Here is a 52,457-nt window from a genome sequence, read left to right as displayed (position 1 = left end):
TAACTTATAAAGAAAAATTGACATGCCGCAGATGAAAAGGGCGATCGCCGCGATCTGATCCGCGTTCTAATCCGACGATTTGGCCCAAGAGGTTTTTGCCTTCGCAAGGGACTATGCTATAATCTCAATTAATTGCGATTCGGAGGAGAAAGGAGGTAGCCTTATCAGCAGTTCACGACCCGATGAGAAAGACAACATTGTCTTGTTTCCCAAAACGTTGGACTATTACCAGATCGAACTGACCCGTATGCTGGAGACCGAAAGATATGGGGAGGCCGTAGAGCTCCTGCAATTTCTGCTTCAATGCCAGGGAGAGGATCCAAGGCATTACGAGGAATGGCAGGCTTTACTGGAGTGGCTGACCAGCGCATTTCCCGCGCTGAAAGACGGCATATCGGATTCGGAACCACAGGGCTTCGAGGGAGATGAGGAAACAGAGGAAATGCTCGCTCGTCGGCTCGCGGAGGCCAAGCTAGCCGAAGATGCGGGTTATACGGACAAGCTGTTAGCTGCCGTGAGGGACAAGCCGCTCTCGGAGCAGACGTTCCTTGCCCTGGAACAGCTTGCATACCTGGATCGTCCCGAGATCGATGACGCGCTGATCGGCTGGATCAGCCGGGAGGAGATGCATCCGCTTCTTCAATATCGGGTACTGCAAACGCTGCGCCGCCGCGGAACGACGGGGACGCTGGTGATCATGCGCGGAGGGGAGCGGGTGGAAGTGGAGATTGAGGCAGTCCCGCTCAAGCCTGAGGATTTCCCGCCAGCCGTGCAAATGGTGCTTGATCGCGTAGGCGACCAGACGCAGGTGCATGATCCGACCCTTTACTATTTCGCTCAGGAATTATGGTCACAGTTTGTCATGGTACTATATGGTACGGCGGATTACCGCTCGCTCCTGGTCGAAGAAGATGCGATCATCGATATTTGGGCGGCGGCGCTGCATCAGATGGTGGCAGATAGCTTGTCCGGAAGCCAAACGGATGAGGAGATTCGCGCCATGTACGGAATTACCGATGGACTGCGGCTGCGATATGAGCAAGTCTGCCGAACGATTGGCAAATTCGTTGCGTCGGGACGAATCCACGGCATGTAACCATTGGGTGAGAGTGCAGCAGAAGATCACTCTATCAACCTTGCAAATAGGATTTGCCCAATACCTGACTGTGGTCCGGCTCTTGTAAAAAGATGTATTGTTGTTTATAATATAATGGTTATTCTGATCGTGTTCATAGAGACAGCTATACTGGAACCCAAGAGCAAGACACCTTGAAAATAGCTGTTTTAGTCGCGATTCGGTTTCAGTATTTAAAGTATATGTGAAATTTGGAGGGGAAAGCATAAAATGAAAGCAACTTGGGAAAAAATAGAGAAGAACCTCGGTGTACTCGAGGTTGAGGTGGAGGCGGAACGCGTAGCCGCCGCACTGGATAAAGCTTTCCAAAAGGTTGTTAAGAAAGTAAACGTACCTGGTTTCCGCAAAGGTAAAGTGCCTCGGCCGATTTTCGAAGCACGTTTTGGCGTGGAAAGCTTGTATCAAGATGCAATCGATATCCTGTTGCCTGAAGTGTACACTGAAGCGGTTGATCAAACGGACATTTTCCCGGTAGATCGTCCTGAAGTGGACATCGAGCAATTTGCTAAAGGACAACCTTTCAAGTTCAAAGCAAGAATCACGGTTAAACCAGAAGTGAAGCTTGGCGACTACAAAGGCGTAGAAGTTCCTGCCATTAACGTTGAAGTCAGCGACGAAGAGCTGAACAATGAATTGGAGCGTCTGCAACAACGCCATGCTGAGCTTGTTGTCATCGACGATGAGCCGGCTAAGAACGGCGACACCGTTGTTATCGACTTTGACGGTTCCGTAGACGGCGTGCCTTTCGAAGGCGGCAAAGCTGAACGTTATTCCCTGGAGCTTGGAAGCAACACGTTTATCCCTGGCTTCGAGGATCAAGTTGTAGGCTTGGCTACCGGCGACTTCAAGGACGTTACGGTAACTTTCCCGGAAACGTACCATGCAGAAGAGCTGGCTGGCAAAGAAGCTGTGTTCAAAGTCAAAGTTCACGAAATCAAACGCAAACAACTGCCTGAACTGGACGACGAGTTCGCGAAAGACGTTAGCGAATTTGACACGTTGGACGAGTTCAAAGAAGATTTGAAGAAACAGCTTGCGGCTCGCAAAGAGCAAGAAGCAAAAGCAGCCCGCGAAGGGGCAATTGTTGATAAAGTCGGCGAGAACGCTGAAGTCGAAATTCCGGAAGCGATGATCAAAGGCGAAGTTGAGAACATGATTCGCGACTTCGACAACCGTCTTCGCGCACAAGGCATGAACCTGGATATGTTCCTGGGCTTCTCCGGTCAAACGGTGGACGACCTCAGAGGACAAATGCAAGGGGACGCTGAGAAACGCGTTCGCAACAACCTGGTGCTTGAAGCCATCGCTAAAGCCGAGAAGATCGAAGTCACTCAAGACGAAATCAACAAAGAGCTGAACGATATGGCGGAAGCTTACAAACGTACGCCGGAAGAAATCCGCAACATTTTGGCAGCTAACGGTTCTTTGGGCAGCTTGAATGAGGAAATCCTGATCCGCAAGACGATCCAGTTCTTGCTGGAGAACAGCAAGGAAGTTCCGGCTGAGCAAGCGGAGGCAAAGTCCAAAGAAGCTAAACCGGCTGCTAAGAAATCGACGAAGAAGTCGACCAAAGCCGAAGCGAAAGCAGACGCTGACAAAACTGAAGCCGAAGAAGCCCAAGGCGAGGAATAATTCACTCCAGCCAGATCCCGCTTCTTTGTATACATCACGATAAAAGTTAGGGCACGTATGATAAAATGCGTGCCTTAATTTTTCATCTCCAGATGATACATTTATTTCCATCGCGCACGGGACAAGCCTAAGGTTATATAATGTGTAAAAACGAACATAAACTGTACTGGGCGAAAAATGACACGGGGCTTCGAACATGATAGAATGTTTTACGTAAGCGCAAGGGAAATTGAAAAGGAAAAGAGGTTGGTCGCATGAGTCTGGTACCTATGGTCGTAGAACAAACGAATCGAGGAGAACGGTCGTACGACATCTATTCGAGACTCCTTAAAGATCGCATTATTTTTCTCAGCAACGCAATTGATGATGAAGTTGCCAATCTCGTGATTGCCCAACTGTTGTTCTTGGCAGCTGAAGATCCTGAGAAAGATATTCACCTGTACATCAATTCTCCGGGGGGTTCCGTTACCGCGGGGATGGGTATATATGATACGATGCAATATATCAAGCCCGATGTGTCCACCATCTGTGTCGGGATGGCGGCCAGCATGGGATCATTGCTGCTGACAGCAGGGGCCCCTGGCAAACGTTATGCGCTTCCGAACAGCGAAGTGATGATTCACCAACCGCTTGGCGGCGTTCGCGGTCAGGCAACGGATATTAAAATTCATGCCGATTGGATCATCAAGACAAGACAAAAGCTGAATCAGATCTATGTAGAGCGGACGGGTCAACCCCTTGAAAAAATCGAGCGCGATACAGACCGCGACTTCTTCATGAGCGCGGAAGAGGCTAAGGCCTACGGGATTATCGATCAGGTGATCTCCAAGCCCACTAATCTATAAAGGGGTGTTTACATGTTTAAGTTTAACGATGAAAAAGGCCAACTAAAATGCTCGTTCTGCGGCAAATCGCAAGAGCAAGTACGCAAGCTTGTTGCCGGACCCGGCGTTTATATATGCGACGAATGCATTGAGCTGTGCACGGAAATCGTGGAGGAGGAACTTGGCCACGAGGAAGAGCTGGATCTGAAGGAAATTCCGAAGCCAAAGGAAATCCGCGATATTTTGGACCAGTACGTCATTGGTCAGGAGCAAGCGAAGAAATCGCTGTCCGTTGCCGTTTACAACCACTACAAGCGGATTAATACGCAGAACAAGATCGAGGATGTTGAGCTGCAGAAGAGTAACATCCTGCTGCTAGGCCCTACAGGTTCGGGGAAAACACTCCTTGCCCAAACGATGGCCAAAATCCTGAACGTTCCATTCGCGATCGCCGATGCCACTTCCTTGACGGAAGCCGGCTATGTCGGTGAAGACGTGGAAAACATTCTGCTGAAACTGATTCAGGCTGCCGATTATGACGTGGAAAAAGCGGAACGCGGCATCATTTACATCGACGAGATCGATAAAGTGGCGCGTAAATCGGAGAATCCTTCGATTACCCGCGACGTTTCCGGCGAAGGTGTGCAGCAAGCGCTGTTGAAAATTTTGGAAGGTACGGTGGCTTCCGTTCCTCCGCAAGGCGGACGCAAACATCCGCATCAAGAATTTATCCAAATCGATACGACGAACATTTTGTTCATCTGTGGCGGGGCGTTTGACGGCCTGGAGCAAATGATCAAGCGTCGGATCGGTAAGAAGGTTATTGGCTTTAACGCGGCGAATGACGGGCAAAAAGAACTCAAACCGGGCGAATACCTGTCGATGGTATTGCCGGAGGACTTGCTGAAATTCGGATTGATTCCGGAATTCGTTGGCCGTCTGCCGGTCATCTCGACCCTCGAGCCGCTGGATGAGAAGACGCTGGTGCGCATTTTGTCCGAGCCGAAGAACGCTTTGGTGAAGCAATATCAGAAGCTGCTTGAGCTGGACAACGTGAACCTGCAGTTCGAACCGAAGGCGCTAGAAGCGATCGCTCGGGAAGCGATCAAGCGGAATACCGGAGCCCGCGGACTTCGCGCCATCATTGAGGGCATTATGCTTGACGTGATGTACGAAGTGCCTTCCCGCGACGATATTACGGATTGCGTGATCACCGAGAAGGTCGTTCTGGAGAAAACGGTGCCGGAATTGGCTTCCAAGCCAAACAAGAAACAAGAAGAAAGCGCGTAAGCGGGGAACCGCCGGGTGCGCTAAAATAAAGGTCAAGGTTCTCCACCTTTGCGGTTGTCGTGCCCTATATCTGGGCGCGCCCGCGGGGGTGGAGCTTTGATCGTTATGGGAGAGACCAGACATGACATTCTTGAGACAAGATACGCGGCCGGTTAAAGTCGGAAATCTGACGATCGGCGGCAGCAACGAAGTCATCATCCAAAGCATGTGTACGACGAAAACGGCAGATGTCGAGGCAACGGTAGCCGAGATTCTCCGGTTGGAGGAAGCAGGTTGCCAACTGGTACGCGTGACGGTGAATAACGAGGAAGCGGCTGCGGCGATCAAGGAGATCAAGAAACGGATTCATATCCCGCTGGTCGCTGACATTCACTTTAACTACAAGCTGGCGCTGCTGGCGATCGAAAACGGCATCGATAAGGTCCGGATTAATCCGGGGAATATCGGCCGCCGCGAAAAGGTTGAAGCGGTGGTCAAAGCGTGCAAGGAACGCGGCATTCCGATTCGGATCGGCGTGAACGCCGGTTCGCTGGAGAACCACTTATTGGAGAAATACGGCTACCCAACTCCCGAAGCGATGGTCGAAAGCGCCTTGTACCATATCGGGATTTTGGAGGATCTGGACTTCCATGACATTATCGTGTCGCTGAAGGCCTCGGACGTGCCGATGGCCATTGCGGCCTATACCAAAGCGGCAGAGGTCATTCCATACCCGCTGCATTTGGGCATTACGGAAGCTGGAACCTTGTTCTCCGGCACGGTGAAGAGTGCAGCTGGTATCGGCGCCCTCTTGTCGATGGGGATCGGCTCGACGGTCCGGATTTCGCTGAGTGCGGATCCGGTAGAGGAAGTGAAGGTGGCGCGCGAGCTGTTGAAGACGTTTGGGTTGATTACCAATGCAGCGACGCTTGTCTCCTGCCCGACCTGCGGCCGGCTGGATATTGACCTGTTCTCCATCGCCAACGAGGTGGAGGCGTATATCGCCAACCTGAAGGTGCCGATTAAGGTATCCGTGCTCGGTTGTGCCGTCAACGGCCCGGGCGAAGCGCGCGAAGCCGACATCGGGATCGCCGGAGCTCGCGGGGAAGGGTTGCTGTTCCGTTACGGGGAAATGATCCGGAAGGTTCCGGAAGCCGAGCTGCTAAGCGAATTAAAGAAAGAAATTGACCATATCGTGGAGGTGTACGAAGCGACCGGAGAAATTCCGGGACGCAAGGAGCACCGGGCCCGCGTGAAGTCTTGATTGAATATAAATCCGTACCGCAGTCTGCTTGAATGCAGGCTGCGTTTTTTTGTTGCCCGCTTCAACACGAACTATCCCTTAGAATATCCCAACTTGAAAAATCCTTGTTTTACCTTGGAGCGAAAAGGCTATACTACCAAGTATCAGTATAAGAGTGGGAGGCGTAACGCGTATGGATCTAAATGTTATCCTGATGGCGGTCCAAATGTTTTTTGCCGTCGTGATTGGGCTTTATTTCTGGAATCAGCTGCGCAGTCAAAAAGGCAACCGGCTGGCGGTAGACCGGGAATCGCGCAAGGAAATGGAGAAATTGCGCAAGCTAAGGGCCGTCTCGCTCACCAAGCCGCTTGCGGAGCGTACCCGTCCGGCCTCGATGAACGACATCGTTGGGCAAAAGGACGGTTTGCGTGCGCTGAAAGCGGCGCTTTGCAGCGCCAACCCGCAGCATGTGATCATTTACGGTCCGCCGGGCGTAGGAAAAACGGCGGCAGCACGCGTTGTGATGGAGGAAGCGAAGAAAAATCCGATATCTCCCTTTAAATCCGATGCCAAATTTGTTGAAATTGATGCAACGATCGCCCGCTTCGACGAGCGCGGCATCGCTGACCCGCTGATCGGTTCGGTGCATGATCCGATCTACCAAGGGGCGGGGGCGATGGGGGTTGCCGGCATTCCGCAGCCGAAGCCCGGTGCCGTGACGAAGGCGCATGGCGGGATTTTGTTTATCGATGAGATCGGCGAATTGCATTCGATTCAAATGAATAAACTTTTGAAGGTTTTAGAGGATCGCAAGGTGTTTCTGGAGAGTGCGTATTATAACTCCGAAGACTCCAATACGCCGGCGTATATCCACGATATTTTCCAAAATGGCTTGCCTGCGGATTTCCGCTTGGTTGGCGCGACAACCCGCTCGCCGCAGGAGATCCCGGCCGCTTTACGCTCGCGGTGCATGGAGATTTATTTCCGGCCGCTGCTGCCGGAGGAAATCGCCCAAATTGCAGAGGATGCGGTGAAGCGAATTGGCTTCCAGCCTTGTCCGGAAGCGATTGAAGTGATTAAGAAATATGCGACGAACGGCCGCGAAGCCGTTAATATGGTGCAACTCGCTGCCGGTCTGGCCCTCACCGAGAAGCGCGACCAACTGCTGGCATCGGACTTGGAATGGGTGGCCACGAGCAGTCAACTGGCGCCGCGACCGGATCGCAAAGTACCGGATCAGCCTGCAGTTGGTGTCGTCAATGGCCTGGCCGTGTACGGGGCAAACATGGGCACATTGCTGGAAATTGAAGCTACGGCGGTTCCTGCTGAAAAGGGTAAAGGCACCTACAACATCACCGGTGTCGTAGACGAAGAGGAAATCGGCGGAGGCAGCCGCACGCTGCGCCGCAAGAGCATGGCCAGAGGCTCGGTGGAAAATGTCCTGACTGTCCTGCAGCGGATCGGGCTGAATCCGCCGAGCTATCACCTTCATATCAACTTCCCGGGGGGAACCCCGATCGACGGTCCTTCTGCCGGGTTAGCCATCGCGACTGCGATCGCCTCGGCGATCAAGCAGGTGCCAGTGAACAATCAGATCGCCATGACCGGCGAACTGGGGATTCACGGCAAGGTGAAGCCGGTTGGCGGCGTCGTGGCGAAGGTGGAGGCGGCATTCCAGGCTGGCGCCACGACGGTGCTGATTCCGAAGGACAACTGGCAATCGTTGTTTGAAGGCTTGGAAGGCCTGCGGGTAATCCCTGTCGAGACGTTAGGTGAAGTGTTCCGCCACGTCTTTGGTCCCGAGGCCGAGAAGAATCTGGAGTTGCCGATCGGCGGCGACCTGTTTGCTCCGGCAACAGCTCCCGCGCCTTTTCTGCACGCAGAGTCACCTTCGCAAGGCGGAGCGATGTAAGCCGGGCCAGCAGAGGTTACCTATGCGTCATGCTCATACACATTCCGGGGAGCGGCTGCTTGAGGCGGTCGCTCCTCGTTGGTGTTTTTATGTAACATTTGCTAAAATAGCAATGAAATCTACAGAGAACGTTTGGAGGTGCATAAGCGATGGGACCCCATAAATCCAAAGGCCGGCGATTTCCGCTGCTGCCGCTGCGCGGTCTGCTCGTCTATCCAAGCATGGTACTGCACTTGGACGTGGGACGAGAGAAGTCGGTGAAAGCGCTGGAAAAAGCTATGGTCGAAGATAATCTGATTCTCCTCTGTTCTCAATCGGAAGTGAACATAGAAGAACCAACCCAAGAAGATATCTTTCGCATCGGCACCGTCGCAAAGGTGCGCCAGATGTTGAAGCTTCCCAACGGCACCATTCGTGTGCTGGTGGAAGGCATGGAACGCGCTGAAATTATCGAATATTTGGATAATGACGAATATTATGAGGTTATCGCCGAAGAGCGTCCGGAGGAAGAAACGGTGGATCCGGAAGTGGACGCACTAATGCGTACGGTGTTAACCCAATTCGAACATTATATCAACTTATCTAAGAAGGTCACGCCGGAGACGCTGGCAGCCGTATCAGACATTGAAGAAGCTGGTCGTTTGGCGGACGTAATCACCAGCCATTTGTCCTTGAAAATCAAGGATAAACAAGAAATCCTCGAAACAATCGATGTCCGCAAGCGGCTGGAGAAGCTGCTCGACATCTTAAATAACGAGCGCGAAGTGCTGGAGCTGGAGCGCAAAATCAACCAACGCGTCAAGAAGCAGATGGAGAAAACGCAGAAGGAATACTATTTGCGCGAGCAGATGAAGGCGATCCAGAAGGAGCTCGGCGAGAAGGAAGGGCGGGCCGGCGAAGCCGAAGAGCTGCGGGCCCAGCTCGAAGAGAAAGGGCTGCCGGAGAACGTCCGGGAGAAGGTCGAGAAGGAAATCGACCGCCTGGAGAAAATGCCGGCCAGCTCGGCGGAAGGCGGCGTCATCCGCAACTACGTGGATTGGCTGCTTAGCCTGCCGTGGAACAACAAGACCGAAGACGACCTCGACTTGGCCAAAGCGGAGCAAGTGCTGAACGAAGACCATTACGGCCTCGATAAGCCGAAGGAACGGGTTCTGGAATACTTGGCTGTGCAGAAGCTGGTCAAGAAGCTGAAAGGCCCGATCCTGTGCCTGGTCGGCCCGCCAGGGGTCGGGAAAACGTCGCTGGCCCGCTCCATCGCCCGTTCGCTAGGGCGTCAGTTCGTCCGCATTTCGCTGGGCGGCGTGCGGGACGAAGCAGAGATTCGGGGACACCGCCGCACCTATGTCGGCGCAATGCCGGGACGAATTATCCAAGGCATGAAAACGGCAGGAACGCTGAATCCGGTATTCTTGCTGGACGAGATCGACAAGATGGCTTCGGACTTCCGCGGCGATCCTTCCGCGGCGCTGCTTGAGGTGTTGGATCCGGAGCAAAACAACACTTTTTCCGATCATTTTATCGAGGTTCCGTTTGATCTATCCAACGTGATGTTCATTACGACTGCCAATGCGGTACATAACATTCCGCGGCCGTTGCTTGACCGGATGGAGACGTTGTTTATTCCGGGCTACACGGAGCTGGAGAAGCTGCAGATTGCCAACCGTTACTTGCTGCCTAAGCAAAAACGCGAGCATGGACTGGAGCCGGAGCAGCTAGAGGTTGGCGAAGATGTGCTGCTGCAAGTGGTCCGCGAATATACCCGCGAATCCGGCGTGCGGAATCTGGAGCAGCAAGTGGCTGCCTTATGCCGTAAAGCGGCGAAGCAGATCGTGTCCGAGAATAAGGAGAAAATTATCATCACAACGGACAATGTCAAGGATTTCCTTGGCCCAGCGAAATTCCGCTATGGGGTGGCCGAGCTGGAAGATCAAATCGGCACGGTAACGGGACTAGCCTGGACGGAGGTCGGCGGGGAGACGTTGGTCATCGAGGTGACCGTCGTACCGGGATCCGGGAAGCTGACGCTAACCGGTAAGCTGGGCGACGTGATGAAGGAATCGGCGCAAGCTGCCTTCAGCTACACCCGCTCCAAGGCGGCGGAGCTGGGGATTCCGCTCGATTTTCACGAGAAGAACGATATTCATATCCATATTCCCGAAGGGGCGATTCCGAAGGACGGTCCGTCGGCGGGCATTACGATCGCTACTGCGCTGATCTCGGCGTTGACGAACCGACACGTCTCCAAGGACGTCGCCATGACTGGCGAAATTACGCTGCGCGGACGCGTGCTGCCGATCGGCGGCTTGAAGGAGAAATCGCTTGCCGCGCATCGGGCGGGCTACCGTAAAGTCCTGATGCCGAAGGACAATGAGCGCGATCTGCGCGACATTCCGGACAGCGTTAAGGAGGACCTGGAGTTCGTACCGGTGTCACATATGGACCAGGTGCTCGAGCATGCGCTCGTAGAGCGTCCAGGGATGCACTAGCATGTAAGCGTGGCGCAAAGGTGCGTCATCGCTCAAGAGAGGAAATGAACGATGAAGGTAACCAAGGCTGAATTTATCATCAGCGCTGTTGGCCCCAATCAATATCCTGAGGACGCCTTGCCGGAGATCGCTCTGGCAGGGCGTTCCAATGTGGGCAAATCGTCGCTGATCAATCGGATGATTAACCGCAAAAACTTAGCGCGCACCAGCTCAACCCCCGGAAAAACGCAGCATCTGAACTATTACCGGGTGAATGACCGGCTCTACTTTGTGGACGTGCCAGGCTATGGGTATGCCAAAGTATCCAAGTCGCAGCGCGAGGTCTGGGGCAAAATGATCGAGAAGTACCTGCAGGAGCGGGAGACGCTGAAGCTGGTGCTGCAGATCATCGATCTGCGCCATCCGCCGACCAAGGACGACGAGCTGATGTACGACTGGCTGAAGGCGTACGAGCTTCCGGTGTGCGTCGTTGCCACCAAAGCCGACAAGGTGCCGAAATCGCGCTGGCAGAAGCACCTGAAAATTATCAAGGAAGCGCTGGTACTGCGGGCCGGGGATCCGTTGATCCTGTTCTCGGCGGAAGAGGGGATTGGCAAAGATGAGCTGTGGGCGCAAATCAAGCGGTATGCGGGGCTGGCGGAAGAAACCGAGGCTAAAAGCCCGGAAGCCTCCGATACAGAAAATGGGAAGAGCTAAGAATTCGGTAAATACGAAAGGGATTTGGAGCAGTTTCCGCAGGAAAGTGAGCATGCAGCGAAATTGTTCAGGTTAAAAACGGCTTAATGCCGTTTTTTCTGGAAAATGGCAAGAATTCACGTTTTGGCCGCTGAGCGTACGGTTGGAATCGTAGTGTATAATTATAATAAAGCGATTAAGAATTGAGGAGATTTGTATGGCTCAGCGGTTAGCCACAGAGTATGTCAATGCCAGTATGCGTTTAACGGAAGTTCAGATGTCGCAGTTTATTCACAAAGTCTACGATCCCCATGTGCGCCAGCGGGTCAAAGTGTTGGACAACGGCGGGCAAGAGGTCGTACTGGAGGATGACGGCGGTGAGGAAGTGCATCTTCCATTTGAACGTGTTGACGGTTATTATGTCTGCGAAATGTCTTTCCGCTTGGAAAAACCCCATTTAACGAACGTGATGAGACTGTTGTTCGCCGCCTTTAAAGGCTCCGGCATGGTCACCCGAATTTATAACGGATTCATGATGATGTATTATTATCAGGAAGGCCGGGTTCGCAAAATCGTCGAGTATTCTCGGGAATCCTACAAGCTTGTGTTCGAATACAAGGATGCGGCGGCGGAGCTGCAGCAAATTTACCGGAATAACGATATTGAGCTGGAAATCGCCCGGATCCGCAAAAACATTAATTCGCTGCTTGACCAGCGGTTTGTCGCGGATGAAGCGGATGTGGAACGCATCGACAATGAGCTGCGTCAATGCTCGCGAAGACTGTTTGTCCTAGAGGCATAAACTAAAATAGTTCAGTCCCCTAAACGGGTGTCACCAGAGAGAGGGCGACAACATAATGTACTAATGATAACTACCCTATTACAGGGTAGTTTTTTATTCATGAACCGCGAACGGATGCAGGGATTTTGCCGAAAAAATAGGTTGCATTTGTCCGCAAGAGATGTTATTTTTAATCTCGTTGAAAAGAATATAGGAACCAGGATTCACTCAGGACATGGAGATGTTGCGAGAGATGTTTCCCTCGAGAAGTGAATGACGTAGGTCCTAGCGGATGAAATTTTTTCAAACATTTTATTCCTAGGAAGGGGGAGCCGGAAGATGGAATATTCAACTTTCGGAAGACACGTTGCGGTTGATGCTTGGGGAATCGACTATGAGGTGCTGAACAACGCCGGGTTGTTGGAAGCCCACTTGGTGGAAGCGGCGGAAGCTTGCGGAGCGACCATTTTGTCGATTCAATCCAGACAGTTTGAACCGCAAGGAGCCACCGTGCTTGTGATGTTGTCGGAAAGCCACCTCTCGATTCACACGTATCCTGAGAGAGGGTTTGCTGCTATTGATTGCTACACCTGCGGGGAATTTGTAGATCCGCAGCTGGCGATCGATTACCTGGTGTCCGTCTTGAATCCGGAGAAAACGTATGCGAAGAAGCTGATTCGGGGCTTAGGCGAGCTGGAAGTAGCCGAAGCGGATTCGAATCGCGCTGAATTTGTTTAAGCGAGGATAGATTTTCTAAAAAATTGGAAAAAAGCTTAACCATGGGTCATCCATGGTTATTTGTTTTGAATGAATGAAATTCATAAATAATTCATAAAAAACTCATAGAAATCCCAGGGGAGCCGAAGGCTACTGTGATATAATTAACATAGTTTGTTTGCGATACATGCTATTGACACTTCTTCAAGGCAGGTGAACTTGCAATGCACATCGTCGTAGTTGGGTTAAACTATCGCACGGCGCCTGTGGAAGTCAGGGAACGCTTTTCTTTAACAGATACGGACATGCCGCAAGCGCTGCAGGAGCTCTTACGTACCAAGAGTGTATTGGAAGGCGTAATTATTGCCACCTGCAATCGTACAGAAATCTATGCCGTAGTTGATCAACTGCACATGTGCGGGTCCTTCGTTCGCAGCTTTATGGAACGCTGGTTTGGGGTTCCTCGCGAAGAATTTACCCGCCATTTATATATATATGAAGACGAACAAGCGATTCGTCATCTGTTCCGCGTTGCGTGCGGTCTGGATTCGATGGTGCTGGGGGAAACCCAAATTCTCGGCCAGGTCAAAAATGCGTTCTTGCTCTCGCAAAGCGAGAAATGCACCGGAACATGGTTTAATATGTTGTTTAAACAAGCGGTCACGCTGGGCAAACGAGCCCATTCCGAAACCGCCATCGGGGAGAGCGCTGTTTCGATCAGCTATGCTGCCGTGGAGCTGGGCAAGCGGATTTTTGGCAGCTTTGAAGGCAAACGCGTGCTGATCCTTGGTGCCGGCAAGATGAGCGAGTTGACGGCCAAGCACTTGAGCGGTGCCGGTGCGGAAGAAGTGCTGGTAGCCAACCGGACATTTGCCCGGGCCCAGGAGCTTGCCGCGAAATTTCACGGTGTGCCATGCACCATGCAGGAAGCGATGGAACGGCTGGAAGAGGTGGATATTCTGATCAGCTCGACCGGTGCGGAAGGGTATGTAATCACTTCGGCACAGGTCGCCCGCAGCATGAAGGGGCGGATGGATCGCCCGTTGTTTATGATCGATATCGCGGTGCCGCGGGACATCGAGCCGGCCATCGGCGAGCTGGATCAGGTATTCCTGTATGACATCGATGATCTCGAAGGCATCGTAGAGAGCAACATGGAGATGCGCCGCGCAGAAGCGGTTAAGATCGAAGCCATGATCGAGGACGAAATCGCCGCCTTCGGAACATGGCTGCAGACGCTGGGCGTGAAGCCGGTCATTCGCGCGCTGCAGGAGAAGGCTTCCGATATTCACGAGAATACGTTGGACAGTCTCTTTAATAAGCTGCCGGAGCTGGATGAACGGCAACGCAAAGTGATTCGTCGCCTCACCAAGAGCATTTTAAATCAAGTGCTGCATGATCCGATTAACCGGATCAAGGAGATGGCTGGCGAAAGTCAAGGCACGAAAGCGCTGGAGATGTTTACGCAGATTTTTGCGCTGGAGGATCGTCTGGAAGCACAAAGCGATGCACCTTCCGCATCCGGCAAGGAGATCTCCGCCTCACGGGAAGCGCAAGAAATGTTAGCGTCCCGGGCGTCCGAAGGGTTGCCGGAGCTCGAAGATGGGCTCCCAAACCAGGTCTCCTTCGAGCCTGAGCCTTCGTTGCCGCTGGCGAAGGTGTCTGTATAATCTGGATAACTGGATATTCTACACCGCGAGAACGCCCTGAGCCCTCTGCCGGATGCACCCGAATCGATGGCTGATTCGACGCTGAAGCGGAGGGGGAAGGGCTTTTTTTGAAGGGATGAACATGGAAAATTGCGGCAGGGTAGGGTATGCTATTAATCAGTTGAAGTAGGAGGGATGCGCCATACCTTATTATGTGCCCGTCCTATTGAATTTGGCAGGCCGTCGCTGCGTCATTATTGGCGGCGGACCGGTTGCCGAACGGAAGGCGACGATGCTGGCAGAGGCTGGAGCGGTAACGGTGGTGATTAGTCCCAACGTAACGGAAGGTCTGCAGCGGCTCCATCAGGAGCGGGAGCAAGTCGTATGGATCCAACGGGAGTATCAACAAGGGGATTTGGCCGGGGCGTTCCTCGCTTTTGCCGCGACCGATCGGCCGGAGGTCAACGCCGCTGTGGCCGCCGAAGCGGAGGCGGAGGGCATCCCGATGAATGACGCGGGCGAAGGGACGCGAGGCAGCATGATTACGCCCGGCGTTCTGCGCCGCGGGGGGCTGGTCGTTGCCGTCTCCACCTCGGGGGCGGGACCAACGGCCGCGCGGGAGCTGATCCGCGAGATTGATGAACACTTTGGCGAGGATTACGAGCGTTACATTGACTTTTTAAGCTCGGCGCGGGCTTTCATTAAAGAGCGAATCGACGATCCCGGAAGACGGAAGCGTCTGTTTCGGAGGTTGGCCGAGACCGATATATTGACCTCGATCCGGGAAGGAAGCTTTGAGCCGTGGAGCGAAGCAGCCATGATCGCCTGGATTGAGGAACAGACGGAGGAATAAGCATGACGAAGCGAACGATAGTGGTGGGTACGAGACAAAGCCAGCTGGCGCTGACACAGACGGGACAGGTCATCGACGATTTAAAAGCGATCTGCCGGGAGCATCACCTGCCGTTTGATTTTGAAATCCGCAAGATCGTAACCAAGGGAGACCGGATTTTGGACGTGACGTTGTCCAAGGTTGGCGGCAAAGGGCTGTTCGTGAAGGAAATCGAGCAGGCGATGCTGAACGGGGAGATCGATTTGGCGGTCCATAGCATGAAGGACATGCCGTCTGTGCTGCCGGACGGACTGATGAACGGTGCGGTGCCGCGGCGGGTTGATCCACGGGATGCGCTTATTTCAAGAAACGGACGGAGCCTTGACGAATTGCCGCAGGGGGCCAAGGTAGGGACCAGCAGCTTACGTCGCGCCAGTCAATTGCGCGCTTATCGACCGGACTTCGTGCTGGAGCCGATTCGCGGCAATATCGATTCCCGATTGCGCAAGCTGGAGGAGGAAGGTTTTGACGCGATCATTTTGGCCGCGGCGGGGTTATTCCGCATGGGTTGGGAACACCGGATTACGGCATTTCTTCCCGCAGAGGTCTGTCTGCCCGCCGTTGGTCAAGGGGCGCTTGGCATCGAATGCCGCGAGGATGACGACGAGGTGCGCCGGCTCTTGTCCTTATACAATGATCCGGACACCGCGGTGACGGTGGCTGCGGAGCGCCGTTTCCTCGGCGTGCTGAATGGCGGCTGCCAGGTGCCGATTGGAGCCTACGCGACGTTGCTGCCGGAAGAAGGCGCAAGCGGCGAAACCGGCCGTCCGCGTTTGCGATTGACGGGGATGGTTGGTTCGGCGGACGGAACGACGATTCTGAAGGAAAGCGCCGAAGGAACAGATCCGACCGAGCTGGGAGAGCAGCTTGCCGGCCGGCTGATCTCGATGGGAGCAGCTGCATTATTACAAGAAACCGGGGAGTGAACGAATATGGCTGGTAAGGTGTATCTGGTTGGCGCAGGCCCTGGAGATGCGCGATTGATTACGCTGAAAGGGCTTGATTGTCTGGAGAAAGGCGACGTGATCGTCTACGATCGTCTGGCCAATCCCAGCCTGCTGCGAAGAACGAAGCCCGGGGCAGAGAAAATATATGTCGGGAAGCGAACCGACCGTCACACGATGAAGCAAGAGCATATCAATCAGCTGTTGGTTGATTTGGCGCTGGCGGGCAAAACCGTCGTTCGCTTAAAAGGCGGGGACCCGACGATCTTCGGCCGCGTTGGAGAGGAGGCGGAGCTGCTGCGGCAGCACGGAATTCCTTACGAAATCGTGCCGGGGATTACGGCGGCCATCTCGGTGCCGGCGTATGCAGGCATTCCTGTCACTCACCGGGATATGGCTTCCTCGGTGTCGATCGTTACGGGGCGTGAAAGCCCGGACAAGCTGGATCAGTCTATCGACTGGGAAAAGATCACCAACGCGACCGGCACCCTTGTGTTTATGATGGGCGTGGCCAATATTGGTCATATCAGCAGACAGCTGATTCATTACGGTCGGCCGCCCGAAACGCCGGTTGCCCTGATCCGCTGGGGGACGAGAGCCGAACAGGAGACGCTGGTCGGGACGCTGGCCGATATTGAGCAAAAGGTACGCGAAGCTGACTTTAAGCCGCCGGCCGTCACGGTTGTCGGCGAAGTTGTGGCTCAACGGGAGCAGCTCATGTGGGCGGAATCGCTGCCGCTATTCGGCAAGCGGATTCTCATCACCCGTTCGCGCTCGCAAGCAAGCGAGCTGGTGCGCGGCATCGAGGAGCTTGGCGGCGAGCCGTACGAGTTCCCTGTCATCGACATCGCGATGCCGGAGGGCCGGGAGCTGGCCAGCACGGACGAAGCGCTCAATCAGCTAGAGCAGTACGATTGGGTATTCTTCACGAGCGTCAATGGCGTGGAGTATTTCTTCTCGCACCTGGAGAGACTGGGGAAAGATGTGCGCGGGCTGCATAAAGCGAGAATTGCCGCCGTAGGGCCGGCAACGCAGGCGGCGCTGCGCCAACGCGGGATTGCGGCGGAGGGCTTGCCGGGCAAGTTTCAGGCCGAGGGCCTGATGGAAACGTACGGCAGCGAGTTGAAGCCCGGACAGCACGTGCTGTTGCCGCGCGGCGACCTTGCCCGAGCTTGGTTGCCTGCTGCCTTGCGTGAGCAGGGCTTGACCGTCACCGAGGCAGTCATGTACCGGACAGTGCCGGCCGGGGAAACGGACGAAGAGCTGTTGAAGCTGCTCGAGAAAGGCCGTATTCACGCCGTCACCTTTACCAGCTCGTCAACGGTGACGAATCTGTTGGCCGCGCTCACCGGCATGGGGGTCGCCGATCCGGTCGCTGCCCTGCAAGGCGTGGACATCGCCTGCATCGGGCCGGTCACGGCGAAAACGGCAGAGGATGCAGGCCTGCGGGTGTCGATTCTTGCGGAAGAAGCAACGATCGATAGCTTGATTCAGGCGCTATGTGACTGGAAAGCGCGGACGGCGTCGGCGAAGTGATTTTTTTTGATTAACACGGAGGCTTAACCCCGTGTTGCATACTTAGGAGGGAATCAAAGATGAATTTTCCGATCGTAAGACATCGCCGGCTGCGTCAGTCGGCTGCGATTCGCGGGATGGTGCGTGAAACCGTCCTGACGGTGGACGACTTGATTCAACCGATCTTTGTAACTTATGGAAAGGGCGTCAAGAATGAGATTTCATCGATGCCCGGCGTGTTTCATTTTTCGCTGGACACGCTGGAAGAGGAAGTCAAAGAAATTATGGATCTAGGTATTCCGGCGGTTCTGCTGTTCGGCATTCCGGAAACGAAGGACAGCGTCGGCACCTCGGCCTTTGCGGAGGACGGGATCGTACAGGAAGCGACGCGGATCATTAAATCGCGGTATCCGGATTTGCTGGTCGTAGCCGACACCTGCTTATGCGAATTTACGGATCATGGCCATTGCGGGATGGTACATACGTTTGAACGCGACGGGCATGTCTGCGGCGACGTCATGAACGACGAGTCGCTGGAGCTGCTGGTGAAAACCGCTGTCTCCCAAGCGCGAGCAGGCGCCGACATCATCGCGCCGTCCAACATGATGGACGGATTTGTGCAAGCGATCCGTGCGGGACTGGATGAAGCGGGCTTCAGCCATGTGCCGATTATGTCATATTCCGTCAAATACGCGTCTTCGTTTTATGGGCCGTTCCGTGAAGCGGCGGACTCGGCGCCGCAGTTCGGCGACCGGAAGACGTATCAGATGGACCCGGCCAACGCCCGCGAAGCGCTAAGGGAAGCGGAATCCGACGTGCTGGAAGGCGCGGATATGCTGATGGTGAAGCCGGCCTTGGCCTTTATGGATATTTTGCGGATGCTGCGGGATCAATTTGATCTTCCGCTGGTCGCTTACAACGTAAGCGGAGAGTATTCGATGGTGAAGGCAGCCGCCCAGCAAGGCTGGATCAACGAGCGGGCCATCGTCACTGAGATGCTGCTAGGCATGAAGCGGGCGGGTGCGGATATCATCATCACGTATTTCGCCAAGGATATGGCACGCTGGCTGCGCGAGAAGCAGTAAGCATAGAGCCAAGAACGGGGTTTGAACAGTTAAGGAGGGGGATCGATGAGCAAGGACACGATTGGCCGGCGGGGCGAAGAGCGATCGCGCCTGGCTTTCGAAGAAGCGAAGCAGGTCTTGCCCGGCGGCGTTAACAGCCCGGTGCGGGCATTTAAATCCGTTGGCTTGACGCCGATGTATATCGAACGCGGGGAGGGCTCCCGGATTTATGATATCGACGGCAACAGTTTTATCGATTATGTAGGCTCCTGGGGGCCGCTGATTATGGGCCATGCTCATCCAGAGGTGGTGCGTGCGCTGCAGGAGACGGCTGCGAAAGGGACGAGCTTTGGAGCGCCAACGCTGCTAGAGACGCAAATGGCCATGCTGGTTGCTGAACGGGTGCCGTCGATCGATGTGGTGCGGATGGTGAACTCGGGAACGGAAGCAACGATGAGTGCGATCCGTCTGGCACGGGGATACACGGGCCGCAGCAAAATTATGAAATTCGAAGGCTCCTATCACGGCCATGCCGACAGCTTGCTGATTAAAGCAGGCTCCGGCGTAGCGACGCTGGGACTGCCGGACAGCCCGGGCGTGCCTGAGGGGGTTGCCTCTAATACAATTGCGGTACCTTATAACGACTTGGCTTCGGTTGAGCTTGCGTTTGAGCGGTTTGGGGAAGAGATCGCCGGCGTTATCGTGGAGCCTGTAGCCGGGAACATGGGCGTTGTGCCGCCGCTGCCGGGATTCCTGGAAGGTCTGCGCCGGATTACCGAGCGATACGGCAGCTTGCTCATTTTTGACGAGGTCATGACAGGCTTCCGCGTAGGGCTGAATTGTGCGCAGGGGCGCTTTGGCGTTACGCCGGATTTGACTTGCCTCGGCAAGGTGATCGGCGGCGGGCTGCCTGTTGGAGCGTATGGCGGAAAACGCGAGATCATGGAGCAAATCGCGCCAAGCGGGCCGATTTATCAGGCCGGGACGCTGAGCGGCAACCCGTTGGCAATGGTTGCGGGTTACACGACGCTGTCGCTGCTTACTCCAGAGGTGTACGACCGGCTGGAGCGCTTGTCGGCGAAGCTGGAGGAAGGCTTTACGCGCAACGCCAAGGAAAAAGGTATTCCGTGTACGATCAACCGCGTGGGCTCGATGATCTGTCCGTTTTTTACCGAAGAGAAGGTTATCAATTACGAGACGGCAAAAACAAGCGACCTCGACTTGTTCCGCCGTTACTTCGCGGCGTTGCTTGAGCAAGGCATCAACGTGGCGCCTTCGCAGTTCGAAGGTATGTTCGTCTCGGGCGTGCATACCGACGAAGACATTGAGCTGACGATCGAAGCGCATCGCTTGGCGCTGCAAAAGCTGTGAGCGGCAAGCTAACCTGGACGCGGCGCGGGGAATGGCTCGAGCTGATGCCCGGCAAGCTGCCTGCGCGCGATGGGCAGGACCGTCTGGATGCGGCGATGGCTTGGCTGGAGGAGGGGCTGCAGGCTCCTCCTAAGCTGCTGCGCCGGCTGCGGGCCGAAGGCGGCATCAAGCTCGCCGGGGACCGTTTAAGGCTGCTGGCCTTTCCGGCCAGGGCATCGCAATATGCTCCGGTTGAGGCAGAGCTTTCGCTTTTATATGAGGATGATTTTTGCCTTGTCGTGCACAAGCCGGCAGGGCTAAAAGTCCATCCGGACGGCAACGAGGGGGGCGCTTCCCGTAGGGACTCGGCTCCGCCGGACACGCTTGCCAACCGCGTCGCGGGATGGTACGCCAGCCTGGGTCAGCCAATCGCTGCGGCGCATATTCACCGGCTGGACGAATATACGTCAGGACCGGTGTTGTTCGCAAAGAACGAATACGCCCATTTAAAGCTGGATGAAGCGATGAGCCGCAAGGAGATCGGACGGACTTACATCGCGTTTGTACAGGGCGTTGTTAGTTCCGCGCTTAAGGTCATTGACCAGCCGATCGGCCGGGACCGCCATCACAATCAGCGGCGCCGGGTGTCCCCTACTGGCAAGCCGGCGATCACGCATGTGGAGCTGATGGAGGTATACCCGAAGCACGAGGTGAGCCTCGTTCGGCTGACCTTGGAGACCGGCCGCACGCATCAAATTCGCGTCCATCTGAGCGCAGCGGGCCATCCGCTCGTAGGGGATGCGTTGTATGGCGGCAGCACGAAGTGGCTGCCTTATCAAGCGCTGCATGGGGAGCGGCTGGTGTTCCCGCACCCGCTCACCGGAGAAGCGGTGGAGCTGGGCGATCCGTGGCCGCCGGCCATGATCCAGCTGCGCGATCGCTTTCGTTGACAAGCCGGGCTGTCGTATGGCAGCCTGGCTTATTTTTTACTTAGAGTTGGTCTGTACCCTGCAATCGGCAAAAAGCTGGCATGCACTCCTTTTTGCAGCATATAGATTAAACGAGGATGATTTGGATCAAGATTCATCGATTTCTAAATCAGGTTTGGATATGCTGAAAGGAGGTAACGAGTTGGCTGATCAATCCTATGGTCTCAGGTTTGATATTTATGAGCGCATACATCTTTCTGAAGATGTGATCGGCATTGAAGAGCTGGAGGAGATCGAGCTCTATCCGAAAGTCCAGGTGATTCCCGGGGAGGAGTATGCCGCGCTGCGCGGCCATTTGCTGTTGTCGGGGGTGTATCGGGGAGAAGGAGAAACGCAGAAGCTGGAACACTATATTCCAGTAGAAATTACGATACCGCTAAGCCGGGTAAACCGGTTGGAGGATATCACGGTCGAAATTGAAAATTTCGATGTTGACCTGCTTAGTTCGCGCAGCTTGAATATTACAGGCGTCTTGTCGCTTCAGGGGGTGGAGACCATCGCCTTAGTGTCCGAACAAGATGCATGGAAGGATCGCGAGTTTACGACGGCCCATGTCGTACCGAATCTGCCCGGCGACGAATCGGAAGCGGAATCGAATTTCAACACGGAGGATTCAGCGGATTATGCTTCGGCGCTGACCGAGCCTGAACCGATCCCGGCAGCGCCTTTGCTGACGGAAGAAGTTCGCCAAGAGCCGGAGCCGACGTTCTCTTGGAATTCGTTAATCCGCGAAACGGCAAACGAAGAGCCGGAGCCTGAACTGGAGCTGAAGCAAGAGCCGCAGGACGAAGAGCCTCAACAAATCCCGCAATTCGCTTCGTGGCAGGCGTTTCCGGACGATGTCCTTGCCGCGCAAAAACGAAATGCGGACGAGCCGCAGGAAACCATCTCCTGGAGAGAGGATGTCCCCGCATTCCAGGAAGCTAGTCCTTGGGCGGACAAGGAATCCGAATCGGACTTTGGCGCTGCCGCAGAGGTTTTTGCAGATCAAACAGAGGAGTTGGATGTAGACGCAGCGTTTCAGGAGGAAATTCGCCCATTCGCAGAATCCGCGCCGATTGAACGTGCGAGTGAAGCCGTGGAAGCGGAAGCTGCCGAGCCGGAACGGGTTTCGTATGGGCTAGGCGAAGAAGTTGCTGTAGTGTCAAACGATACGGTGAACGAAGACGTTTTGGAGGCGGATGCGGCGGCTGAAGCCGATCAGGGTGCACCTGCCCAGCCAGAAGAGAAGAAGGAAATGAAGATCGCATTGGGTGCCAAAAAAGGGGATGACGAGGGGGGCCGAGATAGCTTTGGCTTAACGAAGCTGATTGCCTCTTCTTCCCGGCCCGCTCAAGAACCGCAGGAGGAAGCATCGGATCAGCCGAGTCTGGACGACAGCAGAGACCCAAGTGAGGGTGAGGAGCTGCGGTGGAAGAACCTGTTCATCAGCAACGAGGATCAAAACCCCTTCCGCAAAGTGCGTCTCGTGATCGTGCAGCGCGAAGAGACGTTGGATGATATCGCCCAACGCTACCACCTGAGTCCACGGGAGCTGCAGCTGTACAACCGGCTGTCCGAGCATCAGGTGAATGAAGGGCAAATTTTGTACATTCCGTGAGGATCTCCCCGTGAAATCAGGCGGATTGTTGACTCCCGTTCCTTTCCAAGTTATGATAATATAGATTAAAGTAATAAGATCTATGGCAAAGACTTGGAACGGGAAGAGTAGGCAGCGTACCCTTCAGAGAGCGGAATCCACGGCTGAGAGATTCTGCAGGACATGTAGCTCACCGAAGTCGCCCGGGAGTTGTCCGTTTGAGCAGCATATCATATGGGGTTAGAACGGACCGGCAGCAGCCGTTATCTGCATGAGAGTCGCATTTCTTGCACCGGATGGTGAATGAACCGGATGCCATTGATGCGAAACAAAGGTGGTACCGCGAAAGTAAAGCCTTTCGTCCTTTGAGACGAAGGGCTTTTTGTTTTTTCTTAGGCAGCATGAAGTAGGCGCGAAAGCCCGTCCCGAAGTCTTATGCACACGGTGTGGAGCTGATGACGCCAGTCGACTATCTTGGGATCGCCAAGGCTATGCTTATTTGTAACGGAGGTTGAATAGGATGACAGAAAATCAAGATCGACAAACTTCGTCGGTAGAAATGCCGACGACGTACGATCCGAAAGCAGCGGAGCAGAAATGGCACCGTTATTGGTTGGAGAACGGCTTCTTTAAAGCCGGACAACGGCCGGATGCCAAGCCCTACACGATCGTGATTCCGCCGCCTAACGTAACCGGGATGCTGCATATCGGGCATGCGCTGGATTTGACGCTGCAGGATATTTTGACCCGGACCAAGCGAATGCAGGGATATGACGCGTTGTGGCTGCCCGGGATGGACCATGCGGGGATTGCAACTCAAACGAGAGTGGAGCAGCGGCTTAGAGAGCAAGGCGTATCCCGATACGACCTGGGCCGCGAGAAGTTCCTCGAACAAGTATGGGCCTGGAAGGACCAGTATGCGGAAACGATTCATGAACAGTGGGCCAAAATGGGCGCTTCGCTCGATTATTCGCGCGAGCGGTTTACATTGGACGAGGGCTTGTCCCAAGCGGTTCGCGAAGTGTTCGTGAAGCTTTATGAGAAAGGCTTGATTTACCGCGGCAAATACATTATCAACTGGGATCCGGCGGCGCGTACGGCGCTTTCCGATATCGAGGTAGAATATAAAGAAGTTAACGGGCATCTGTACCATCTTCAGTATCCGCTGAGCGATGGAAGCGGCTATATCACCGTGGCGACGACTCGTCCAGAGACGATGCTCGGCGATACCGCCGTTGCTGTTCATCCAGAGGATGAACGTTATCGCCATCTGGTCGGCAAAACGCTTCGTCTGCCGATCGTTGACCGTGAAATCCCGATTATCGCCGATGAATACGTGGAGAAAGAGTTTGGCAGCGGCGCGGTAAAAATCACCCCGGCGCATGACCCGAATGACTTCGAAGTTGGTTTGCGCCATAACCTGCCGCAAATTAACGTGATGGACGAGACCGGCAAGATGAATGCTGAAGCCGGCAAGTATCAAGGCCTCGACCGCTTCGAATGCCGCAAGCAGATCGTGAAGGATTTGCAGGAGATGGGCGTGCTGATCAAAATCGAGGATCACGTGCATCAGGTTGGTCATAGTGAACGGACCGGCGTTGTGGTTGAGCCGTATCTGTCGACGCAATGGTTCGTGAAGATGAAGCCGCTCGCGGAAAAAGCGATTGAAGCGCAAAAATCGGGGAACGGCGTTAACTTCGTACCGGATCGGTTCGAGAAAATTTATTTGAACTGGATCGAGAACGTACGCGATTGGTGTGTTTCCCGCCAATTGTGGTGGGGTCACCGCATTCCGGCCTGGTATTGCGACGAGACCGGCGAAATGGTTGTAGCCCGCAGTGAGGAAGAAGCACGGGCCAAGCTGGGACGCGACGATATCCGACAAGACGAGGACGTGCTGGATACGTGGTTTAGCTCTGCACTTTGGCCGTTCTCCACACTGGGCTGGCCGGATGAGGATAGTGCGGATCTCAAGCGCTATTTCCCAACGTCCGTTCTTTCCACCGGTTACGATATCATTTACTTCTGGGTTGCCCGGATGATCTTCACTTCGCTGGAATTCACCGGTCAAGTTCCGTTCAAGGATGTCCTGATCCACGGCCTCGTCCGCGACAGTGAAGGGCGCAAAATGTCCAAATCGCTGGGCAACGGCGTCGATCCAATTGAAGTTATTGAGAAGTACGGTGCCGATGCAATGCGTTACATGCTGTCCACCAGCAACACGCCGGGGCAAGACCTGCGTTTCCGTTGGGAACGCGTTGAGCAAGCCCGCAACTTCGCCAACAAGATTTGGAACGCTTCGCGTTTTGCGTTGATGAACCTGGAGGGCGTGAAGTACGAGGATATCGATATCAGCGGCGAGCTGTCGACGGCGGATCGCTGGATTTTACACCGGATGAACGAGACGGCCAAGGAAATTACCCGCCTGATCGACGCTTACGAATTCGGAGAAACCGGTCGATTGCTGTACAACTTCATCTGGGACGATCTGTGCGACTGGTATATCGAATTCGCCAAGCTGTCCCTGTACGGGGAAGATGCTGCGGCTAAGAAGAAAACCCAATCTGTGCTGGCCTATGTGCTCGATCGCACGCTGCGCATGATCCATCCGTTTATGCCGTTTATTTCCGAGGAAATATGGCAGCATTTGCCGCATTCTGGCGAAACGATTACGCTGGCGGCTTGGCCGGAATACGACCCTGCGCTGGAAGCACCGGACGCTGTTCAGGAAATGAATCTGCTGATCGATGTCATTCGCGCTGTGCGGAATATCCGCGCCGAAGTGAATGTGCCGATGAGCAAAAAGATCGAGCTCGTCATCAAGCCGGGCAGCGCGGAAGTGCTGGAAGTGTTGTCCCGCAACGAGCATTACATCCGCCGTTTCTGCAATACGTCGGAGTACGAGGCTTCGCTGAACGCCGGCGTGCCGGATAAGGCGATGACCGCTGTTGTAACGGGAGCCGAGCTGTTCCTGCCGCTGTCGGGTCTGATTGATATCGGACAGGAAATCGAGCGGCTGACGAAGGAACTCGACCATCTGAACAAAGAAGTGGAACGCGTTGAGAAGAAGCTGGCCAACGAGGGCTTTGTGTCCAAAGCGCCGGCTAAAGTCATCGAGGAAGAACGGGCGAAGATGGCCGATTATTCCGAGAAACGCGACAAGGTGCTGGCACGGATTGCGGAGCTGAAAGGTTAATTGAAAATAAAAGTTCAAGAAGTCAGGTTTGGAGCACCGAAGAAAAGGCTTTCGAAGATGACTTCTTGAACTACACTAATATTAAATGAAGGTGACTGACATGGGGGATCGTACAGAGGAAGAAGCACGGCCGCTGAACAGCTATGCTGAAGCGGTCGATTGGATCAACGGGCTGCTGCCGTTTGGCATCCGTCCCGGCTTGGAACGGATCGAGCTCATGATGGAAAAGTTAGGCCATCCCGAACGGAGGCTGAAATTTATTCATGTGGCAGGGACGAACGGTAAAGGCTCCTCCTGCGCTTTCCTGACCCGAACACTGCGGGAATGCGGTTATCATGTGGGGACGTATACGTCCCCTTACATCACAAAATTCACGAATCGCTTCCAATATGATGAGGAAGATATCCCCGAGACGGTGCTGCTCGAGCTGGCGAACCGGGTTGCTCCATTGGTGGCTGAAATCGCCGGCACCGAACTGGGATCCCCAACCATGTTCGAGGTGAGCACAGCGATCGCGATTTTGTATTTTGCGGAAGTGTGTTACCCCGATGTGGTAGTATGGGAGACCGGGCTTGGGGGAAGGATGGATGTGACCAATATTGTGACGCCGATCGTCTCTTTGATTACGAACATCGGCTTGGATCACATGGACGTCCTTGGCGACACAATCGAGCAAATCGCCCGCGAGAAAGCTGGCATTATCAAGGCGGGGGTACCTGTGGTCAGCTGCGCCGAGCAGCCGGAGGCTGTTGCCGTACTGAAGGAAACGGCGGCAGCCAAGCATGCTACCCTCTATCTGATGGGGGAGCAGTTCCGGTACGAGCGGGTGGCGGTGGATGCCAAGGAGCAGCAGTTGCATTTTCAAGGTCCATTCCGGGAGATGGATTTTACGATTCGCATGCTTGGGGAGCATCAATGCAAGAACGCCGCCGGCGTCATGATGGTGCTGGAAGTGCTGCGGCAGTATATGGCTTTTATCCTCGAGGATGAACAGGTGCAGGACGGTTTCCGTACTTCCTTCTGGGCCGGACGGCTGGAAGTGGTGCGGGAGGAACCTCGCCTTGTATTGGACGGAGCACATAATCCGGAAGGTGCCGCTTCGCTGGCGAAAAGCCTGCCTGAAGCGTTCCAATACCGCAAGCTGCATTTGATGATGGGGATGCTGGCCAATAAGCATCATCAGAGCTACTTGAAGCATATATTACCAATAGTGGATACGCTAATTCTGACCGAGCCCGATTTTCGCCGGAAAATGGACGCCGATGCGTTGTATGAACTCGTGGCCGAACTACAGGGGATAGAAGCGAAAGCGGATTTGGAAATCATCGTGGAACGTGACTGGAGAAAAGCCCTTTCGCTTTTGGAGTCACGGACGGAACGGGAGGATCTTGGGGTAGTCACCGGCACGTTGTATCTGATCTCGGACGTGCGGGCGGCCCTTTTGCATCAAACCGATTCTGAAAAAGGCTGGTGACCATTTTGTTAAATACGACCGAACAACACGTACATTTTATCGGTATCGGCGGATATGGCATGAGCGCCATTGCCCGCGTGATGCTGGAAATGGGGTATACCGTCACGGGATCGGACGTTGCCTCCCAAGAGTTGACGGAGAAGCTCGCCGCGAAGGGAGCAAAAATCTACATCGGCCACACCGCCGAACACGTGCATGGGGCGGATTTGGTCGTTTACTCTACGGCGCTGCCGCAGGATAATGTGGAGCGTTTGGAAGCCCAAGAGCAAGGCATACCGGTGCTGCATCGCTCTCAGATGCTGGCCCGGCTGTTAAATGAGCGAAACGGTGTAGCTGTAGCCGGAGCTCATGGCAAAACGACAACCTCGTCGATGATCGCGCTGGCGATGGAGCTTTGCGGCACCGACCCAACCTACATTATCGGCGGGGAAATTATGGACATGGGCACGAATGCCAAAGCCGGACAAGGAAAATGCGTGGTTGCGGAAGCTGACGAAAGCGACGGCTCCTTCTTGCAGTACTATCCATCGCTTGGCGTAGTGACCAACATCGAGGCCGACCATTTGGAAAACTACGGCGGTGACTTCAATCGTCTGAAGGAAGCCTACGTGCAATTTCTGAATCAGATTAAACCGGACGGCAAGGCTGTCGTATGCGGAGACGACCCGAACATACGGGAATTGCTTCCTCGGGTTCAAAGCCAGATGATTACGTACGGCATCGAAACCAACTGCGATTATACGGCCCGGGAGATCGAGCTTGGGGATCGCTGTGTAACCTTTAAGATGCATCAAGGCGACCGGGAGCTTGGTACGGTGGAATTGTCTGTGCCTGGTCGGCATAATGTTTACAACGCCATGGCGACCGTCATCGTCTGCATGGAGGCAGGCATTCCGTTCAATGAAATTGTAAAAGCATTGCGCCACTTCCATGGCGCGAAGCGCCGCTTCCAGGTGCTTGGGGAGAAGAACGGCATTCTGATCATCGACGATTACGCTCACCATCCGACGGAAATCCAAGCGACGATCGCAGCGGCCAAGGCGACCGGCAAGCGGATTATCGCCGTCTTCCAGCCGCAGCGTTATACACGCACCTTCTTCTTGTTGGATGCGTTCAGCCGGGCGTTTGGAGAAGCGGATGAGGTGATCATCACCGATATTTATTCGCCGGCCGGAGAGAAAGCGATCGAAGGCGTGAGCTCCTCGAAGCTGGTCGAATTGATCAAACAAAACAGCAATCCCGGCGCTCGTTACTTGCCGACGAAGCAGGACGTAATTGCCGATTTGCAGCATCGTTTGAAGCCTGGCGATCTCGTGCTGACGATGGGCGCGGGCGACATCTACAAAGTGGGGTACGAGCTGACCAAAGGGCTGTCTAACTAAAGCCTCAAGCTTTACCCTTCAGTATAAACGGTCTTTACCGGGCTTTGGTTCCCGGGGAGGCCGTTTTTTTCGTTTCTTACAATCTACGAACCTCACCTCTTTAGGCTTGGCATAACCGTTAGTTCGCGTTCATATGGATAGGGTAGAAGAATGGACAAGGAGCGTGCGGACCGTGAACAAAGCCAAAATGACATTCCGGTTTGACAGGGATGGCCGGGAAATCCGGCCGGAGCGGGAGATTGCTGAGGAGCCGATACGGAGGACGACACCCCAATATCGAGCGGTAGAGACGGTAGAGGAATGGGGGGATCCCTTCACGGACCATACAGGGATGGGGCTCACTGTCTTTCCGGGCGGACAAGACCAGAGACAACGCCAAGATCCGATGGGGACAACTCGGGACGATTGGGAAGAAATTTACGACAAAGACCCTTGGCAGACAGAGTGGCAGGAGGAGACCCCTCCCATCTATACCCGTCCTCACCGAACCTCCTGGTGGAAGGTGGCCGGCTCTTTGACCGGAGCGATTGTTACGGGCGCACTGTTTGGGTATGTCGTGCTATCTTTATTTAATCAGGAGATCGAACTCCCTCTTCCAGGGATTAACACGAACACGCCGCAGCAGGTGGAATCGGGAGACACAGCAAGCCAGCCGGCCATGGGGGAGATTGAAGGGGAGGACCCCGCAACCGAGGATAACGTTCCGCTTATTAGCGTCGCATTGCCGGAGCAGACTTACTACTTCCTGCAATATGGCGTGTTTAGCACGGCGCAGGGGGTGCAGCTGGCGCAGGAGGAACTGCAAGCGTCCGGTATTGCAGCTGCCCGGGATACGGTCGACGAGAAACGGGTTTATGCCGGGGTCTCCACGGATAGAGAGCAATCGAAACTGCTTACCGGTCAACTGAAGGCGGCAGGTGTGAACCTGATTTTGCACGAGATCTCGTTCCCGGCAGCGGCTAACGTCCCATTTGCCGGCGAACGCGAAGCGTTGGAAGGGTTTATGGCGCAGAGCGCAGAGCTGGTTGACCTGCTTAGCACCTCGTCCGCAGCGCTGCTGACCGAAGCGGACCCGCAGCCGCAGCAGCACCCGGAACTAGAGCAATTGGGGGCCAAGCACCAGGCCTGGACACAAAGCGCTTCGGCGATCCGCGGGAAATGGTCTACGGCGGGGGCAGCCCTGGCCGGTGAAATGGAGAAAGCGATCAACGGGGCGGTCGAGGCCATGAGCGAATATCAGAAAAACGGGGCAAAAACACTGCTCTGGGAAGTACAAAATGAGATGATGCGCTTCATTATGGCCGAGCAGTCACTCGTTCACGACGGAGTATAAATATGCAACAGGACATTTAATCCAAAGACAGGGGGCTGGAAATAGTTTCCCCTGTCCTTTTTGTGTTTGCGCCTGGGGCCATAATAATCTTATAATAGGTTAGTGTCAAAAAATGGCGGGGATGACAGCAAACCGTTGTCGATTCTTATCTATTTTTTACCAACTTATGCATGTAACCATTCAGGACATCAATTCGTTTTCTACAAAGGAGAGTTCCATAATGGATACCGCAAATTTGCGCCGGATTATTCTTGCTTCCACTTCACCTCGCAGGCGTGAATTAGTCGCATCTCTGGCGATTCCTTTCGAAGTGGTACCAAGCCATACAGAGGAATCTTTCGAAGCATCGTTATCGCCGGAGCAAATCGTGATGGAGCTTGCCGGGCGCAAAGCGGAAGCCGTTTACCGGGGGCTTGATCCTTCGGCAGACCGCAATGCGGTGATCGTCGGGAGCGATACGATCGTGGTCCGAGACGGCGAAGTTTTGGGTAAACCGAAGGACACCCAAGAGGCAGCGGATATGCTGCGAAGCCTGCAGGGACGAGAGCATGTGGTGTATACTGGCGTAGCCTGCATGGACGCCTTAACGGGGCGACGTCACGTTGATTACCGGGCGACGACTGTAAGGATGAAGACATTGACCGAAGCGGAAATTCAAGCCTACGCCCGCAGCGGGGAAGGATTGGACAAGGCTGGGGCCTATGCGATTCAAGGACTTGGCGCTACGATCGTTACTGGAATTGAAGGATGTTATTTTAATGTGGTCGGCTTGCCGGTCTCGTTGCTCGTGGACATGCTGAAGGATTTCGACATTCAGGTGCTGTAAGCAGGAGGCTGAGCTTGCCGTGATGGCAGGTCATCGGGAAGTGATAAAGCATATCCTTCCGAACTTAGGACGGGCGTAACCGGAATAACCGGGAGCGACCCGAACCCATTCGGAAGCGGGGGATAGCGATGGAACAAGCACAAACTCCCTATATGCTGCGTGATCTTCCTTCTGAGGAGCGGCCAAGGGAACGAATGATCAAATACGGAGCGGGGGCGCTCAGCCATGCGGAATTGCTGGCGATCCTGCTCCGCACAGGAACACGCCAGGAATCGGCAGTTCATATGGCCCAGCGATTGCTCGCCGAATTAGGCGGGCTGCGCGGGTTAGTTGATGTCAGCCTGGAAGAGATGACGAGCCTGAAAGGCATCGGACCTGCGAAAGCGGTCCAGCTGAAGGCAGGGATTGAGTTGGGGCAGCGACTGGCCAAGTCACGTCTTCCGGATCAAGCAGTAATCCGCAGTCCGCACGATGCGGCTGAGCTATTGATGGAGCAAATGCGCTATTTGCAGAAAGAGCATTTTGTATGTCTTTTTTTGAATACAAAAAATCATATCATTGCTCAAGAGACGCTTTCGATCGGAAGCCTGAACGCATCGATTGTGCATCCGCGCGAGGTGTTCCGGGCTGCGATCAAATGCAGCAGCGCTTCCGTCGTATGTGCGCACAATCATCCCAGCGGCGATCCCACTCCAAGCCCGGAGGATATCCGGATGACGCGTAGGCTTTGCGAAGCGGGGGAAATTATCGGCATCGATGTGCTCGATCACATCGTCATCGGGGACGGCAAGTTCGTCAGTTTGAAAGAACGGGGCTTGATGTAACTTCAGTGAATTCAAGATTCGCCGTCGAACTTGCATCATTGATGAACTTCGTGATCGGAAGATGACTTTTTGAACAACCGTTTCAATGAAGGTTCAAACAAGTCAGGTTTCGAGCACCAAGAAGATTGGATGAAGCTAGGGGCTGAGTAGCGGAGCGTAGACAGATCTACGTGAGCAACGGAAGGCCCGGCTGAATTCAAGATTCGCCGTCGAACTTGCATCATTGATGAACTTCGTGATCGGAAGATGACTTTTTGAACAACCGTTTCAATGAAGGTTCAAACAAGTCAGGTTTCGAGCACCAAGAAGATTGGATGAAGCTAGGGGCTGAGTAGCGGAGCGTAGACAGATCTACGTGAGCAACGGAAGGCCCGGCTGAATTCAAGATTCGCCGTCGAACTTGCATCATTGATGAACTTCGTGATCGGAAGATGACTTTTTGAACAACCTCTAATATAATAGGTTAGATACAGAAGGAAAGGAAGAAGCAGCATGTTGGGTGGCTTTACAAAAGACTTGGGAATTGATTTAGGGACGGCAAATACGTTGGTATATACGAGAGGCAAGGGCATTATCGTCCGCGAGCCTTCGGTGGTAGCGATTCATACCGACACGAAAAACATCGTGGCCGTCGGAGAATCGGCCAAGAAGATGATCGGCAGAACCCCCGGCAACATTCGGGCGATCCGTCCGATGAAGGATGGCGTGATCGCTGATTTCGATACAACGGCAACGATGATTAAATATTTTATTGGTCAAGCGCAGAAGAAACGTTCGTTGTTCCAGCGCCACCCGAACGTGATGGTTTGCGTACCGTCGGGGATCACGGCCGTTGAGCAGCGGGCTGTTGAGGACGCGACGAAGCAAGCAGGTGCACGCGAAGCTTACACGATCGAGGAGCCGTTCGCCGCGGCGATTGGCGCAGATTTGCCGGTTTGGGAACCTACCGGCAGCATGGTCGTGGACATCGGCGGCGGGACGACGGAAGTTGCGGTGATCTCGCTGGGCGGGATCGTCACCAGCAAATCCGTCCGCGTGGCAGGCGATGAAATGGATGAAGCGATCATCCAATATATCAAGCGCCAATACAACCTGATGATCGGGGAAAGAACCGCCGAACAGCTGAAGATGGATATCGGCTCCGCTCTTGCGCTGGAGAAGGTTGAAACGATGGAAATCCGCGGACGCGACCTCGTGACAGGACTGCCGAAGACGATCACGATCACTTCTGACGAGATCTCCGAAGCGCTGAGCGATACGGTGGGTGCAATCGTGGACGCGGTGAAAGTCACTTTGGAGAAATGCCCGCCGGAACTCGCAGCAGACATTATGGACCGGGGAATCGTATTGACCGGCGGCGGCGCGTTGCTGCGTAACCTGGATAAACTGCTGGCCGGCGAAACCGGCATGCCGGTGATTGTGGCGGAGAATCCGCTTGACTGTGTGGCGATCGGTACGGGCCGGGCTTTGGATAATATCCACTTATTCAAATCGAAAAGTAGTTCAGCCCTTCGTTCCAAGCGATAATTTCGCGCGGAAGAAGGCACCCCTGATATCAAAGCGGCGCCGTCCTGAATTGGACGGCCAATGCCGTTTTTCCAAGAAATCATGTATGGTTGGAGGGTGCGAAAACTGTTTAAGCTGCTTGGCAACAAAAGATTATTTATTTTGTTGATGGGACTTATTTTGTTTATTGCGGTGATGGGGTTTACGCTGGGGCCAAGAACCAACTTGTCCTGGCCGGAGAAATTCGTCAAGGACACGGTTGGCTTCGTGCAATACGTGTTTTACAAGCCCGCTAGCTATGTAGCGGGCTTCTTTGAAGATATTTCGAACCTGCGCGCGCTGCAGGAGGAGAACGAGCAGCTCAAAATTGCTTTGGCGCACTATACACGTGACAAAGCGATTTACAACCGAATTGAGCAGGAGAATCAACGGTTGCAGGAGATGCTCGACTTTACCGAGCAACAAAAGAAAATGTACGATTACAAATGGAAAATTGCCCAGGTCATCAGCGTTAATGACGATCCTGTCAATCGCACGATCGTGGTTAATTTAGGGGCTCGGGAAGGCGTGAAAGAGGGGATGGCTGTCTCCTCCGATAAAGGCTTGGTTGGCGTGATCAGTCATGTCAGCAACTTTACGTCCACCGTCCGCCTTGCGACCTCGATGGATGCCAAGGACCCGAACTCCAACGGCATCGCCGTGACAGCGCAGGGGAAGGAGAACGACGTCTTTGGCATGATCGAAACGTTTGATCGCGAGCAGGGAATGTTCCTCATGACGCGCATTGAAGATGCCACTCCGTTGAAGAAAGGGGATACCATCGTCTCCTCCGGGATCGGCGGCGTATTTCCTCGCGGGATGGTGATCGGCACGGTGAAGGACATTCAGGTTGGCGAATACGGGCTGACGTATACCGCTACGGTGGAACCTGCTGCGAGCTTCACCGACTGGAAGGAACTATTTATCGTATTCGAACCGGAAGGTGAAGGCGAGTGAACAAGCGCAAACTGATTTTAATTCTGCTGCTGTTCCTCTTGTTCATTCTTGAGGGAACTTTGGTTCCTTGGCTGATCCCTACGGCATGGCAGACGCGGATTGCCCCGCATCTGGTTTACGTCGTTATTCTATATTTCTCCGTTTATGAGAACCGGCATACGGGGCTGATCCTTGGTCTGGTCTTTGGGATGTTGCACGATATCGTTTTTTACGGGGCGTTGATCGGAGCCTACTCCTTCGCTATGGGGTTGTCCGGCTATCTGCTGGGGCTCTTGTCCCGCAACCAGCGGGCACCGCTGCCGCTGATGATGATCGTCGTGCTGCTGGGCGGCCTGCTGCTGGATTCGATTCTGTTCGGTACGTATACGCTGTTTGAACTGATACACCAGCCGTATACATGGGCGTTGAAAAATCACATTATCCCAAACGTTTTGGTGCAGTTCGTATTTGCTTTGGCGATATACGTACCGCTGCGTCGGCAGCTCGAAATCATTACCCGCAGACGCTCTCCCGAGGAGAACGCTTGACTTCCCGCTTATTTTGCTTGCTGTAAGCAGGAACTTTTCCGCTTCGGCGCGAATTGATTAGGGGGGAGGGACAGGCTCATGACAGTAAAATCCAACCACGTGACGATTAAAGGCGTAAAAGATGGCCTGGTTTTCCTGCTGGACGACAAATGCGATTTTTCGAGTCTTCTGGAGGAATTAAAGTATAAATTGGAATTTAGCCATCAACATATCTTGACTGGGCCGATCATCCATGTCGATGTGAAGCTGGGGATGCGACTCGTCACTGAGGATCAGAAGGACATGATTCTTGATATATTAAAGCAAAAAGGCAATCTGCTTGTCCGCTCCTTTGAGATGCCGGAAATTGTTCGGGCGGATGCGCCGGGAGCGCTGACGACGATTGCGGGGATTGTCCGCTCGGGTCAGGTGCTGCATCATGAGGGCAACCTGCTGTTTATCGGCGATGTGAATCCCGGGGGGACGATTCGCTGTACCGGCGACATTCTGATTCTCGGCGCTCTGCGCGGGATGGCCCATGCAGGCTTTGAGGGCAACGAGAATTCGATCATTGCAGCTTCGTACTTGTCTCCAACGCAGCTTCGAATCGCGGAAACGATCAGCCGGCCCCCGGATGAATGGGAGAACCGGGAGACGAGCATGGAGTTCGCTTTTCTACGGGAAGGGAAGATGCAGATCGACAAAATCATCAATATCACCCGGGTGAGACCGGACCTTAACGTGTTTAAAGGGGTGTGAATCATGGGACAAGCTATCGTAATAACGTCCGGTAAAGGCGGGGTGGGCAAAACCACGACCTCGGCCAATATCGGCACGGCGCTTGCGCTTCTGGGGAAAAAAGTGTGTTTAGTGGATACGGACATCGGTTTGCGAAATTTGGACGTAGTCATGGGGCTCGAAAATCGGATCATTTATGATTTGATCGACGTGGCCGAAGGTCGCTGCCGACTGAATCAAGCGCTGGTGAAGGATAAGCGGTTCGATGAGCTGTATATGCTGCCGGCGGCGCAAACGAAGGATAAAAACGCGATTTCGCCAGATCAGGTCAAAGACATCGTTTTGGAACTGAAGAAGGAATTTGAATTCGTAATTATCGACTGCCCGGCGGGGATTGAGCAAGGGTTTAAGAACGCGATTGCCGGGGCGGATCAGGCGATCGTGGTCACAACGCCGGAACATGCTGCTGTACGCGATGCGGACCGAATTATCGGGCTCTTGGAGAACTCGCATATCGCTTCGCCGAAGCTGGTTGTGAACCGGATTAAAATCAATATGATGAAATCCGGGGATATGCTGGATATTGAAGGAATCCTTCAGGTGTTAAACATCGATCTGATCGGCATCGTGCCAGACGATGAGAAGGTCATTAAAGCCGCCAACAGCGGCGAACCGACGGTAATGAATCCGGACTCTTCGGCTGCGATTGCCTACCGCAACATCGCGCGGCGGATTTTGGGCGACACCGTGCCGCTGATGCTGCTGGATCAGAAGAAGGGCGTATTTACGCGCTTTAAGAAGTTTTTTGGAATGGGTGGATAACCGTTGTTTTTTAAACTTAAACATGTGGACTGGCTGATGGTAGGGATACTTGCTTTGTTTATGGTGTTTAGTACCCTCCTGGTGCGCAGTGCCATTGCTCCATATGAGACGGAATTCCAGTGGTATGATCTGAAGACGATCATATTTTACTTGCTAGGGTTCGTGGTCGTGTTCGGTATGGCTTTGGTGGATTACCGTACGTTGCTTCGGTACAGCTGGTATGTGTACGGAGCAGGCTGCGTGCTGCTGGTGCTCGTCTACCTGTTTGCGCCGGAAATCAACGGGGCGCGCAGCTGGTTCAAGATTGGCGGGCTGCAATTTCAGCCGGCCGAATTGGTTAAGGTTATTCTCATTTTGACGACGGGGTATTTATTAGGCAAAAAAATGGGGCAACCGCTTCACTTCCGGCGCGACATTATTCCGATCACGCTGGTGACGCTGCTGCCGTTTTTTTTGGTATTGATTCAACCGGACTTGGGAAATGCCATCATTTATCTCGTCGTGTTGGTAGGGATGCTGTGGATCGGCAATGCCAGATACAGCCACGTCTTGATCGGTTTAACCGCGGCGGTAGCGGGATTGATTCTGTTCGTCACGTTGTTTAACGCCTATAATACGCAGATTCAAGACTATTTAGCGAAGCATCAGAAGCTTCACTGGTATCAGCGGATCAACACGTTTATCAACCCGGATCAAGCGTCGAGCGACGATCGGCACCAATCCAACTATGCCAAGATCGCCATCGGCTCCGGGGGACTGCTCGGCGACGGTTACATGAAAGGCGACTTAAAGAACAAGAAATTCGTTCCGTATCCGTATTCGGACTCGATTTTTGTTGTCGTTGGCGAGGAGTTTGGGTTCATCGGGGCATCGGTGCTGCTGTTGCTCTACTTCTTGTTCATTTACAGGATGATCTTAATCGCCCTGCATTGCATTGATAAACGAGGCGCCTACATGATTGTTGGTATCGTTGCGATGTTCCTGTTCCAAATCTTCGAGAACGTCGGGATGATGATTGGCCTGATGCCGATTACCGGGATTACGTTGCCGTTCATCAGCTATGGAGGAACCTCGCTGCTCATCAATATGTTATGTATCGGACTGGTGTTCAGCATTAAGCTGCATCAGGAGAAATATAAGGTGGATTAGGATAAACCGGTGCCGGCAGCACCGGTTTTTTGGTTTATTGACCACCGCTGCACCTCATAGAGGTAAAAGATGGCCTTATTTTTGCGAAGTCAAAGAGATTGGCTGAAATAAGGTCATTTTTTTCCCTTATTCGTGAGAACTCCAGGATGTTTGTTGGTGAAGTCGCATCAATAAGGCCCAAAATTACCGTTATGATGTGCGCTTGAAGATAAACGTGGTGGAATAAGAACATAAATTACCTCTATTCACTTCCCAGCTCAGGAGCGATTAGGCGGATCTCCAAGCTTGTTCATATTCCATTCCTGTGGCTCATAAGTATGTAGTACAGGCCCTGCCAGAGAAGAAGGCAGCGGCAGGAACGGATGACTTATGGGACAACCACGAATTGTGGAGCGGAGCGGGGGGATAAGAGCATGGACGTGAAATCAAATGTCAAAAAGCGGAGAGCGGAGCGGATTCGGCAATTGACGATGGAAGACGCCGTAGGGCCGCTGCCGCCGGATCAGGGCTGGGGATCTGCCCCCGGACGGGCGGCTGCACCTCCGAGAACGAAGCCATGGCCTGTTAGTGCAGGTCAGGACGACACCGATCCCGATCCCGAGCTGTTATGGAAGCGCGGGCAAGGCCGCTGGCAGGATCCTTATGCTGGCGCTTATGGAAGCGGAAAGGGTGACGATGAGCTGATGGGTCCCGGGCCGGGAAAACGTTCGACGTTCTGGTTCGCGATGTTCGTTCGCCTGGTGATTAGCACGTTACTGTTTGCGGCGATCTGGGGCATGAACCGCTATGAGCCGGCCTGGGCGACGCCCATCCGCGCGTTTATTGCCAAGTCGCTTACCGTGGAGATGGATTTCCAAGCGGCCCAAGCCTGGTACGAACGTAATTTCGGAGGGGCACCATCCTTTATTCCCATCTTTAAAACCAATGAAGATCATGGGCTGAGAGTAGGAGGCGCAGCTGGTTTTTCACTGCCGATTGAGGGCAGTCTTGCCAGTCCATTTGCCTTGAGCTTAAAAGGAGTTGAAATTATCCCTGACACCGGCAGCTTGCAGGTCAAAGCCATCGAGACCGGACGGGTGCTTCGCGTTGCCCGGGAAGCCGAGACCGGACAGACCGTGACGGTACAGCATGCCGGGGGATACGTCTCGGTATATGGACATTTGGAGCAGATCTCCGTTGAAAAAGGGGACTGGCTGGAAGGGGGCGATGTTCTGGGCAGCCTTCCGCCGCGAACGCAGTCGCCATTGCCGACGCTTTATTTTGCGATCAAAAAAGATGACCGGTATATCGATCCGGCGGATGTGATTCCATTTGATTAAATGGCGCGGCATCGCGATTTCGTTCCACCCTTTTTTCGTCATTATTATGCTGATGTCTGTGCTGACCGGCCACTTTCTGGAACTGCTTGCCTTGTTCACAATCGTGTTCGTGCATGAGATGGGCCATGTGTTTGCCGCTCGCATGTACGACATCAAAGTCTTGTCCGTCCAAATGCTTCCCTTTGGAGGCGTGGCGGTCATGGAGGATGCGGGGGACCTCACAGCCGGGCGCGAGATGGTTATCGCTTTGGCAGGCCCGCTGCAAAACCTGTTGCTGATCGGCGCCTCCTTGCTGCTTCATGCCGTCGGGATCTGGGACGGGCCGTTTTTGAGCTATTTTATTCAAAGCAATCTGCTCATTGCTTTATTTAATCTGCTGCCCATCCTGCCGCTGGACGGCGGCAAAATCTCGCAGGCTTTATGCAGCCTGGTTATGCCTTATTATGCCACGCTGCTCTGGTCTTACCGTATCAGCTTGCTGTTCAGCGCCTTGCTGGTGGCCTACTCCTTCTTGCCGCTATTGCTCGGGTTAGGTGGGATGCAGCTGAATCTTCTGCTGATTGGCCTCTTCCTGCTTTATTCCAATCTGACCGATTATCGGAACATTCCCTATCGTTTTATCCGTTTTCTGGTGAACCGGGATCGCAGCTTTTCCAGACATCTGCTGAGCGGGACGTTGGCCCAACCAATCGTTGCGGAGAAAACGAAACCTTTGGATCACATTTTGCGTCTATTTAAGAGAGAAAAATATCATTTTATTTACGTGATGAACCAACAGGGGAACATCGTGGCGGTCGTTCCGGAACAACGAGTGATTTCCTCTTTCTTACAGGGAGGCTCTGGGGCTTGAAGCGCGACAGACGTGATATAATGGAACGGGCATGTTACTTGATAATAAGCGAGTTCATGATCAATGGATGACGAAAGTATGAAAGGTGAGATCATGAAGAGGATGATTGTTCACTGCGGACCTGGCTCTACCGAAATTGCGCTTCTAGAAAACGGCAAGCTGGTGGAATATGCGGCGGAGCGTTCTCAACATCGAGGACTGGTTGGCAGCTTTGTGAAAGGCAAAGTGGTTAATGTCATTCCGGGTATGCAGGCCGCTTTTGTGGATATCGGTCAAAAAAAGAATGCGTTTCTCTATATCGACGACGTGCTGCACCCTCATTTGGAGAAGCAGCCGAAGCAGAAGCCGTCGATCGCGGAGCTTCTGAAGCCAGGCCAAGAGCTGGTCGTACAGGTTGTAAAAGAAGCGATCGGAAACAAAGGTGCGCGGGTGACGACTCATTATTCTTTGCCGGGACGCTGGCTGGTCTATATGCCGACGGCTGGTTATGTTGCCGTCTCCAAGAAGATCGCATGCGAAGAGGAGAAGCAACGCCTCAAGCTGCTTGGTGAGGAGCTGCGCAGCGAGGAGGAAGGATTGATTCTGCGGACGGTCGCCGAGGAAGAGGACGGCAAGGCGATCGCGGAAGATCTCGCGCAGCTGCGCAAGCAATGGGCCGCCATCCAGGAGAAGGCGAAGCATGCGGCAGCTCCGGTCGTACTGCACCAGGATTTAAGCATGATCCAACGTTTGATGCGCGACGTATATAGCCCGGAAACGGACGAGCTGATCATGGATTGTCCGGAGCAGGCGGAGGAGGCGCTTGCTTTTCTGCAGGCGATGCTGCCGGGGGAGACGCCGCGCATCATTGTGCATGAAAGCGAAGTGCCGATCTTTGATTATTATGAAGTGAGGCCGCAGATGGAGAAGGATTTTCAGCGGAAAATCTGGCTGCCGGGGGGCGGCTACCTCGTGTGGGACACGACTGAGGCGTTGACCGTGATTGACGTGAATACCGGCAAGTTCACCGGGGGAGACAGCTTGGAGGATACGGTGTTCCGCACCAATCTGGAGGCCGCGCAGGAGATGGCCCGGCTGATTCGGCTGCGGGATACCGGCGGCATTATCATCGTAGATTTTATCGATATGAACAGCGACGAGCATCGATCGGCCGTTTGGGAGCGGCTGGAGCAGGCGCTGGCTGGCGACCGTACACAGCATCATATTTTGGGATGGACCAAGCTCGGCTTGCTGGAAATGACGCGAAAAAGAATGCGGGAAGAGATTACGGTAATCAGTTGATTTTTTGCAAGGTGCATGGTAGTATATTAGGGTATGTGTCATGAGTTAGCTTGTGCACATGCTGCAACCGCTCCGATCGGGTTAACAAGTCCGCTGGACCTTTGCGTCTAACGGCACCTGAATCAGGCGAGTCTGAGACATGAGGAGGTGCAAGCAAATGTACGCAATTATCGAAACCGGCGGTAAACAATACCGTGTTCAAGAAGGCGATGTGCTTTACATCGAGAAATTGAACGCAGAAGACGGTGCAAGCGTAACGTTCGACCGTGTGTTGGCAGTATCGAAAGGTGAAGGTTTGGTAACGGGAACTCCATTGGTATCCGGCGCTAGCGTAACGGCGAAAGTCGAGAAGCATGGCAAAGGCCAAAAAGTGATCGTTTACAAATACAAACCGAAGAAGAACTACCACAAGAAGCAAGGTCATCGTCAACCTTACACGAAAGTAACGATCGAGAAAATCCAAGCGTAAGAAGGTGCGATAACTTGATTATCGTCTCCATATTACGCCGGAAGAATAACGACATCGCAGGCTTTAAGGTGGAAGGCCATGCCGGCTATGCGAAGGCCGGTGAGGACATCGTCTGCGCGGGCGTGTCGGCCGTGACCGTTGGAACGGTCAACTCGATCGAAGCGTTGACGGGCATTGTGATGGACTCCAGGATGAAGAACGGCTTTCTTAGCGCGAATCTTCCTGATACGGTCGAAACGGAAGAAGCCGGAGCACAAGCGCAACTGCTGCTTGCCTCGCTTGTCGTTATGCTGAAGAGTATCGAAGAATCATACGGGAAGTATATTCAGATACAGGACGTCATTATTTGAAGAAGGAGGTAGACTACAATGTTGAAATTGGATCTCCAGTTGTTCGCTTCCAAGAAGGGCGTAGGTTCCACGAAGAACGGACGCGACAGCATCGCGAAACGCCTTGGCGTGAAACGTGCTGATGGCCAATTGGTAACGGGCGGAAGCATTCTCGTTCGCCAACGCGGTACGAAAATCCACCCAGGTACAAACGTAGGCATCGGTTCGGACGATACGCTGTTTGCGAAAATCGACGGCGTTGTGAAATTCGAACGTTGGGGTCGCGATCGCAAAAAAGTGAGCGTCTACCCTGTGGAAACCGCTCCTGTAGCGGCTACAGTCGAAGCTTAAGAGCTATGAATCAAGAGCCCTGGCACGTTGGTGTCAGGGCTTTACTTTTTTACATACATAACGGGAGCGAACTTGGTTGAGGTATGTTATACTGGGTAGGGATGTCAGGGTGGGGAGTTTCATTCCGCCCAATCTGTTAGAGGAACGGGGAAGATATGAAACATCGGTTCATGGTGAGGGCAATGATCGTGTTGATCGCGCTCGTTAGCCTGACACTAGCTTATTTTCTGAAGTCGCCGATCGGACAGGTCCTCCTGTGCGGGGCTCTTTTCGTGTTGTTTGGGCTATATGTACGGCATCTTCGGAAAGGAGCCGAAATCGAGCGGAAGCATTTGCTGGAATCGGTCCAACGAACGGCCTCCGCCACGCTGGGTCATCATCGCCACGATTGGATGAACGATCTGCAGATTCTATATGGGTATATCCAACTTCGGAAAATTGATAAACTCGCCGATTGCGTGGAAAGAATAAAAGAACGAATGGCCGTAGAAAGTAAAATTTCCAGGTTAGGCATTCCGGCCTTGGTCTTCTACTTACAATCGTTCCGCGAGGTTAACGGTTCGATTCATCTCGACGTTGACATTGAGGACGAACTGCAGCTGGATCAATTGCTTACTGCGGAGCAAGCGGAAGAACTGACGGAGGCCATCGTGGAAACGGTGCGGATCTTCCAGTATAACAGGCGTTCTTCTTGGGGAGAGACGCTGCAGTTGAAGATGTCGATGTACCGTGAGGACGGCGAAGTCATCGTTCGGTTTGAACAGGCCGGTTCCAAGGGGAATCCGGAGGTACTTGTCCGCCTTCTTGATGAAGGAGTGGCGGGATTGCGGGTTAAGGCTGACCGTGGCGATGCGGAAGACGGTTCGTTGCGGCTACGGGTGGCTTGTGGAAAAATAAACGAGGTGAACGCATGTTTGTAGATAAAGCGAAAATTTATGTCAAGGGGGGCGACGGCGGCGACGGGCTGGTCGCTTTTCGCCGGGAGAAATACGTGCCCGAAGGCGGTCCGGCCGGCGGTGACGGCGGCAAAGGCGGCGACGTGATTTTCCGCGTTGATGAAGGCTTGAGAACGCTGATGGATTTCCGCTATCAACGGCATTTCAAGGCGCAGCGCGGAGAGAAGGGGCGGAATAAGAGCCAGCACGGAGCAAATGCGGAGAACATGATCGTCCGGGTCCCCCCCGGAACGGTTGTCATTGACGACGATACCCAAGAGGTGCTTGCCGATTTGACGCGCCATGGGCAGGAGGTGGTTGTGGCCCGCGGAGGTCGTGGAGGTCGCGGCAATATCCGGTTCGCTACGCCAAACAACCCGGCACCTGAGCTGGCAGAGCATGGCGAAGAGGGCGAAGAACGCTGGGTCGTGCTCGAGCTGAAGGTGATGGCCGATGTCGGACTGGTCGGGTTCCCTAGCGTTGGGAAATCGACGTTGTTATCCGTTGTATCGGCAGCAAAACCAAAGATCGGCGCCTACCATTTCACAACGATCACCCCGAATTTGGGGGTTGTTGATGTGGGCGACGGCCGGAGCTTCGTGATGGCGGATTTGCCTGGATTGATCGAAGGGGCCCATGAAGGCGTTGGTCTGGGCCATGAGTTCTTGCGGCACGTCGAGCGGACGCGGTTGATCGTCCATGTCGTTGACATGGCTGGCTCGGAAGGGCGGGATCCTTTTGACGATTGGCAGAAAATTAACGACGAGCTGCGGCTGTACAATGCCGATTTGGAGAAACGCCCGCAGATCGTAGCCGCCAATAAGATGGATATGCCTGAAGCGGCAGCGAATTTGGAGAAATTCCGTGCCGAAGTCGCCAAGGTGCGCGGGGATTTGGAGATTATGCCGATTTCTTCATTGACTCGTCAGGGTGTCCAAGAGTTGCTCTACCGCGTGGCGGAGCTGCTGGAGCAAATTCCGGAGGCGCCTGCGATCGAAGAAGTGACCGAACTGGCGGAACGCAAAATTTACAAATTGGACAAAAAGGAAGACGAAGGCTTTACGATCCGCCGCGAAAACGAGACTTTCGTGGTGGAAAGCGCGAAGATCGAGCGGATGATGAAGCGGATGCAGCTGAATTCGCATGACGCCATCCTGAAGCTGGCCCGCACGCTGCGGCATATGGGGGTAGACGATGAGCTTCGCAAGCGGGGGGCCAAGGACGGTACGCTGGTCCGCATCGGGGACTTCGAGTTTGAGTTCGTTGAAGGCAGCAGCTACTACTGATGATGGAAAAGAGCACCTTTTGGGTGCTTTTTTTGCTATGGGTCAGGACAAAAAATCATTGCCACCCTGCGTCATATCCGTTATAATGTCCACTATATGAAAACAAAAGTCTCTAAGGAGAGGACGTTCGTGAAGGAGCACTACTATTTGGTTCGTGAGGATATTTTGCCAGAAGCGGTAGTTAAGACCTTACAGGTAAAGCAGCTCTTGGCCTCCGGCGACGCCAAAACAGTTCATGAGGCTGTTGCTCAAGTGGGGTTAAGTCGCAGCGCTTTTTATAAATATAAAGACGGCATTCATCAACTCAATCAATTCGAACGGGAAAGCATCGTGACCATCTCCTTTGATCTGGAGCACCGGTCCGGGATCTTATCGAAGGTGCTTGCGCTGATCGCCGGTTCCGGCGGCAACGTATTGACGATTAATCAGAGCATCCCGCTGCAAGGCAAAGCCAATGTCGTGATCTCCGTGGAAACCTCGCGCTTAACCGAAGAGCTGGATGAGATGCTGGATTCGCTGCAAAGCATTCCGGGCGTAAGGAGAACACAGATCGTTGGTCAAGGTTAACAAGGTAAAGAGGAGAAATTAGACGAAAAAAACCGTAATTGGATAACGGGAGGGGACGGCTGTGAAGCCTGTGAAAGTAGGACTGCTCGGACTTGGCACGGTAGGGACCGGCGTGGTCCGGATCTTGGAAGGACATCAGGAGGATCTCAGCAGTCAGGTGGGTTCGCCGATCGTCATTGAGAAAATTGCCGTTAAGACCTTAGACAAAACGCGCAGCGTCCATGTGGATCCACGAAAGCTGACGGAGGACCCCTGGTCGGTCATCCGAGATCCGGAGATCGACGTGATTGTGGAAGTTATGGGCGGCGTGGATCAGACAAAGGCTTATATTTTGGAGGCGCTCGAACGCGGCAAGCATATCGTGACCGCAAACAAGGATTTGATGGCGCTGTATGGCTCAGAGATTCTGGCCAAGGCGATGGAGCATCAATGCGACGTATTTTATGAAGCCAGCGTGGCCGGCGGCATACCGATCATTCGCACGTTGATTGAAGGCTTTTCCTCGGATCGGATTATGAAAATTATGGGGATTGTCAATGGAACGACCAATTATATTTTGAGCAAAATGAGCCAGGAAGGCGCTTCTTACGAGGATGTGCTGAAGGAAGCGCAGCAGCTCGGATACGCAGAGTCCGATCCGACCTCCGACGTGGAGGGATTGGATGCCGCTCGCAAAATGGCGATTCTCGCAACCCTCGGTTTCCGCACCAACGTGGAGCTGGACGATGTGCATGTTAGAGGCATAACTTCGGTATCCAAGGAAGATATTTTATATGCCAAGCGTCTTGGGTATGAGATGAAGCTGCTCGGCATCGCAGAACGGCAGGATGACGAATTCAGCATTACGGTTCAGCCGACCATGGTGAAGAATACGCATCCGATCGCGGCCGTAAATGGCGTTTACAATGCGGTGTACGTGTATGGGGAAGCCGTTGGGGAAACGATGTTCTACGGTGCGGGAGCCGGCGAAATGCCGACGGCCACGTCCGTGGTTGCGGACCTGGTCGCTGTCGTTAAGAACCTCAAGCTTGGCGTGAACGGTTTGAAAGCCATCGTCCCGTATAAGCCCAAGAAGCTGAAAACCGACGAACAAATCGCCTACAAAAACTTCCTGTTGCTCCACGTCGACGATAAAGCCGGCGTTCTGGCGCAGATCACCCAAGTCTTCGCCGAATACGAGGTGAGCTTGGAGTCGGTCGTACAGTCGCCAAATACGAATGTTGAAGGTGCTGAAATTATGATCGTGACGCACAATGCCAGCAAGGCAAGCATGGATAAGGTATTGGCCCATTTCGAATCGCTGGACGTCATTCATCGGATCAAAAGCGTGTATCGCGTAGAGGGATAATAACATTAATTCAGAATAAAGGAGTTCTTTTTGCATGAGATATCTCGGATTGCTGGAAACGTACAAGGAATATTTGCCGGTGAGCGACAAGACGCCGAAGCTGACGCTGCAGGAAGGCAATACCCCGCTGGTTCGCGCGGAGAACCTGTCGAAGGAGCTGGGCCTGGATCTGTATTTCAAATATGAAGGGCTGAATCCAACCGGTTCCTTTAAGGACCGCGGAATGGTGATGGCCGTCGCGAAAGCGGTGGAGGAAGGCAGCCGGACGATTATGTGCGCGTCCACGGGGAATACCTCGGCAGCGGCAGCGGCTTATGCGGCTCGGGCGGGAATCGACTGCATCGTGCTGATTCCGAATAACAACATTGCCCTCGGAAAGCTGGCGCAAGCGATGATTTACGGGGCGAAAGTGATTGCCATCGAAGGTAACTTCGACCGGGCGCTCGAAATCGTGCGCGACATCACCGCCAAGCATCCGATCACGCTGGTCAACTCGGTGAACCCGTACCGCATTGAAGGCCAGAAAACAGCGGCATTCGAGGTGTGCGACCAACTGGGGAAAGCGCCGGATGTATTGGCGATTCCCGTCGGCAACGCGGGCAATATCTCGGCCTATTGGAAAGGCTTCAAGGAATATTATGAGCGCGGTAAATCGACTTCTCTGCCGCGGATGGTTGGATTCGAGGCCGAAGGCGCGATGGCGATCGTCAAAGGCGAGCCGATTCTGGAGCCGGAAACGATTGCGACCGCCATTCGGATTGGCAATCCAGCCAGTTGGAAGACAGCTGTCGCCGCCGCGGAGGAATCCGGCGGGCAAATCAACTACGTTACGGACGACGAAATCCTTGACGCATACCGCACCATCGCTGCCAAGGAAGGCATCTTTGCCGAGCCGGCATCAGCGGCTTCGATCGCCGGCGTTTATAAACTGCATCGGGAAGGCTATTTCAAAGGCGGCGAGACCGTCGTTTGCGTGCTGACCGGACATGGTCTGAAGGATCCGAACATCGCGATCAAGAGCATTGGCGGCGAACCGCTTGTCGTACAGGATACGGAGGAAGCGGTGCTGAATGCGATCGCCAAGCTGCAAGGAGCACGGGCATGATTCGCCGGGAAGGCGTCCGGGTCAAGGTGCCGGCAAGCACGGCGAATCTGGGGCCCGGCTTTGATACGCTTGGTATGGCGCTTAACCTCTATGCCTGGATTGAAATGAAACCGGCAACCTCCACGGTGATCACCCTGCATGGGGGGAACTTGGAAGGACTGCCGACCGATAAAAGCAATCTGGTATACCAAGTCGCGCAATCGGTGTTTGCGGAAGCCGGCGTGACCTTACCGGAACTGGAAATCTCGATGAAATCAGATATTCCGTTAACCCGCGGGCTTGGCAGCAGCGCTTCGGCGATCGTCGGGGCGCTGTTTGCGGCCAACCTGCTGGTTGGCGAGCCTTTAAGCAAGGCCAAGCTCTTCGATATGGCTACGGCCTTGGAGAAGCATCCGGACAACGTTGGTGCCTCCCTGTTCGGCGGGATTATTACCGCGGTTTGGGACGGGGCGCACGCGGATGTGCTGCGCATCGAGCCGCCAGCCGATCTGGAGGTGCTCGTTGCTATTCCTGACTTTCAGCTGTCCACCTCCAAGGCGCGTGAGGCGCTGCCGAAGCAGATCAGCCTGCAGGATGCGGTGTACAACGTCAGCCGCACGTCCCTGCTTACAGCGGCGTTAGCCGCCGGCCGGCTGGATTTGATCCCGGCTGCCATGCGCGATCGGCTGCATCAGCCGTACCGGGCTGCACTCGTGCCCGGAATGGCCCGGATCCTTAAGGAAGCAACTGCCCATGGGGCTTTGGGCGCTGCCTTAAGCGGAGCCGGACCGACGCTGCTCTGTCTGACGGACCGCCGTCAGGGAGCGGACAAACAGCTGGAGTCGTTTTTGCTGGAGGTGCTGAGTGGGGAAGGCATCTCCGCGCAGACCATGCGGTTGAAGCCTTGCACATCGGGGGCAGTGGAGCTTACTATGGAGAGTGAAGGTTCATTTCTGGATCACATTCAAGCCTACGGATCGTAAGAGCTTCGTGATCGAATAAGATAAATGGTTGAACCACCTTGATGAGGGGAAGTCAGGAGATGAAACGAATAGCATTGCTGCCGGAAGGCTCGGTATCCCATGAAGCGGCGCTGCACCTGTTTGGCGATGAGCCGGTGGAGCTGCTGCACTTCAAGCAGATTTCCGACGTATTCTTAGCCACGGCCAGCGGACACAGCGATTACAGCGTCATCCCGATGGAGAATACGATTGAAGGCTCCGTCAGTCTTCATATGGATTGGCTTGTCCATGAAGTGGATGTTCCGATGCAGGTTGAATGGGTGTACCCTTCCGTGCAGAATTTGATCGGCAAGCGGGAAGAGTTCCAAGCGGCCGATCCATCGGGCGACATTGATTACAGCAAAGTGACGAAGGTGCTGTCCCATCCGGTTGCGATGGCCCAATGCCTGCAATTTATCCGTTCACGGATGCCCAAGGCGGAGCTGGAACATACCGGCAGCACTTCAGAAGCGGTAGAACTGGTGAAGAAAAATCCGGGACAAGGCTGGACGGCGATCGGTACGGCACTTGGGGCTAAGCGCCATGGATTGGATGTCTTGGCTCGCCAAGTGACGGACCACGACAACAACTATACCCGGTTTGTTCTGATCGGCCCGCGGCCGTTTGAACTGAAATATCCAGCTGCTCAAAATAAAACAAGTCTGCTGGTGACGTTGCCGGAGGATTTTCCGGGCGCCTTGCATCAGGTATTGTCTGCATTTGCATGGCGTAAGCTGAATTTGTCGCGCATTGAGTCGCGCCCTACGAAGAAACGGCTTGGCAATTACTATTTTATTATGGATGTGCTTGAATCGATCGATTCTGTGCTGCTGAGTTCAGCGATTGGAGAAATCGAAGCGTTAAGCTGTCAAGTACGCGTGCTGGGCAGTTATCCCAGCTTATCGTTTGGAGATCAAAAAGCGGAGGTGCCAAAATAATGGCAGAACAATGGATTTATTTAGATGGACAATTCGTAACAAAAGATCAAGCAAAGGTTTCCGTATATGACCATGGATTTTTGTACGGGGACGGGATTTTTGAAGGCATCCGCATTTATAACGGGAACATCTTTAAATGCAAGGAGCATTTGGACCGCCTATACGATTCGGCTAAATCCATTATGTTGGACATTCCGCTGACGTATCAGGAAATGGAAGATGCGCTGGTCGAGACGCTTCGCCGCAATGATCTGCGCAACGGTTATATCCGTCTTGTAGTTTCCCGCGGCGCCGGCAACCTCGGATTGGATCCAAATCGTTGCCCGAAAGCCTCGGTGATCATTATCGTAGAGCAGCTTGCGATCTATTCGGAGGAAGCCTACAAAACCGGGCTGAAAACCGTCTCCGTATCGACGCGCCGCAACATTCCGGACGCTCTGAATCCGAAGATCAAATCGCTGAACTATTTGAACAACATTTTGGTGAAAATCCAGTCGAACCTGTCCGGTGCAGGAGAAGCGATCATGCTGAACGCGCAAGGGTACGTTACGGAGGGTTCGGGCGATAATATTTTCATCGTCAAAAACGGGGTTATTACTACTCCTCCATGTTACTTGGGCGCCTTGGACGGCATTACCCGCCAAGCGATCATCGAAATTTGCCGCAAAAAAGGCTACAATATCCAAGAGCAGCCATTTACGTTGCATGACGTTTATGTCGCTGACGAAGTGTTCCTGACGGGGACAGCTGCCGAAGTTATCGCTGTGCGCGAAGTCGACGGCCGCATTATCGGCGAAGGGCATGCCGGCCCGATTACGCTGAAGTTGCTGGAGGAATTCCGCGCGATCGTTGATAAGGACGGATTGAAAGTTTGGTAACGTTCGGTAAGGCCGACAAGAATCCTATTTTCCTCGACCTAAGAGGGAGATAGGATTTTTTCTTTTCTAGGATGTCAAAAATCGGGCTCCTGCATAGGATGTAATAAATGGGCCCCGGGCGATCATCACGTACCGGAGAAGAAACCTAGGAGGTCTTTATCGCGTGAAAATCCATATTGTGAAAAAAGGCGATACTTTGTTTGAGCTCTCAAAAAAGTATAACGTGCCTCTGGAAAAACTGATCGAAGCTAACCCGCAGATCGCCAATCCAAATCAATTGAACATCGGTGACAAAGTAAAGATTCCAGCCGTGGCCGTACCGATTGGCGGTGAAACGGGCAATGTCTACAAGCACATTGTCAAGCAGGGGGACACGTTATGGAAGCTGTCCAAAGCTTGGGGATTACCTTTGCAGAGTCTGATCGATGCAAACCCACAGCTTAGCGACCCGAATCAATTGAAGGTTGGGGACATCGTCAACATACCTACGGGCATGGGAAATCCGTCAGGTGGTGCCGACAACCCTTCTGCGCCGAACGTAGGGATGTCTCCTGCGCAAACTGGTAAGAAGAACACGGCTCCCATCGCCGGTTCTGGAAAGAAAGCTCCAACCGGCGTCAAGCCAGAAATGACAGCACCAAAGCCGGAGAAGGTGGAGCCGGTGAAAACCGAAAAGCCGAAGGAAGCCCCGGCGAAAACAGAGCCAACCAAACAACAGCCAATCAACGTAGAACCGCCGAAGCAACAGCCGATCAACGTGGCACCACCGAAGCAACAACCCATCAATGTGGCGCCGCCGAAGCAACAGCCCATCAATGTGGCGCCGCCGAAGCAACAGCCGGCGCAAGTTCAGCCGCCTAAAGTAGTACCGATGGAGATCAAAATGGAAGTGGAGCAAATCCAATATGAATCCACGAAGCTCCAACCGATTCATTACGAGCCGCAAAAGCATGAACCCGTTAAGATTCAGCCCTATTCGTACGAACCGAATATCTCTCCTGCAAATTACGGGCCGCAAAACGTCAGCCCTTACAGCCATGTGCCCATGAAGGGGGAACCCACAGGAGTTAGCCCTTACGGTTATGAGCCGATGAAAGGCGAGCCAACGGGAATCAGCCCTTACGGTTATGAGCCGATGAAAGGCGAGCCAACGGGAATCAGCCCTTATGGCTATGAGCCGATGAAGGGAGAGCCTACAGGAGTCAGTCCTTACACGTATGGGCCGAATACGCAGCCAAATCAGTACCCGAACCTTTCCTATCCAAGCCATCTTCTGCCGCAATACACACAACCATCCACACTTCCGGCCATGGGTTACGCTCCGTCACCTTGTGGCTGCTCGGGAACGTCTCCTTATCCATATACGACTCAGACTCAGGAAGCCTATCCTCCATTTTATCAATATCCGATTGCAGCTGAACCCGTATCTGGCTATTATGGCAATCCTTCACCAACAGCACTGTCGCCGACGGAAGGGGAGTATCCGGGAATTTTGAACGCTAACGCGCCTGTATCGCAAATGCCGAACTTGGGAGCGGTAAGCCCGTACGCAAATCCAAATCCAAATATTCAGCCACACGCTGTGTTTCCGCAAGCCGTATCTCCTGAAGCGAATAACAATGCATTCTATCCTCAAACGATGGATTGGGGGCATCATCCCGGAATGATGCCTTGTTATGGCCCGCCCGTACCAGGTTATCCAACATCGGTGATGCCGTCAGCCTATTCTTATCCGATGGCCTATCCTGGAGCGAATAACCTGGCTCCACTAGCTAACGAACCTTTAAAGGGTGAAGTAGGCGGGATGGAAAACATGAAGGGTCACTTTGATCGGGAGGCGCAGACTTCCGCTTCCGGCGACGAGACGGAGGAGAGTGAGCCCCAGAAAACAGAAGCAAACTTTAAAACGCCAACCTCTTCCAAAAAAAACGTGAAAATTTCGGGCAGCCCTGACTCGCAGCCGAGTTCAAAGAAACAAAGTAAATCGAGTAACGGATCGACGGGCAAAAAAAATCGTCAACGTACCGGCAGCTCGAATGGACGACGGAATCCGTGGATTAATGCTTAACTAGTAAACAGAGCTGGGGAGGCAACTCCCCTTGCTCTGTTATTTTTTTGAATGAATCTAAATAATTCCTCATGTTATGACTTGAGCATGAACGCGGAATGTGATATATTAAATGTCCCACGAAAACTACTAAATAAATCGAATTGAGAGTGGGGAATTGAGAGAAAACGAGTTGCGAATCACTTGAATAAAAAAAATTCAAAAAAAGGCTTGCGATTCTGATCTCAATATGTTATATTATTTAAGTCGCCGCTGAAACACAGCGATGACGAAAAAACGAAGTTGATCTTTGAAAACTGAACAACGAGTGAGTATTAAATCGAGATTTAATTCTCGTCAGTTTTG

45 protein-coding genes and 2 other annotated features are annotated in these 52,457 nt (G+C 53.7%); all 45 genes read left to right on the top strand.

The window, feature by feature from the left end; all coding sequences use genetic code 11:
- Window positions 1-202: 202 nt before the first annotated feature.
- The 45 genes from M3G15_RS13240 (at window position 203) to M3G15_RS21765 (ending at window position 52,112) form a co-directional block, all read left to right on the top strand.
- Window positions 203-1,096 (top strand): hypothetical protein, encoded by an 894-nt coding sequence (locus M3G15_RS13240; protein WP_009225145.1) that lies wholly within the window; start codon window positions 203-205, stop codon window positions 1,094-1,096.
- Window positions 1,097-1,345: 249 nt separating this feature from the next.
- A complete protein-coding gene (gene tig / locus M3G15_RS13235) occupies window positions 1,346-2,767 on the top strand; it encodes a trigger factor (RefSeq protein ID WP_009225146.1) in 1,422 nt (473 codons plus the stop codon).
- 254 nt (window positions 2,768-3,021) lie between these two features.
- Window positions 3,022-3,612, top strand: a complete 591-nt coding sequence (gene clpP, locus M3G15_RS13230; RefSeq protein WP_009225147.1) for an ATP-dependent Clp endopeptidase proteolytic subunit ClpP — start codon at window positions 3,022-3,024, stop codon at window positions 3,610-3,612.
- Between the two features lie 12 nt (window positions 3,613-3,624).
- Entirely contained in the window at window positions 3,625-4,881 is a 1,257-nt protein-coding gene (gene clpX, locus M3G15_RS13225) for an ATP-dependent protease ATP-binding subunit ClpX (RefSeq protein ID WP_009225148.1), read from the top strand.
- Between the two features lie 121 nt (window positions 4,882-5,002).
- Window positions 5,003-6,124, top strand: coding sequence for a flavodoxin-dependent (E)-4-hydroxy-3-methylbut-2-enyl-diphosphate synthase (gene ispG / locus M3G15_RS13220; protein WP_009225149.1), 1,122 nt, complete (start codon window positions 5,003-5,005; stop codon window positions 6,122-6,124).
- Between the two features lie 172 nt (window positions 6,125-6,296).
- Window positions 6,297-8,015 carry an ATP-dependent protease LonB gene (gene lonB / locus M3G15_RS13215; RefSeq protein WP_260071181.1) on the top strand — a complete coding sequence of 573 codons (1,719 nt, stop codon included), beginning with the start codon at window positions 6,297-6,299 and terminating at the stop codon, window positions 8,013-8,015.
- A gap of 149 nt (window positions 8,016-8,164) precedes the next feature.
- Window positions 8,165-10,501 (top strand): endopeptidase La, encoded by a 2,337-nt coding sequence (gene lon / locus M3G15_RS13210; protein ID WP_009225151.1) that lies wholly within the window; start codon window positions 8,165-8,167, stop codon window positions 10,499-10,501.
- A 51-nt stretch (window positions 10,502-10,552) separates the two neighbouring features.
- Window positions 10,553-11,197, top strand: coding sequence for a ribosome biogenesis GTP-binding protein YihA/YsxC (gene yihA / locus M3G15_RS13205; protein WP_009225152.1), 645 nt, complete (start codon window positions 10,553-10,555; stop codon window positions 11,195-11,197).
- Between the two features lie 196 nt (window positions 11,198-11,393).
- Entirely contained in the window at window positions 11,394-11,978 is a 585-nt protein-coding gene (locus M3G15_RS13200; RefSeq protein ID WP_009225153.1) for a hypothetical protein, read from the top strand.
- A 318-nt stretch (window positions 11,979-12,296) separates the two neighbouring features.
- On the top strand, window positions 12,297-12,695 hold the full coding sequence (gene speD, locus M3G15_RS13195; RefSeq protein ID WP_009225154.1) for an adenosylmethionine decarboxylase: 399 nt from the start codon (window positions 12,297-12,299) through the stop codon (window positions 12,693-12,695).
- A gap of 203 nt (window positions 12,696-12,898) precedes the next feature.
- Complete coding sequence (hemA, locus tag M3G15_RS13190) at window positions 12,899-14,344, top strand: glutamyl-tRNA reductase (protein WP_009225155.1); 1,446 nt, start codon at window positions 12,899-12,901, stop codon at window positions 14,342-14,344.
- A 205-nt stretch (window positions 14,345-14,549) separates the two neighbouring features.
- The gene (locus M3G15_RS13185; protein ID WP_260071180.1) at window positions 14,550-15,176 is read left to right on the top strand and encodes a precorrin-2 dehydrogenase/sirohydrochlorin ferrochelatase family protein; all 627 of its coding nucleotides are present in this window, start codon (window positions 14,550-14,552) and stop codon (window positions 15,174-15,176) included.
- 2 nt (window positions 15,177-15,178) lie between these two features.
- Window positions 15,179-16,141, top strand: coding sequence for a hydroxymethylbilane synthase (hemC, locus tag M3G15_RS13180; RefSeq protein ID WP_260071179.1), 963 nt, complete (start codon window positions 15,179-15,181; stop codon window positions 16,139-16,141).
- A gap of 6 nt (window positions 16,142-16,147) precedes the next feature.
- The gene (cobA, locus tag M3G15_RS13175) at window positions 16,148-17,695 is read left to right on the top strand and encodes a uroporphyrinogen-III C-methyltransferase (RefSeq protein WP_260071177.1); all 1,548 of its coding nucleotides are present in this window, start codon (window positions 16,148-16,150) and stop codon (window positions 17,693-17,695) included.
- A gap of 59 nt (window positions 17,696-17,754) precedes the next feature.
- Window positions 17,755-18,759: a porphobilinogen synthase gene (hemB, locus tag M3G15_RS13170; protein ID WP_009225159.1), complete on the top strand. Its 1,005-nt coding sequence runs from the start codon at window positions 17,755-17,757 to the stop codon at window positions 18,757-18,759.
- 45 nt (window positions 18,760-18,804) lie between these two features.
- A complete protein-coding gene (gene hemL, locus M3G15_RS13165; RefSeq protein WP_009225160.1) occupies window positions 18,805-20,109 on the top strand; it encodes a glutamate-1-semialdehyde 2,1-aminomutase in 1,305 nt (434 codons plus the stop codon).
- Entirely contained in the window at window positions 20,106-21,038 is a 933-nt protein-coding gene (locus M3G15_RS13160; protein WP_260071176.1) for an RluA family pseudouridine synthase, read from the top strand. The genes hemL and M3G15_RS13160 overlap by 4 nt, the downstream gene beginning before the upstream one ends.
- Window positions 21,039-21,219: 181 nt before the next feature.
- Window positions 21,220-22,677: a LysM peptidoglycan-binding domain-containing protein gene (locus tag M3G15_RS13155; RefSeq protein ID WP_260071175.1), complete on the top strand. Its 1,458-nt coding sequence runs from the start codon at window positions 21,220-21,222 to the stop codon at window positions 22,675-22,677.
- Window positions 22,678-22,762: 85 nt separating this feature from the next.
- Window positions 22,763-23,025, top strand: a binding site (T-box leader).
- Between the two features lie 151 nt (window positions 23,026-23,176).
- Window positions 23,177-25,852 carry a valine--tRNA ligase gene (locus M3G15_RS13150; protein ID WP_260071174.1) on the top strand — a complete coding sequence of 892 codons (2,676 nt, stop codon included), beginning with the start codon at window positions 23,177-23,179 and terminating at the stop codon, window positions 25,850-25,852.
- 100 nt (window positions 25,853-25,952) lie between these two features.
- Window positions 25,953-27,326 (top strand): bifunctional folylpolyglutamate synthase/dihydrofolate synthase, encoded by a 1,374-nt coding sequence (locus M3G15_RS13145; RefSeq protein WP_260071173.1) that lies wholly within the window; start codon window positions 25,953-25,955, stop codon window positions 27,324-27,326.
- A gap of 59 nt (window positions 27,327-27,385) precedes the next feature.
- Complete coding sequence (gene murC / locus M3G15_RS13140) at window positions 27,386-28,708, top strand: UDP-N-acetylmuramate--L-alanine ligase (RefSeq protein ID WP_260071183.1); 1,323 nt, start codon at window positions 27,386-27,388, stop codon at window positions 28,706-28,708.
- 172 nt (window positions 28,709-28,880) lie between these two features.
- A complete protein-coding gene (locus M3G15_RS13135; RefSeq protein ID WP_260071172.1) occupies window positions 28,881-30,041 on the top strand; it encodes an SPOR domain-containing protein in 1,161 nt (386 codons plus the stop codon).
- Window positions 30,042-30,261: 220 nt separating this feature from the next.
- Window positions 30,262-30,867: a Maf family protein gene (locus M3G15_RS13130; protein WP_260071171.1), complete on the top strand. Its 606-nt coding sequence runs from the start codon at window positions 30,262-30,264 to the stop codon at window positions 30,865-30,867.
- A gap of 128 nt (window positions 30,868-30,995) precedes the next feature.
- Window positions 30,996-31,691 carry a RadC family protein gene (radC, locus tag M3G15_RS13125; RefSeq protein ID WP_260071170.1) on the top strand — a complete coding sequence of 232 codons (696 nt, stop codon included), beginning with the start codon at window positions 30,996-30,998 and terminating at the stop codon, window positions 31,689-31,691.
- Between the two features lie 492 nt (window positions 31,692-32,183).
- Window positions 32,184-33,218 carry a rod shape-determining protein gene (locus M3G15_RS13120; protein WP_009225169.1) on the top strand — a complete coding sequence of 345 codons (1,035 nt, stop codon included), beginning with the start codon at window positions 32,184-32,186 and terminating at the stop codon, window positions 33,216-33,218.
- 96 nt (window positions 33,219-33,314) lie between these two features.
- Complete coding sequence (gene mreC, locus M3G15_RS13115) at window positions 33,315-34,193, top strand: rod shape-determining protein MreC (RefSeq protein ID WP_260071169.1); 879 nt, start codon at window positions 33,315-33,317, stop codon at window positions 34,191-34,193.
- Complete coding sequence (gene mreD / locus M3G15_RS13110) at window positions 34,190-34,720, top strand: rod shape-determining protein MreD (protein ID WP_009225171.1); 531 nt, start codon at window positions 34,190-34,192, stop codon at window positions 34,718-34,720. The genes mreC and mreD overlap by 4 nt, the downstream gene beginning before the upstream one ends.
- A 78-nt stretch (window positions 34,721-34,798) precedes the next feature.
- Entirely contained in the window at window positions 34,799-35,458 is a 660-nt protein-coding gene (gene minC / locus M3G15_RS13105; protein WP_009225172.1) for a septum site-determining protein MinC, read from the top strand.
- 3 nt (window positions 35,459-35,461) lie between these two features.
- Entirely contained in the window at window positions 35,462-36,259 is a 798-nt protein-coding gene (gene minD, locus M3G15_RS13100) for a septum site-determining protein MinD (protein ID WP_009225173.1), read from the top strand.
- Window positions 36,260-36,262: 3 nt separating this feature from the next.
- The gene (locus tag M3G15_RS13095; protein ID WP_009225174.1) at window positions 36,263-37,408 is read left to right on the top strand and encodes an FtsW/RodA/SpoVE family cell cycle protein; all 1,146 of its coding nucleotides are present in this window, start codon (window positions 36,263-36,265) and stop codon (window positions 37,406-37,408) included.
- A gap of 413 nt (window positions 37,409-37,821) precedes the next feature.
- Entirely contained in the window at window positions 37,822-38,727 is a 906-nt protein-coding gene (locus tag M3G15_RS13090) for a M23 family metallopeptidase (RefSeq protein WP_036645174.1), read from the top strand.
- Window positions 38,720-39,577: a M50 family metallopeptidase gene (locus M3G15_RS13085; protein WP_260071168.1), complete on the top strand. Its 858-nt coding sequence runs from the start codon at window positions 38,720-38,722 to the stop codon at window positions 39,575-39,577. Before M3G15_RS13090 ends, M3G15_RS13085 begins: the two co-directional genes overlap by 8 nt.
- 93 nt (window positions 39,578-39,670) lie before the next feature.
- Entirely contained in the window at window positions 39,671-40,858 is a 1,188-nt protein-coding gene (locus M3G15_RS13080) for an Rne/Rng family ribonuclease (RefSeq protein ID WP_036645225.1), read from the top strand.
- A gap of 55 nt (window positions 40,859-40,913) precedes the next feature.
- Window positions 40,914-41,002, top strand: a sequence feature (ribosomal protein L21 leader region).
- Between the two features lie 13 nt (window positions 41,003-41,015).
- Window positions 41,016-41,327: a 50S ribosomal protein L21 gene (gene rplU / locus M3G15_RS13075; protein WP_009225178.1), complete on the top strand. Its 312-nt coding sequence runs from the start codon at window positions 41,016-41,018 to the stop codon at window positions 41,325-41,327.
- 14 nt (window positions 41,328-41,341) lie between these two features.
- On the top strand, window positions 41,342-41,677 hold the full coding sequence (locus M3G15_RS13070) for a ribosomal-processing cysteine protease Prp (protein ID WP_009225179.1): 336 nt from the start codon (window positions 41,342-41,344) through the stop codon (window positions 41,675-41,677).
- Window positions 41,678-41,695: 18 nt separating this feature from the next.
- Window positions 41,696-42,007 carry a 50S ribosomal protein L27 gene (gene rpmA / locus M3G15_RS13065; RefSeq protein WP_009225180.1) on the top strand — a complete coding sequence of 104 codons (312 nt, stop codon included), beginning with the start codon at window positions 41,696-41,698 and terminating at the stop codon, window positions 42,005-42,007.
- A 155-nt stretch (window positions 42,008-42,162) separates the two neighbouring features.
- Window positions 42,163-42,927: a Spo0B domain-containing protein gene (locus tag M3G15_RS13060; RefSeq protein ID WP_260071167.1), complete on the top strand. Its 765-nt coding sequence runs from the start codon at window positions 42,163-42,165 to the stop codon at window positions 42,925-42,927.
- The gene (gene obgE, locus M3G15_RS13055) at window positions 42,918-44,228 is read left to right on the top strand and encodes a GTPase ObgE (RefSeq protein WP_009225182.1); all 1,311 of its coding nucleotides are present in this window, start codon (window positions 42,918-42,920) and stop codon (window positions 44,226-44,228) included. Before M3G15_RS13060 ends, obgE begins: the two co-directional genes overlap by 10 nt.
- Window positions 44,229-44,357: 129 nt before the next feature.
- Window positions 44,358-44,795: an ACT domain-containing protein gene (locus M3G15_RS13050; protein WP_016311133.1), complete on the top strand. Its 438-nt coding sequence runs from the start codon at window positions 44,358-44,360 to the stop codon at window positions 44,793-44,795.
- A gap of 61 nt (window positions 44,796-44,856) precedes the next feature.
- Window positions 44,857-46,143 carry a homoserine dehydrogenase gene (locus M3G15_RS13045; protein ID WP_009225184.1) on the top strand — a complete coding sequence of 429 codons (1,287 nt, stop codon included), beginning with the start codon at window positions 44,857-44,859 and terminating at the stop codon, window positions 46,141-46,143.
- Between the two features lie 34 nt (window positions 46,144-46,177).
- On the top strand, window positions 46,178-47,248 hold the full coding sequence (gene thrC, locus M3G15_RS13040; RefSeq protein WP_009225185.1) for a threonine synthase: 1,071 nt from the start codon (window positions 46,178-46,180) through the stop codon (window positions 47,246-47,248).
- A complete protein-coding gene (gene thrB, locus M3G15_RS13035; protein WP_260071166.1) occupies window positions 47,245-48,210 on the top strand; it encodes a homoserine kinase in 966 nt (321 codons plus the stop codon). Before thrC ends, thrB begins: the two co-directional genes overlap by 4 nt.
- A 59-nt stretch (window positions 48,211-48,269) precedes the next feature.
- Window positions 48,270-49,166: a prephenate dehydratase gene (pheA, locus tag M3G15_RS13030; protein WP_260071165.1), complete on the top strand. Its 897-nt coding sequence runs from the start codon at window positions 48,270-48,272 to the stop codon at window positions 49,164-49,166.
- Window positions 49,166-50,044, top strand: a complete 879-nt coding sequence (gene ilvE, locus M3G15_RS13025) for a branched-chain-amino-acid transaminase (protein ID WP_085279368.1) — start codon at window positions 49,166-49,168, stop codon at window positions 50,042-50,044. Before pheA ends, ilvE begins: the two co-directional genes overlap by 1 nt.
- Before the next feature lie 163 nt (window positions 50,045-50,207).
- Window positions 50,208-52,112: a LysM peptidoglycan-binding domain-containing protein gene (locus M3G15_RS21765; RefSeq protein WP_260071164.1), complete on the top strand. Its 1,905-nt coding sequence runs from the start codon at window positions 50,208-50,210 to the stop codon at window positions 52,110-52,112.
- Window positions 52,113-52,457: the final 345 nt, after the last annotated feature.

This window comes from Paenibacillus sp. p3-SID1389, from assembly GCF_025151705.1.
In the GTDB taxonomy this organism is placed as follows: Bacteria; Bacillota; Bacilli; order Paenibacillales; family Paenibacillaceae; genus Fontibacillus; species Fontibacillus phoenicis.
Note: the sequence above shows the minus strand (reverse complement) of the source record. Positions and strands in the feature narration are given on the sequence as shown.

Excerpts from the sequence above, each read along its gene's own strand:
- M3G15_RS13130 (WP_260071171.1), top strand. The coding sequence starts at position 30,262 with ATGGATACCGCAAATTTGCGCCGGATTATTCTTGCTTCCACTTCACCT.
- ispG (WP_009225149.1), top strand. The coding sequence starts at position 5,003 with ATGACATTCTTGAGACAAGATACGCGGCCGGTTAAAGTCGGAAATCTG.
- yihA (WP_009225152.1), top strand. The coding sequence starts at position 10,553 with ATGAAGGTAACCAAGGCTGAATTTATCATCAGCGCTGTTGGCCCCAAT.
- clpX (WP_009225148.1), top strand. The coding sequence starts at position 3,625 with ATGTTTAAGTTTAACGATGAAAAAGGCCAACTAAAATGCTCGTTCTGC.
- ilvE (WP_085279368.1), top strand. The coding sequence starts at position 49,166 with ATGGCAGAACAATGGATTTATTTAGATGGACAATTCGTAACAAAAGAT.
- cobA (WP_260071177.1), top strand. The coding sequence starts at position 16,148 with ATGGCTGGTAAGGTGTATCTGGTTGGCGCAGGCCCTGGAGATGCGCGA.
- M3G15_RS13120 (WP_009225169.1), top strand. The coding sequence starts at position 32,184 with ATGTTGGGTGGCTTTACAAAAGACTTGGGAATTGATTTAGGGACGGCA.
- lon (WP_009225151.1), top strand. The coding sequence starts at position 8,165 with ATGGGACCCCATAAATCCAAAGGCCGGCGATTTCCGCTGCTGCCGCTG.
- M3G15_RS13200 (WP_009225153.1), top strand. The coding sequence starts at position 11,394 with ATGGCTCAGCGGTTAGCCACAGAGTATGTCAATGCCAGTATGCGTTTA.
- speD (WP_009225154.1), top strand. The coding sequence starts at position 12,297 with ATGGAATATTCAACTTTCGGAAGACACGTTGCGGTTGATGCTTGGGGA.
- rplU (WP_009225178.1), top strand. The coding sequence starts at position 41,016 with ATGTACGCAATTATCGAAACCGGCGGTAAACAATACCGTGTTCAAGAA.
- radC (WP_260071170.1), top strand. The coding sequence starts at position 30,996 with ATGGAACAAGCACAAACTCCCTATATGCTGCGTGATCTTCCTTCTGAG.
- minC (WP_009225172.1), top strand. The coding sequence starts at position 34,799 with ATGACAGTAAAATCCAACCACGTGACGATTAAAGGCGTAAAAGATGGC.
- clpP (WP_009225147.1), top strand. The coding sequence starts at position 3,022 with ATGAGTCTGGTACCTATGGTCGTAGAACAAACGAATCGAGGAGAACGG.
- tig (WP_009225146.1), top strand. The coding sequence starts at position 1,346 with ATGAAAGCAACTTGGGAAAAAATAGAGAAGAACCTCGGTGTACTCGAG.
- M3G15_RS13060 (WP_260071167.1), top strand. The coding sequence starts at position 42,163 with ATGAAACATCGGTTCATGGTGAGGGCAATGATCGTGTTGATCGCGCTC.
- obgE (WP_009225182.1), top strand. The coding sequence starts at position 42,918 with ATGTTTGTAGATAAAGCGAAAATTTATGTCAAGGGGGGCGACGGCGGC.
- M3G15_RS13080 (WP_036645225.1), top strand. The coding sequence starts at position 39,671 with ATGAAGAGGATGATTGTTCACTGCGGACCTGGCTCTACCGAAATTGCG.
- minD (WP_009225173.1), top strand. The coding sequence starts at position 35,462 with ATGGGACAAGCTATCGTAATAACGTCCGGTAAAGGCGGGGTGGGCAAA.
- M3G15_RS13150 (WP_260071174.1), top strand. The coding sequence starts at position 23,177 with ATGACAGAAAATCAAGATCGACAAACTTCGTCGGTAGAAATGCCGACG.
- thrB (WP_260071166.1), top strand. The coding sequence starts at position 47,245 with ATGATTCGCCGGGAAGGCGTCCGGGTCAAGGTGCCGGCAAGCACGGCG.
- thrC (WP_009225185.1), top strand. The coding sequence starts at position 46,178 with ATGAGATATCTCGGATTGCTGGAAACGTACAAGGAATATTTGCCGGTG.
- lonB (WP_260071181.1), top strand. The coding sequence starts at position 6,297 with ATGGATCTAAATGTTATCCTGATGGCGGTCCAAATGTTTTTTGCCGTC.
- murC (WP_260071183.1), top strand. The coding sequence starts at position 27,386 with ATGAGCGCCATTGCCCGCGTGATGCTGGAAATGGGGTATACCGTCACG.
- M3G15_RS13090 (WP_036645174.1), top strand. The coding sequence starts at position 37,822 with ATGGACGTGAAATCAAATGTCAAAAAGCGGAGAGCGGAGCGGATTCGG.
- hemC (WP_260071179.1), top strand. The coding sequence starts at position 15,179 with ATGACGAAGCGAACGATAGTGGTGGGTACGAGACAAAGCCAGCTGGCG.
- hemB (WP_009225159.1), top strand. The coding sequence starts at position 17,755 with ATGAATTTTCCGATCGTAAGACATCGCCGGCTGCGTCAGTCGGCTGCG.
- rpmA (WP_009225180.1), top strand. The coding sequence starts at position 41,696 with ATGTTGAAATTGGATCTCCAGTTGTTCGCTTCCAAGAAGGGCGTAGGT.
- M3G15_RS13145 (WP_260071173.1), top strand. The coding sequence starts at position 25,953 with ATGGGGGATCGTACAGAGGAAGAAGCACGGCCGCTGAACAGCTATGCT.
- hemL (WP_009225160.1), top strand. The coding sequence starts at position 18,805 with ATGAGCAAGGACACGATTGGCCGGCGGGGCGAAGAGCGATCGCGCCTG.
- pheA (WP_260071165.1), top strand. The coding sequence starts at position 48,270 with ATGAAACGAATAGCATTGCTGCCGGAAGGCTCGGTATCCCATGAAGCG.
- hemA (WP_009225155.1), top strand. The coding sequence starts at position 12,899 with ATGCACATCGTCGTAGTTGGGTTAAACTATCGCACGGCGCCTGTGGAA.